The sequence below is a fragment of the Kribbella sp. NBC_01484 genome (genome assembly GCF_036227145.1).
Classification (GTDB): Bacteria; Actinomycetota; Actinomycetes; order Propionibacteriales; family Kribbellaceae; genus Kribbella.
The window spans coordinates 8780045-8836837 of record NZ_CP109437.1 but is presented as its reverse complement, the minus strand read 5'-3'; the positions used below and the strand labels follow the sequence as shown (position 1 = coordinate 8836837).

The following is a 56793-nucleotide window of genomic DNA, read 5'->3' as shown; positions in this document are numbered from 1 at the left end:
GGTGCGGAGCCGTCCGCGGGCGACCGCTCGCCGCTGGACCAGGCCGCGGCCGACGGCTCGATCACGCAGGCCCGGATCCGCTCGGTCGACGCGGTTCCGATCATGACGGAACCCGCTGGCGCTACGTTGGAACCAGTGTTTGAAACGAATGATCCGGATGTGGGCGTGAATCGTAGGTTGGACCCAGAGGTACAGGCAGTGGACGGCACGACCGCCGCGGGGGCCCCGTTCGCGGGCGCCCGGCGCAGGTTGTCACCGCGGCCGGTCCCGGTCAGCCGGCGCAGGAGACCGCCGGCCGCGACCACCGGACCGGCGACGGACGAGGAACCGACCCCGGCTGAGGAGATGGACGACGTGGGTACGCACGACGAGAAGGCGACGGCCGCCGAAGCCGACAAGGCCACGGACACCGGCACCACGACGCCGGCGGCCGCGGCGAGCGGTGCGGGGACGACGGCCACCACGACGAAGACCGCCCGGCCGAAGACCGCGGCGGAGATCGTCGCGGAGGTGCGAGCGCGGGAGAAGGCTGCCGCGGAGACCCCGGCCGGCAGTCCGGCCGTGGGCACCGGTGCGGCCGGCTCGGAGGCAGCCGCACCCGAGGCCGGCAAAGCCACCGCGGGCAGCGATCCGGCGACGACGTCGGTGACCAAGCCGGTCGGTAAGGTGCCGGCAGGGGCTGTTGCCTCGAGCAATAAGTCTGCCGGTCCGAAGGGCTCGGCCGGCTCGGGCAAGGGCAAGCAGGCGCTGACGTCGGTGGGCTCCGGGGTGCGGAAGCTGCGCAACCTGATCGCGTCGCTGATCTGGCTGGCCGCGGTGCTGGCGGCCGCCGTACTGGCGCTCGGTGCGCTGTTCACCGCGCTCGACCAGACCAACCAGAGCAACGAGATCGTGCGCTGGATCCTGGAGCGCGGGCACGACCTGGTCGGGCCGTTCAAGGACTTGTTCCGGCTCGAGACCGCGAAGAACACCCTGCTGGTGAACTGGGGGATCGCGGCGCTGGTCTACCTGATCGCCGGCAAGATCATCGAACGCTTCGTGCGTCCTTAGGGCGCGCCACGAGGATGAGATCGAGGGATTCGTCCAGGTCGCCTGGGCGGATCTCGAAGTCCTCGTGCGTGGTGCTCGTGACGAGCTCGGCGAGATTCGCATCCCACGCGTCATGCGCGGCGGTCAGCTGACCGTCGACGCACGACCCGTACTGCGCTTCCCACGCGGTGAGTCGTCGTCCGTGGCGGAGTCCGAGGGCTTGCGTGATGTCGAAGCGCGGCTCGAGCAATTCGGCGAACTCGGCGGCCGTGAGCTCCCGGGTGTGGTACCAGTTCCCACTCGGGAAGGTCAGGCGGTTCGGCGTACTCAGGACGAGGGTGCCGGTCGGCTTGAGGATGCGCGCGCATTCGGTGACGAACCGCGGCTGCTCCCAGAGGTGCTCGATCGTCTGCAAGGACGTGACGAGATCGAACGTGCCGGTCGTGAAGGCGGTCTGGACGAGATTGCCCCGGACGACATTGAGCTGTGGATAAACCCTGCGGACGTGCAGCAACGTCGTATGTTCATAGTCGAGACCGGTCACGGAGTCCGCCCCGGCCAGGCGGAGTTGCTCCGCGCCGTAGCCCTCGCCGCAGCCGGCGTCGAGGACGCGGCCGGTCGGATCGATCGGCAGATTGGCCGTGATCCAGCGATAGGCGGCGTCGTGGCGCGCGAACCAGTAGTTCTCGTGCCAGATCCCGGGCGCGGTTCTCTCGCCGGTGAGCGGTAACGTCTCGGTCACCTGAGTCAGACTAGGGCTGCGCCGGCCGGACCGGTGCTGCGCCGGACTGTGATGGGACTCGCACGCGCCTTATGTTTCTCGCGAGTAACATCCGTGGCAGGCTTGGGAGAGACCGTTAACCAGAAGGGGTCCCACACGCTATGAAGATCGTCGTCTGCGCGAAGTTCGTGCCGGATGCCACCGCGGACCGCCGCTTCCGCTCGGAGGACAACACGGTGGACCGTGCGGGTGTCGACGGGCTGCTGTCCGAGCTGGACGAGTACGCCGTCGAGACCGCTCTGACTGTGAAGGAGGCCAGTGACGCCGAGGTGACGGTGTTGACCGTCGGGCCGGAGCAGGCCGCTGACGCGGTGAAGAAAGGCCTGCAGATGGGCGCCGACGCCGGTGTCCACGTGATCGACGACGCGATCCACGGCTCGGACGCGGTCGCGACCTCGCTGATCCTGTCGAAGGCGCTGGCCAAGCTCGAGGCCGATCTGGTCGTGTTCGGGATGGGCTCGACCGACGGCGGCATGGGTGTCGTGCCGGCGATGGTGTCGGAGCGGCTCGGGCTGCCGGCCGTGACGCTGGGCTCGGAGGTGACCGTCGACGGGCAGACCGTGCGGATCCGCCGTGACGGCGACACCGCGAGCGACACGGTCGAGGGCACGCTGCCGTTGGTGCTGTCGGTGTCCGACCAGGCCAACGAGCCGCGGTACCCGTCGTTCAAGGGGATCATGGCGGCGAAGAAGAAGCCGGTCCAGACCTGGTCGCTGGCCGACCTGGAGATCTCCGCCGACCAGGTGGGTGGCGCGAGCGCGTGGACCGAGGTGGTCGAGGTGACCGCCCGTCCGCCGCGCAGCGCCGGCACGATCGTCACCGACGAGGACGGCAGCGGTGCCGCCGAGCTTGTCGAGTTCCTGTCCACCAACAAGTTCCTCTGAGGAGCGATCAGTTCATGTCGAACGTTCTGGTTCTCGTTGACCACACCGGCGGCCAGGTCCGCAAGACCACCGCGGAGCTCCTCACCATCGCGCGCCGGCTCGGCGAGCCGGTCGCCGTCTACATCGGCGACGGCGTGCAGGACGCGTTGCCCTCGCTCGGTCAGTACGGCGCGACCAAGGTGATCTCGCTGTCCGACCCGTCGCTCACGCAGTTCCTGGTGGCTCCGAAGGCGGAGGCGCTGCAGCAGGTCGCGGCGAAGATCGAGCCGGCCGCGATCCTGATCTCGTCGAACGCCGAGGGCAAGGAGATCGCGGCCCGGCTGGCGGTCAAGCTCGACTCCGGCCTGATCACCGACGCGGTAGATGTCGTCGCCGGCGATGGTGGCGCGGTCACCACGCAGTCGGTGTTCGCGGGTAACTTCACCGTCCAGGCGAAGGTCACCCACGGTACGCCGATCATCACGGTCAAGCCGAACGCCGCCACCCCGGAGGCCGCACAGACCTCGCCGGAGGTGGAGGAGTTCGACGTGACGATCTCCGACGGCGCGAAGACCGCCCGCATCACCGAGTCCAAGCCCCGCGAGGCGACGGGTCGCCCCGAGCTCACCGAGGCCGCGATCATCGTCTCCGGCGGCCGCGGCACCGGCGGTGACTTCGGCCCCGTCGAAGCCTTCGCCGACTCCCTGGGCGCCGCCGTCGGCGCCTCCCGCGCCGCCGTGGACTCGGGTTGGTACCCGCACGCCTACCAGGTGGGCCAAACCGGCAAGACCGTCTCCCCGCAGCTCTACGTGGCGGCAGGTATCTCGGGCGCCATCCAGCACCGAGCCGGCATGCAAACCTCGAAAACCATCGTCGCCATCAACAAGGACCCCGAAGCCCCTATCTTCGAACTGGTCGACTTCGGCGTAGTAGGCGACCTCCACAAGGTCCTCCCCACCGCCACCGAAGAAGTAACCAAGCGCAAGTCCTGACCCCGCCCGGTACAGCCGGGTAGCCCACCGAACCGAGTGGGCGCCCGGCTCCCCAGGCACCGCACCCGGGTCGGCCCCGGGCACCCTGGTTCGCGCAAACCAGAACCGGGGGTGGGTTCCCAGAACCCCACCCCAACCTCCCGAGCCACCCCTCAGGCTCCGGCCGACCTGCTCACCCCGGTCCCGGCGGCCCGGCTCGGCACCCCTCCCGAGCCGGGCATCGTCATGTCGCCGGTGGCTCTCCTCCGAGTCGTGGATTTCGGTCGGCGATACCGGCATCCGCCAACCGTCCTCCACGACTCGCCGCCCACGAGTTGTTCGGAACTTGAAGCCGTGGACCGCCGGCTTGATCCTTGGCGGTTAGTTGTCGATCGCCTGGTAGACAGTGGCCGATAGGTCGTGCCACATCCGCAGCCTCTGGTCGCCGGCGTGTGCCCGCTGCAGACGACGATCGCCGTCAGGTCCTCGGCGGCATCTTTGTACCAAGCGGTGCCGTAGAAGCCGGGACATCCGGGGCGAGGATGGCCAGCACACCCGGGACGACGCCGGAGTCGACGCGACGCTCGATCAGCTCTCGCACCCGAGCCAGCCCTGTCGACGAGAAGCCACCAATACTCATCTAGTCCGTTCGCAAGTTACACGGTGCGCGACAACCGCACGTGCCGCGAGGACATTGAGGCTCGGTGGCTAGTGCCGCGTCGAGCAAGTTGGGGAGGTAATCCGGAGTGACCACTACCCCGAAGCCCGTCCCGGCGGCCAGGTGCGGGGTTCACCCCTGATCTGGTCCCTTCACCCTGCGAATGCGGTGGGTAGAAGGGTGCAGCTGCGAGGTTCTCCCCCGAAATTGCCCCGGGCGCAAGGCACGTGCGGTAACGACCTCGACGTTTCTTGGCGAGGCACTAGCATGCGGTGGGTGCGGATTTGGGTGAGTGGGGCTCGGGGGAAGCTGGGGAGTGAGGTCTGTCGGCAGTTGGTTGCCGAGGGCTATGAGGTGGTCGAGGCCGACCTGGTGGGGCCGGGGGCGGTCGACCTGAGTGACCGGGCAGCGGTGGCGCGGTCGCTGCGTGGGGTGGAGGCGATCGTGCATTGTGCCGGGATCGCGAGTCCGGAGAACATCACGCCGGTGCGCCTGCTCGAGGCCAACGCGCTCACGACGTTCAACGCGCTGGAAGAGGCGTGGGCGCAAGGCATCCGGACGGCCGTGCTCGCGTCGAGCGGGTCGATCTACGGCACCGCCTGGTCACCGGAGGAGATCGGCACTGCGTCGGTGCCGATCGATGAGGAGACCGCCCTCCGATACGTCGATCCGTATGCGCTCACCAAAGACGTGCTCGAGCGTATGGGGGAGATGTACGCGCGCCGCGGCATGCAGGTCACCGCCCTCCGTTTCCACTGGATCCTCACCCCCGACGAAGTGCGCCGCTACATCGCCGACGCACCGCCTGAGGACAACCGCCGCAACCTCTGGGGGTACGTCGATCTCGCCGAGGCAGCTCGGGCCTGCGTGCTGTCCCTGCAGCCACGCACGGCCGCCGAACGCTACGAGACCTTGGTGATCGCCGCTGAGGACACGGGCATGGAACAGCCCACCGCCGACTTGCTCGCGCGCTACTCACCCGACACCGTGGTCACCGGGGACCTCTCCGGCACCCGGTCGCTCTTCGAATGCCGTCGCGCCGCCGAGGTGATCGGCTGGACCCACCACAGCCGTTGGCGAAACTAGCTCAGGAGGTCAGATGGAGGAGCGGCCTTGGTATGCGGACGGGCTGGATCCGGAGGAGTTGGCGTTCCAGCGCTTGTACGGGCCGTGGAAGGTGTCGACGCCGGCGGATGCCCAGGAGTTGATGCACGGGTACGACGGTGACTGGTGGATCAATGGTGGATGGGCGATCGAGGCCTTCACCGGCGTACGGCGGGAGCACGAGGACGTCGACGTATCACTCTGGCGCCGCGACATCGACAAGCTCCGCCTTCATCTCAACGACCGCTACGACCTGTGGTCCAACGCGGGTGGACGGCTGCAGCCACTGACCGATCAGCGGCCGGAGCAGCCCGACGATGCCGACCAGATCTGGTTGCGGCGGCACGCGCTGGCGCCGTGGGAGTTCGACCTCCAGCCCAACCCGGACCGCGACGGCCGCTGGGTCTTCCGCCGTGATCCCACCCTCGACTACGCCCTCGACGAGATCACCTGGCGAGCACCCGACGGCATCCGCTACATCAACCCCGAACTAGCGATCGCCTACAAGGCCCGCGTCGGCCGGCCGAAAGACGAGCGCGACCTGGACGCAACGCTCCCTCTCCTCACCCCAGACCGCCGCACCTGGCTGGCCGACATGATCGACCACCTCCACCCCAACCATCCCTGGCTACCCCGCATCCGTGCAACATCCGCCACCTGACTCAGATGAGGGCACCCAACTGATCGGCAGGCGGGTGCGACACGCGCTTCAGAGCCAAACTGGGCGGCGGGAGTCTATGCCGGTGCCGTAGTCGGGGTCTCCGCCGCGGACAAGGAGCCAATGAGTGGTGGCTCGAGCGCGGTAGAGGCGCAGGTCGGCGGGAGGGCGGAGTTCCTCCACACCGTAGGCGCGGAGTTCTGGATAGCGGGAGGTGTACAAGGCGGCGCAGTGATCGAGTTCGTCGTCCGGGACAAGTTCGGCGCGGGCGCGGAAGTACACGGCCGAGGCGCCGCCGATGCGGACGCTCGAGTCGAAGATCGCGATCGTGACGTCCGGGGCGGCCGCGATGTTCAGTGAATGCAAGGCATCCGGTGACGACGCCCAGTAAAAGTCGTCGCGGCCGTCGGGCGTGAAGTAGACCGGGGTCACCCACGGAAGACCGTCGGCGTCGACAGTTCCCAGCGTCATGTACTTGTTGGCTTCGATGACCGCCGCCGCGCGCCGGTCGAGAGTCTCTTGCGACATCACTTCTCCTGACGGACTACGTCGTACGTGAGGTGGGTGGCGTTCGGCGTACTCACGGTGTCGCGCTGGACCAGGCGGATGGGCGGGACCGTCGTCCGCTCGAACAGTGGAGTGCCGTCTCCGAGCACGATAGGCGCCAGGTGGATGCGCACCTCGTCCACCAGGCCGGCGTACAGGTACTGCCGGCAGAGGTGACCGCCACCCATCACCACCACCTCCTTCGCGCCCGCAGCGGCCTGCGCCGACTTCAGCGCCGGCACGATCCCGTCGGTCTCGAAGCGACCGGTCACCGAGCCGCACCCGCGCCGGCCGATGTGGCGTGACCACGAAGACCGGCGGCGCCGCGTCGTCACGCTCCCAGCCCTGCGGCCCGTCGATGACGTCGAACGTACGGCGTCCCATCAGCACCGCGCCGACCTCGGCGAACAACTGGTCGAGCACCTTCCGGTCGGGCTCTGCCGGATCGGCGACCCATTCGTGCAACGGTTCGCCTCCGATCCCGAGACCGTGCGCGAGGTCGGCGCCGGGGGCCGTGACGAAGCCGTCCAGCGACATCGTGATGTCCAGAAATACGCGTCCCATGGTGTTCTCCCATCAACGAGGTTGTGGGCACCAGCCTCCGAGCCGGCGGCACGGAAAGTCGTCCGTGCCGACCACGGAACCACCACGGAAGCACCACTGGCCACGGCATGATGGGCGGATGGCTGGTCCGAAGGAGGTGTCCGCGCGGGAGGCCGAGGTCCTGGCCGCGCTGGCCGGTGGCCGGTCCAACGCTCAGATCGCTCGGCAGCTGCAGATCAGCATCCGCACGGTGGAGAGCCACGTCTCCGCACTGCTACGCAAGTACGGCGTCTCGGACCGCCATGAGCTGGCCGGACTGGCCACCGTGGACCAGGGCTTCACCACACCGACCGGTCCAGGCACCAGCCGCACGCCTGGATGGCATCGGCCGCATCCTTAGCCGCGCTGGCCCACGGACTGCTCGGCACCGGCCTGGCGTCGGTCTGGCAGGGCCGCGCCCTGGAGATCGCCCGCGTGCAGGACCCGGACGACGCTCCGGCGCTGGCGGCAAACGCTGCCTTCGTCGACGCCCGCCTGACTATGCACAGCCTCGAAGCCGGCTTGCTGACGGCCAACGTCGCAAACGCGGTCCAGCGGGACTTCGCGGAGTTTCCCGAGCCATGGTGGGTCCCGTACGCACGTGCCGCCGGTGCCGAGCTGGCGGTCGTGGCCGGCTTCCACGACGCCGCGCAGTACGTCGAACGCGCAGTCATGGAGAACGCCTGGTCGGACGCCGTGCTGCTACGCGCCAGCGGCCGCCTGACCCGGGACCGGGTCACGCTCGCGGAGGCGGCCGACCGGTTCGAGCGGATCGGAGCACACTTCGAGCACGCCCGTACGCTCCGGCTCCTGTCCCACCGCTGAGGCCCGAGGAGCGGGAACAACCGTGGCGGACATACTCTTGAAACCGTTATGACCTCTCCCGAGCGCCGCACGGTGTACCTGGACCACGCGGCGACCACTCCGATGCTCCCGGCCGCGATCGAGGCGATGACCTATCACCTCGCGCGGACCGGCAATGCGTCGTCCCTGCACGGTTCCGGCCGAGCGGCCCGGCGGACGGTCGAGGAGTCGCGCGAGACGATCGCCGAGGCGCTCGGAGCGCAGCCGAGTGAGGTGGTTTTCACCTCCGGCGGCACCGAAGCGGACAACCTCGCCCTGAAGGGGCTGTGGTGGGCCCGGCTGGCCGAGGACCCGCGGCGGCGCCGGATCCTGCTCAGCGGGATCGAGCATCACGCCGTACTCGATCCGGCCATCTGGCTGGGTCAGCACGAGCAGGCCGAGATCGAGTGGCTGCCGGTCGACGAGCTCGGGCGGGTGCGGCCGGACGACGTACGACGTGCGATCGAGAGCGATCCGGAGAGCGTGTCGTTCGTCACGTTGATGATGGCGAACAACGAGGTCGGCACGCTGCAGCCGGTGGGCGAGATCGCGGCGATCGCGCAGGAGTACGGCGTTCCCGTGCACACCGACGCCGTCCAGGCGATCGGGCAGGTGCCGGTGGACTTCGCGGAGCTGGGGGTGGATGCGATGACCGTGTCCGCGCACAAGCTCGGCGGTCCGTACGGGATCGGCGCGCTGGTCGTCCACAAGGAGACGAAGCTGACGCCGATTCTGCACGGCGGTGGGCAGGAGCGCGACGTCCGCTCCGGCACGCTGGACGCGCCTGCGACCGCGGGGTTCGCGGTCGCGATGGAGCACGCGATCAAGCACCAGGCGGACGAGGCGCGGCGGTTGACCGAGCTGCGGGACGCGCTGATCGACGGCGTGGTGAGCACGGTCGAGGGTGCCAAGTTGTCGGGTGACCCGGCGGACCGCTTGCCCGGTAACGCACACTTGTCCTTCAGCGGCTGCGAGGGCGACTCGCTGTTGCTGCTGCTCGACGCGCGTGGCATCGAGGTGTCGACCGGGTCCGCGTGCAACGCCGGGGTCGCCGAGCCGAGCCACGTGCTGCTGGCCATGGGGTACGACGACCAGCGGGCGCGCGGGTCACTCCGGTTCACCCTCGGGCACACCAGCACCCGCGCCGACGTCGACGCCGTACTGGAGAACATCGGACCGGTGGTGGAGCGGGCGAAGTCCGCAGGATTGCAGAACGTGGGAAGGAACACCTGATGCGGGTACTCGCAGCCATGTCCGGCGGGGTCGACTCCGCCGTCGCGGCGGCGCGGATGGCCGAGGCCGGGCACGACGTGGTCGGAGTGCACCTGGCCCTGAGCCGGAACCCGCAGTCGTACCGCAGCGGCGCGCGCGGCTGCTGCACGATCGAGGACTCCCGCGACGCCCGCCGGGCCGCGGACGTGATTGGCATCCCGTTCTACATCTGGGACCTGGCCGAGCGGTTCCACGCCGACGTGGTCGAGGACTTCGTCGCGGAGTACGCGGCCGGTCGTACGCCGAACCCGTGCCTGCGGTGCAACGAGAAGGTGAAGTTCAGCGCCGTACTCGAGCGGGCGCTCGCACTCGACTTCGACGCGGTCGCAACCGGGCACTACGCGCGGATCGTGGAGACTGATTCCGGTCGTGAGCTGCATCGGGCTGTGGATCCGGCCAAGGACCAGTCGTACGTGCTCGGGGTACTGACGCAGGAGCAGCTCAAGCACGCGTTCTTCCCGCTCGGGGACACGTCCAAGACCGAGGTCCGGGCCGAGGCCGAGCGGCGCGGGTTGTCGGTGGCGGCCAAGCCGGACAGTCACGACATCTGTTTCATTGCCGACGGCAACACTCCGGGCTTCCTCAGCAAGCAGCTCGGTGAGGCGCCCGGTGACATCGTCGATGCGCAGGGCAACAAGCTGGGTGAGCACAAGGGCACTCACGGCTTCACCGTCGGTCAGCGCAAGGGCCTGCGGATCGGTACGCCGGCCGCCGACGGCAAGCCGCGGTTCGTGCTGGACATCAGCCCGGTCGACCGCACGGTGACGGTCGGATCGCGCGAGGAGCTGGCGGTCGCGCAGCTGACGGCGTCGAAGCCGCGCTGGTGCGGTCCCGTGCCGGACTCCGAGCTGCACGTGAAGGCTCAGCTGCGCGCGCACGGCGAAGAGGTCGCCGTCACCGCCCGACTCGAAGGCGATCTCGTCGTCGTCGACTTCGACGAGCCGACCTCAGCGGTCGCACCCGGTCAGGCCGTCGTGCTGTACGACGACACCCGGGTGATCGGATCAGCCACAATCGACACAGTCTCCCGGGTAGCGGCGCAACACGCATGACGACCACTGGCCTGGGGTCGCTGCCGGGTGACGACATCCGCGAGTGGACTAAGGTGCTGCTCGAAGCGGTCGACATCCCGTTCCTGGCCGAGCTGCCGGCGCGTCCGTACGGCGACATGCTCAGCCGGGCTGTCGCCGTACTGACCGAGCTGGCCGTAGACCTGCAGCCGGCCGGATGGCGGCTGACCGGGGGGAGTGATCCGCGGGCGAGTCTGGATCAGCGCCGGGCGCGGTCGTTGCTCGCTGAGGATCTGGATGTGCTCGAGGAACTGGCGGACGGCTACACCGGGCCGTTGAAGTTGCAGCTCACTGGGCCGTGGACTCTGGCGGCCACGATCGAGCGGCCGCGTGGTGACAAGGTGCTCGCGGACCACGGAGCCCGGCGTGACCTGGCCGAGGTGCTGGCGTTGGGGCTGACGGATCACGTCGCCGAGGTACGACGTCGTGTGCCGGGGGCGGAGCTCGTCGTACAGATCGACGAGCCGGCCCTGCCCGCCGTACTCGCCGGAGCCATCCCGACGGCGTCCGGCTGGAGCAAACACCGTTCGGTCGACGGTCCAGGCGCTGTGGAGCTCCTGAGCCTGGTGACGACCGCAGCACCCACCGTGATCCACTGCTGTGCCGCACGACCGCCGATCGAGGTCTTCACCAAGTCCGGCGCCACCGGCGTCTCCGTCGACATCTCTTTGCTCGGCAATCCCGGGTGGGATCAGATCGCCCTCGCCGCCGAGGCCGGCACGACGCTCTACGCGGGCCTGGTCCCCACCACGGGCACCCTGCCGAACCCCGAGCAGGCCGCGAATCCGCTGATCCGCCGCTGGCGCGAGCTCGGCCTGGACCCGGAACTCCTGAAGAAGGTCGTCATCACGCCTGCATGCGGCCTCGCGGCCTCTCCGTCACCAGCCGACGCGCGGGCACGATTGGACCTGCTCCGCCGAGTCGTCGACGCAGTGGGCGAAGCCGCAGACGCCTGATCCAAATCGTCGGCGCTCGCCTGTAAGTTCTCCTCATGAGCACGGAGATTCCCGAGAGTACTGCTGGTGAACAGCCTGCTGCGCCGCCCGAGGTGCGGGAGCGGCATGCCGCTCTGAGCAAGGAGATCGAGGACCACCGGGTGAAGTACTACCTGGGCAGCTCGATCATCTCGGACGCAGACTTCGACGAGCTGATGCACGAGCTGCAGGCGATCGAGGAGCAGTACAACGAGCTCCGCACGCCGGACTCGCCGACGCAGAAGGTCGGCATCCCGATCTCCACGCTGTTCACTCCGGTCCAGCATCCGATGCGGATGGAGAGCCTGGCGAACGCGTTCTCCGCCGAGCAGATGGAGGCGTGGGCCAAGCGGCTGGAGCGGGAGGTGACCGTCAGCCAGATCGACGACAGCGGCTTCCTGTGCGAGTTGAAGGTCGACGGGCTCGCCCTCGACCTGGTCTACGAGAACGGCACGCTGGTCAGCGGCGCCACCCGCGGCGACGGCCGGACCGGCGAGGACGTCACGCTCAACGTCCGCACGATCAAGAGCATCCCGAACGAGCTGGACGGCAAGGACCTGCCGTCCTTCCTGGAGGTCCGCGGCGAGGTCTACTTCCGCGTCGAGGACTTCGAGCAGCTGAACGCACAGCTGGTCGAGGCGGGCAAGGACCCGTTCTCCAACCCGCGCAACAGCGCCGCCGGATCGCTGCGGCAGAAGGATCCCCGGGTGTCCGCGAGCCGCCCGCTGCGTTTCGTCGTCCATGGCCTCGGCCGCGTCGACGGCTATCACGTCCGCCGGCTGTCCTCGGCGTACGAGCAGCTCGAGGCCTGGGGCCTGCCGGTCAGCGACCGCGCCCGCAAGGTCGAGACGCTCGACCAGGTCAACGAGTTCATCGCGTACTACGGCGAGAACCGGCACTCCGTCGACCACGAGATCGACGGGGTCGTGGTGAAGGTGGACGAGGTCGACCTGCAGCGCGCGCTCGGCTCGACCTCGAGCGCCCCGCGCTGGGCGATCGCGTACAAGTACCCGCCGGAGGAGGTCACCACCAAGCTCCTCGACATCGAGGTGAACGTGGGCCGCACCGGCCGCGTCACGCCGTACGGGCGGATGGAGCCGGTCCGGGTGGCCGGGTCGACGGTCGAGTTCGCGACCCTGCACAACGCGTCGGAGGTCAAGCGCAAGGGCGTCTGGATCGGTGACACCGTCGTCCTGCGCAAGGCCGGCGACGTGATCCCGGAGATCCTCGGCCCGGTGATCGACCTGCGGCCGGACGACGCCCACGAGTTCGTGATGCCGACCGAGTGCCCCTCCTGCGGTACGACGCTGCGCCCGATGAAGGAGGGTGATGTCGACATCCGCTGCCCGAACACGAAGTCGTGCCCGGCGCAGTTGCGGGAGCGGTTGTTCCACCTGGCCGGGCGGTCGGCGTTCGACATCGAGGCGCTCGGGTTCAAGGGTGCCGACGCACTGATCGGTGACGGGCTGATCGTGGACGAGGGCGACCTGTTCGCGCTCACCGAGGAGGACCTGGCCCGGAGTTCGTTCTTCACCGTCAAGGCCGGATCCCTGTCGGCGAACGCCCTGCGCCTGCTGGCGAACCTGGAGCAGGCCAAGACCCAGCCGCTGTCCCGCGGCCTGGTCGCGCTGTCCATCCGGCACGTCGGCCCGACCGCGGCGCAGGCCCTCGCGGCCGTGTACGACGACATCGAGGGTATCCGCGCGGCGAGCGAGGAGGAGCTCTCGGAGATCGAGGGTGTCGGCCCGACCATCGCGCATGCGGTGATCGAGTGGTTCGAGGTCGACTGGCACCAGGCGATCGTCGACAAGTGGAAGGCGGCCGGCGTCCAGCTCCGCGAGGAGCGCACCGGCCCGACTGTGGCTCAGACCCTCACGGGCCTCTCGATCGTCGTGACCGGCACCGTCGAAGGCTTCAGCCGGGACGAGGCCACCGAGGCGATCGTGTCGCGCGGCGGCAAGGCGGCGTCCTCGGTCTCGAAGAAGACCTCGTTCGTCGTGGTCGGCGACTCGCCGGGATCGAAGTACGACAAGGCGGTCCAGCTCGGCGTCCCGATCCTGGACGCGGCCGGCTTCCAGGTGCTGCTCGACCAAGGTGCCGACGCCGCAGCCGAGGTGGCCACCACACCGGACCCCGGCGACGCGTAGCTCCCTGCGACGGGTGATCAGCGCCACGTCGTCGTACGGCGTGGATCCAACGGCCGGACTGAGCCGTCCGACTGTTAACTTTGCACGTCCACACGTGGGTCAAAAGGAGCGAATATGACGACGCCGCCGCAGGGACCGTGGGGTCCTGGGCAGCCGGGGGGCCAGCCAGGCGGGCAGCAAGGGGGACAGGGTGCGCAAGGCGGCTGGGGACAGCAGCCTCCCGGTCAGGGTGGTGGCGGCTGGGGTCAGCGCCCGCAGCAGCCTCCCCACCAAGGTCAGCCCCCGCAGCAGAGTCGGCCGCCCCAGCAAGGTCAGCCCCCGCAGGGCCAGCCCCCGCACGGACAGCCTCCGCAGCAGGGTCAGCCTCCGCAGCAGGGCGGCTGGGGTCAGCAGCCGGCCCAGCCCGGCCAGCAGGGCCGGCCGGGTCCGGGGCGGCCTCAGGGACAGCCCGCGCAGGGCGGTTGGGGTCAGCGCACCGCGCAGCAGCAAGGCGGTCCCTACCAGCAGCAGGCGTGGGGTCCCCAGGGCCAGCAGCCGGGCGGCGGCTGGCAACAGCAGCAGGGTGGACAGCCCCAGTGGCAGCCGGGCGGCCCCGGCGGCTCCAAGGGCCCCGGTGGCATCAGCAAGGACAAGCTGCCGTTGGTGATCGGCGGCGGTGTCGTCGGCATCGTGCTGATCGGCCTGCTCGTCTTCCTCGGCATCCACGCGTTCGGTGGTGACGACAAGCCCGAGTCCGGGCCGACCACGTCCGAGCAACCGACCGGCAACCCGACCAGCGGCGGCGGCGACAAGAACGGCGAGCTCGGCAATGCGACCGGTCAGGCGAAGACGGCGACCGAGAAGCTGCAGGGCCTCGGCTACGGCTGCAGCGACCTGTTCAACACCGCGCAGGGCGCGCACCGCGGCTGCTTCAAGTACGAAGGCGCCACCGAGGCCCAGGCGATCTTCCAGTTCCAGTCGGACGGCACGATCATCGGCGTGGACCTGACGTCGCAGAACGAGGACAACGTCAACAACGCCGCGGTCACCTTCGACGCGGCACTGCAGGCGCTCGGCAACGACACGTTCGGCGGCAGCGAGGTCAAGAAGGTCCAGGACGCGATCAAGACCGGCCAGAAGTCGCAGAAGGTCGGCAGCACCTGGGGTGAGTTCGAGCTGCGCAACGACGGCGACACCGTGGAGCTGTCCGGCGGCAAGTCCGGTTCGGACTCGCTCGACCTGCCGAAGAAGACCTTCGACACGACCGAGCCGCAGCTGGCCGCGGCGCTGAAGGCGAAGCAGTATGTCTGCACGAGCTCCTGCAGCAAGCAGGTCGGCAAGTACGGCTCGCAGCGGGTGTACTTCTACGCCAGCGAGGGCGAGGGCATCAAGCAGATCGAGATGAGCGCTTCGGGTGACCCCGGCGAGGTGAAGAAGGCGCTGCCGGCCGCGGTCAACGACGCGTTCGGAGTGCTGAAGGGCGGGGACGTCGCGGCGCTGAAGTCATACATCCAGTCGCACAGTGACGGGAAGTCGTACGCTTCCTACGTGGCCGGATGGCGGGTCGAGATCACCGGCAACGCCGAGGACGACTACGCCTCGCAGCGGATCAACATCTCGTACGAGACGTTCTTCGTCTGAGCGCTACGGTGGATGTCACGGCTGTCGGCCGAGGACAGGGAGGCCGGATGAAGTTCCCCCGGGAGAAGCGGGATGCGCGGACGGTGGCGGCACCACCGCCCGAGGCCGTCCAGCGCGTCGACGGCGGTGGGGCCTGGGGCCCCACCCAGTTCGATCTCCCGGACCGCAATGGCAGCAACAGCCAGGCGATCCTGATCGTCGCCCTCGTCGGCGTCGTCGTCCTCCTGATCCTGGCCGGCCTTTGGGTCCTCGCCTACTTCCAGTTCACATAGACACAGCCAGAGCCCTCGGCCCCTCCCTCGGAGCCGGGGGCTTTTGCCTGTCACCCCACCCTCCCCCCGCTGAACCGCTGACCCCGGCGTCGCGCTGTCGGGGCAATTTGGGCGGATAACCCCTCGAACTGAGCGTTCTCCCCTCGCATACCAGGGGAGAAGGCACCACTTCAGGGGATATCCGCTGGAGTGGTCGATGGGGCGGCCAGCCGGTGGTCGGCCGCGAGCCGCAGCGCCGACCGGGTCGGGCGCGGGCTTCGGCGTACGGCGTGCTGCGGTCGGGGGCGCGGACACTATGTCGGAGGCTGGGACACCTCGCGAGCTGTCCCGGGTCTCGACAGCTTGGGAGCGGTCCTTCTGCGCGCCCCTGCCCATGCCAGCCAGCGCTCCTCGACCCTCGGACCATCCGAGGGGATATCCGGGTCTCCTGCTCAATGTGTGGGTGGTGGCCGACGTGTCATGTCCTCGTCGGGGCCGGATCCGTTGACCTGAGACAGCTTGTGGTGGGCGGGGATCTGCAATATCAGGTCCCCGCCCACCACGTCCTGTGTGAGGCCCCCGGGGCGACGGCGGGATCGCTGCGACCTCGGACAGGGGCCAGGGACCGCGGACACGGCACAACCTGTCCGGGCGACCCCAGCTGGTGTCCCAGGTCCCGCAGATACGCACCGATCCCGCCGTCAACCCCACGAACCCGCCCGGCTCCCGCTGCGCCGTGCCCTGCCCGGCTCCCGCTGCGCCGTGCCCTGCCCGGCTCCCGTTCCGCCGTGCCCTGCCCGGCTCCCGTTCCGCCGTGCCCTGCCCGGCTCCCGTTCCGCCGTGCCCTGCCCGGCTCCCGTTCCGCCGTGCCCTGCCCGGCTCCCGTTCCGCCGTGCCCTGCCCGGCTCCCGTTCCGCCGTGTCCCGCCCGGTTCCCGTTCCGCCGTGCCTCGCGGTGCGGTCGGTTGGGTGCGGTCGCAGGCTGATGGGGGGCAATTGGAGGCTGGGACGTGCAAGGTCGACAGACATCCCAGGAGTTTGGGTGTCAAGCTGCGAGGGTTTGGGTGGGGTGGGTCCAGGCGGTTGTTTCGTTGTAGTGGGTGTTGGTTTTGAGGCAGCCGTGGAGGATGCCGACGAGTCGGTTGGCGAGTTGGCGTAGGGCGGGGTTGTGGTCGGCTCCGCGGGCTCGTTGTTTGTCGTAGTAGGCGCGGGCTCCGGGCGAGGCGTTGAGTGCGGCGAAGGCTTGGCTCATGAGGGCGTCGATGAGCCGGTCGTTGTGGACGTAGCGGGCCAGGGCGACTTTCTTCTTGCCCGAGGCGCGGGTGATCGGGCTGGTCGCGGCGTAGTTCTTGCGGGCTTTGGCCGATGCGTAGCGGTCGGGGTCGTCGCCGAATTCTGCGAGCACCCGGGCGCCGAGGATCGGTCCCAGCCCGGGCTGGGACAAGATGATCTCAGCGGCCGGGTGCCGGCCAAAATGGGCCTCCACCTGCCCTTGCAGGCCGGTGACCTGCTCGTTGAGGACGGCCAGGACCGCGACCAGTGCGCGGGTCGAGGCGGCGTAGGCGGCGGTGACCACGGCGGGCTGGCCGAGGTGCTCGGCGCGCAGCGCCGCCTGGATCGCCGCGGCCTTGTCGGCGATGCTGCGGCGACGGGCCCGTTTCAGCGCCGCGGTGATCTGGGCGGTGGTCAGCCGGGCCGCCGCGGCCGGGTCGGGGGCCTTGGTCAGCAGCTCGAGGGTGTCGGCGGCGTCCAGGTCCTCGAAGGCTTCCAGCGCGGCCGGGAAGTACTCGCGCAGCGCGTGCCGCAACCGCTGCGTGGTCCGGGTCCGTTCCCAGATCAGGGTCTTGTGCATCCGGGTGACGACCTTGATCGCCTCGGCCTCGGCGCTGTCACCGGCCACCGGGCGCAGCTGGTGGGAGTCGGTGCGGACCATGTCGGCCAGCACATGCGCGTCGGCCGCGTCGCTCTTGGCACCCGACACCGCGTGCCGTTTGCGGTACTGCGAGGCCTGCAACGGGTTCACCGCGAACACCAGGTACCCCGCGGCCACCAGCGCGGCCACCCACGGGCCCCGATCGGTCTCGATCCCGACCACCACCTCGACCTCGTCAGGATCAGCCGCACCGAACTGCTCGGCCACCAGCGCATGCAACCGCGCCATCCCCGCCACCCCCTCGGGCAACCGCGCCTTGGCCAGCACCCGCCCCGCCGGGTCCATCACCTCCACATCGTGATGCGCCTCGGCCCAGTCATCTCCCACAAAGAACTTCAACACCGATCTCCCACACTCTCGACGCCATCCACACCACCAGCAAGCCGGTCGGGAGAACCATCAGCGACCTAATGAAGCAGTGCTCACGCCCCCCAACCACACCAAGGGCCGGGCACGACATCCCATCAGCGATCAAATCTCCCGGTCACCGGCAGGGGCACGATCTGTCGACAGGACTCAAACGGTCCAGGAGGTACAAGTGCTCACCCACCGGCGGCTCACCAGCCCCGAGTCTGCCCGACGGCGACCCGGTAACTCTCATTAGGAGGTGTCGGCCCCAGCCCCGGCCGGGCCAGCCGATCTCAGGCGTGAATGCCTCGTCCGACCGGCACCCTGGACCGACACCACCTGTCGAGCTGCACACCGGCCAGCCTGGCTCACCTCGCCCACACATCCAGCAGAACAGCCGGATAACCCCTCCAACTGAGCGTTCTCCCCTCGCATACCAGGGGAGAAGGCACCGCTTCAGGGGATATCCGCTGGAGTGGTCGAGGGGTGTCAGAGGCGCGGCGAGCGCGAATAGGTGCGCCGACCGGGGGCGGGCGAAGGCTTCCACTTCTACGGCGTACGGCGGTGGCGTACGGCGGACTGTGTCAGGCGGTGGCGCGGATGGTGACGGCTAGGGAGGCGAGGTAGGAGAGGCGGGCGACCTCGGAGCCGAGGAACTCGGGGCCGCCGCGGCGGCCGATCACCAGGATCCGGCGCTCGGACTCCAGCGGCGCCGCGACCAGCACGGACTCCGAGAGGCCCTTGTGATCCGGGGCTTCGAGCGTCGTTGCCTTCTGCATCGGCAGCCACTGGCCGGCCATGTCGCCGAACTCCGGCGTGGCGCTCGTCTCCAGCGCGACCTTCACCTCACTGCCGGTGCCGTCCAGCAACGCGGCCCAGTCGGCATGCAGCACGGCCGGCGACTGCTCGACCAGGATGTCGATCGCGTCCGCCGGAGCCGACGTCATCTGCTCGACGGCCTCGAGGTCCATGTGCAGTCCACCGCCGGCGCCGTACCGGGAGAACCAGATCACTTCGACATCGGGTACGCCGTTGCACGCGGAGACCAGGCGGTCCGGCAGCACGCCGGGCGGCAGGTCGACCACGATGTCGTCGACGGCGCTGCCGTTCTCCCGCCGGTGCTCGACGATCTCGATCGCGTGGATGTCGGCGTTCACCTCACCGAGCGCCGTCGCCACAGTGCCCAGCGAACCGGGCCGGTCCGGGATGATCAATCGCAGCAGGAACACCGAACGATCATCTCCCAGTCGATCACCATGCGCGTAACGCCCCGTCGCGGCCAATGTTACAGAGCGGAGCCCGAAGACACGCCCGGCCCTCTCGGCAGACGATCACGAACCGTCGTCCGCAGCCCCCTGGCGACAAGGAAACGCGAGCGTCACAGCCGCCCACTAGGATGGCTCGGGTGTCACTCAGAACCTCTCTGTGACTCCATCAGCAACTTGCAAGCATTGGATCAGTTCATGCCATCGATTACCCGCGAAGAGGTCGCGCACCTGGCGCGACTGGCGCGGATCGAGCTCACCGATGACGAGCTCGACCACCTCGCGCCACAGCTCGACCAGATCATCACCCTGGTCGGGCAGGTCAGCCAGGTGGCCGCGGACGACATCCCGCCGACCTCCCATGCCCTGCCGCTGACCAATGTGATGCGCGCGGACGAGAACGTGCCGTGCCTCACCCCGGAGCAGGCGCTGTCCGGCGCGCCGGCCGCGGAGGAGCAGCGATTCCGGGTGCCGCGGATCCTGGAGGAGGACTGATGACCGACCTGATCCGTAAGACCGCGGCCGAGCTCGCGGAACTGATGACGTCCGGCCAGGCCAGCTCGGTGGAGATCACCCAGGCGCACCTGGACCGGATCGCGGCGGTCGACGGCGACGTGCATGCGTTCCTGCATGTCGACACCGACGGCGCGCTGGCGCAGGCTGCCGCTGTCGACGCGAAGCGCGCGGCGGGCGGGCAGCTCTCCCCGCTGGCCGGTGTCCCGCTGGCGCTGAAGGACGTGCTGACCCAGGAGGGCGTGCCGACCACGGCCGGTTCGAAGATCCTCGAGGGCTGGAAGCCGCCGTACGACTCGACGGTCGTGAAGCGGCTGAAGGCGGCCGGCATCGTCATCCTCGGCAAGACCAACATGGACGAGTTCGCGATGGGCTCCTCGACGGAGAACTCGGCGTACGGCACCACCCACAACCCGTGGGACCTGGGCCGGATCCCCGGTGGTTCCGGCGGCGGTTCGTCGGCGGCCATCTCGGCGTACGAGGCGCCGCTCGCGATCGGCACGGACACCGGTGGCTCGATCCGGCAGCCCGGTGCGTTCACCGGCACGGTCGGCGTCAAGCCGACGTACGGCGGGACGTCACGCTACGGACTGATCGCGCTGGCTTCGAGCCTGGACACGCCCGGCCCGTGTGCGCGGACGACCCTGGACGCGGCGCTGCTGCACGAGGCGATCGCCGGGTACGACCCGATGGACTCGACCTCGATCAACCAGCCGGTCCCCGCCGTCGTCGCGGCGGCGCGCAACGGTGACGTGACCGGTCTGCGCATCGGTGTGGTCAAGGAGCTCGGCGGCGAGGGATACCAGCCCGGCGTCGAGGCGCGCTTCCACGAAGCGGTCGAGCTGCTCACCAAGCTCGGCGCCGAAGTGGTCGAGGTCTCGTGTCCGCACTTCCAGTACGCGTTGCCGGCGTACTACCTGATCCTGCCGAGCGAGGCCTCGTCCAACCTGGCCAAGTTCGACGCGATGCGGTACGGGCTGCGCGTCGGCGACGACGGCACGAACAGCGCGGAGAAGGTGATGAGCCTGACCCGCGAGGCCGGCTTCGGCGCCGAGGTGAAGCGCCGGATCATGCTCGGCACGCACGCGCTGTCGAGCGGGTACTACGACGCCTACTACGGGCAGGCGCAGAAGGTGCGGACGCTGATCGCCCGCGACTTCGCCAACGCCTACGAGCAGGTCGACGTGCTGGTCTCGCCCGCGACGCCGACGACGGCGTTCGCGATCGGGGACCGGATCGACGACCCGATCGCCATGTACAAGAACGACCTGTGCACGATCCCGTCCAACCTGGCCGGCAACGCGGCCGGCTCGTTCCCGTGCGGCCTGGCCGACGAGGACGGCATGCCGGTCGGCTTCCACGTGATGGCGCCGGTGATGCGCGACGACCTGTGCTACACCGTCGGCGCCGCGCTGGAGTCGGCGCTGGCCGATCAGTGGGGCGGCGTGCTGATGACCAAGGCTCCGGAGCTGGAGGTGACCCGATGACCGCGACCGTCCTCGAGATCGACGACGCGCTGGCGCAGTACGACCCGGTGATGGGCCTCGAGGTCCACGTCGAGCTGAACACGAAGTCGAAGATGTTCTGCGGCTGCCCGACCGAGTTCGGTGCGCCGCCGAACACGCAGACCTGTCCGGTCTGCCTCGGCCTGCCGGGCGCACTGCCGGTGGTGAACAGGGTCGGCGTCGAGTCCGCGATCAAGATCGGCCTGGCGCTGAACTGCGAGATCGCCGAGTGGTGCCGGTTCGCCCGGAAGAACTACTTCTACCCGGACATGCCGAAGAACTTCCAGACCTCGCAGTACGACGAGCCGATCGCGTACAACGGCTGGACCGAGGTGGTCGTCGACGGCGACACGTACCGGATCGAGATCGAGCGCGCCCACATGGAGGAGGACACCGGCAAGTCCACCCACGTCGGTGGCGCGACCGGCCGGATCCACGGCGCCTCGCACTCGCTGGTCGACTACAACCGGGCCGGCATCCCGCTGATCGAGATCGTCACCAAGACGATCGAGGTGCCGGGGGACAAGGCCGCCGCGGTGGCCCGCGCGTACGTGAGCATGCTGCGCGACCTGCTGCTCGCGTTGGGCGTCTCGGACGTCCGGATGGATCAGGGATCGCTGCGGTGTGACGCGAACGTGTCGCTGAAGCCGCACGGCTCGACTGTGCTGGGCACGCGGACCGAGACCAAGAACGTGAACTCGTTCCGCTCGGTCGAGCGCGCGGTGACGTACGAGATCACCCGGCAGGCAGCGGTGCTGAACTCCGGCGGCAAGGTCCTGCAGGAGACCCGGCACTGGCACGAGGACACCGGCATCACCACGTCCGGCCGGGAGAAGTCCGACGCCGACGACTACCGGTACTTCCCGGAGCCCGACCTGGTCCCGATCGCGCCGTCGCGCGAGTGGGTCGAGGAGATCCGTTCTTCGTTGCCCGAGGCACCTTCTCTGCGCCGGGTCCGGCTGCAGGAGGAGTGGGGTTTCACCGACCTGGAGATGCGCGACGTCATCAACGGGAACGCGCTCGAGCCGATCGTGGCGACGGTCGGGCTCGGCGTGACGCCGGCCGCCGCGAAGAAGTGGTGGCTGGGTGAGCTCGCCCGCGCGGCGAACGAGTCCGGCCAGGACCTGGACGCGCTCGGCGTCGGCCCGGCCGAGGTCGCCGAGGTGCAGAAGCTGGTCGACGAGGGCTCACTCAACGACAAGCTCGCCCGGCAGGTGTTCGACGGCCTGATCAAGGGCGAGGGCACGCCGGCCGAGATCATCGAGAAGCGCGGGCTCGCCCTGGTCTCGGACGACTCGGCGCTGATCGAGGCCATCGAGCGGGCGATCGCGGCGAACCCGGATGTGGTCGAGAAGGTCAACTCCGGCAAGCCCGCCGCGGCCGGTGCACTCATCGGCGCGGTCATGAAGGACATGCGCGGCCAGGCCGACGCGGCCAAGGTCCGCGAACTCCTGAACGCGAAACTGGGGATCTGAGGTAGTCGCCGGACCCCGGGGCTCACCCGGGGTCCGGCGACTCAGCTCAGGCCGCGTCCTTTTCCGTTCGCGGCTTCGGCTCGTGCTGCGGTGCGTCCGCGATCACTTCGCGCTCGACCCGGCCGTCGTCGATGTCGGCGGCGTCGGCGAGTAGGGTCCGAGCGATGGAGAGCTCCTCGGGCGGGCAGCGCACCTCGTAGCGGGTGGGCACGATCTCGATGGAGACAGCGTCAGGGCGGTTGCGGACGAGCCCCTTGAACAACCCCCACAGCCCACCGATCAGAGCGCCGTACACGAAACCCCACACCACGACGGCCAGGCCGGTCAGCGTCGTCTGGGCCACGAGCGTGACGAAGATCGCGGCGAGTACGCCGAGCAGCGCACCCTGCAGCGCCCCGGCACCGGTGAGCCGGGCGACCGGGATCGCTCGCTGTCTCTCGGCCCGCCGGAGCCCGGCGCCGACCACCTCCAGGCTGGCCGCGTCCATCCCGTAACTTCGCAGGTACCCGACCGTTCGGTGAGCATCCTCGTAGCTGCTCACCGAAGCGATCACACTGCTGGGAACGACGGACACCTGGCCGGTCCGCATACCGATCTCCTCCTCCGAACGCTGGCTTTCCTCCACAAGTACCAGACGGCCAAAGGTTTGAAACGGTTGGCAATCAGCGGCTGATCGTGATCCGGAGGATCCGGTCGTCGCCACCCCGAGGGTCGCCGCGCCCGTCGGTGTTCGACGTGGTCAGCCACAGCGATCCGTCCGGAGCCGCCTCCACGGTGCGCAACCGGCCGTACTGGTTGGTGAAGAACGCCTGCGGCTCGCCGATTCGCTTGCCGTTGGCAACAGGTATGGCCCAGAGGCGCTGCCCGCGCAGCGACGCCATGAAGATGTACCCCTGGGCAAACGCGATCCCGGACGGCGACGCGTCGGAGGTGTGCCACTGGGCGATCGGGTCGGTCATCCCGTCGAGGTGGCTGATCCCCTCGGCGGCCGGCCAGCCGTAGTTCGCGCCGGGCGTGATCGCGTTCAGCTCGTCCCACGTGTTCTGGCCGAACTCGGCGGCGTACAACTGGGTGCCGTCGAACGCGAGCCCCTGCACGTTCCGGTGGCCCTTGGTGATCCACAGGCGACCGTCCGGGTTGCCCGGCGCCGCCTTGCCGTCGGTCGTGATCCGCAGGATCTTCCCGCCCAGCGATCCGTCGTCCTGCGAGTTCGGCCGATCCGAGCCGTCGCCGGTCCCGGCGTACAGGAATCCGTCCGGCCCGAATCGCAATCGCCCGCCGTTGTGGATGGCGGAGGAGGGGATCCCTTCCAGGATCACCTGCTGGTCGGACAGCTGGTTGTCCTGGTACGTGATCCGGGCGATCCGGTTGTCGTCTCCGCCGGAGTAGTACGCGTAGATGTACGGCTTCCCCGGATACCCGGGGTCCACCGCCAGCCCCAGCAACCCACCCTCCGCCGACGCGTTCACGTCCTCCACCGTGCCGACGTCACTCACCTGCCCGCCGGCGATCCGCTTGATCTTCCCCGAGTCCCGCTCCGCCACCAACGCACTCTTGTCCGGCAGAAACGCCAACCCCCACGGCACCTGGATCCCCGTCGCCACGGTCGACGCCACAGTCAGCCGCACGGACGCCTGCTGGCCTGCAGCCGAGCCGGTCGGCGCAGACGTCGTACTCGGAGAAGCCGGCGCATCGTCGGAACACCCGGCCACCAACGCCAACGCAGTCAAGAACACCGCAGCCCCGCCCCGCTGCCTGACCCTGGTCCCGCCCACGCCGTCTCCTCAGGTCGATTGCCTCCCAAGTTAGCGGCTGACACCAGGCCGTACGGCGGGAACGACCCGACCTGCAATCAATTCGAGAGACCGCATCGCGGCCTGGTGGGACAGCGTCGGCAGTCTCAGCCAGTGCGCGAAGTGGACGAACCGCGTCGCCTCGTGCATAGCGATCAACCGTTCGGCGATGTCGTCCGGCGTACCCACCAGGTAGTCGTCACGCCGCAACGCCGGCGGTTCGGTCCCGCCGTACGACGCGATTTCCCCCTCGAGGTAAGCGATCCCCGGCGCGGCATCGGCCCAGGCCCGGTCCGCGTCATCGTCCACGTGCATGATCCCGGTGCAGATCAACGGCGGCGGGTTGTCGACGACCTCGTCGAGCAGCTGTCGCCGCTCGATCAGATCGGCCGGGGTCGCACAGTAGATGATCACCCCGTCGCCCACCCGAGCGGCCCGGCGCAGCCCCGCCGCAGTCACTCCGGCGGCATAGATCGGGATCTCACCCCGCGGCCGCGGCGTGACTCCCAGCTGACCCGCCCAAGCCTGCCTGACCAGCCGCACACCCTCCTCTAGCAGCGCGCCACGCCGCCGTCGGTCCGCTCCGAGGGCAGCGAACTCCCGCTCGGCATACCCCTGCCCGACCCCGAGCACGAACCGCCCACCCGACACCAGATCGAGTACGGCGGCATCCTCGGCCACCCGCAGCGGGTGATGCAACGGCAACACGAGCACGTTGGTTCCGATCCGGATCCGCTCCGTCCGCCCGGCCAGCACTCCCGCCATCACCAACGGCGAAGGCAACGCCCCATCCGCCGCCAAGTGGTGCTCCGACAGCCAGGCGCCGTCGAACCCGAGCCGATCGGCAACCACGACCTCCTCGACCCGTTCCCCCGAGTAGCCCGCCCCTGCCGCCCGAACATCCACCAACACCCCGAACTCGACATCCACGCACCCACCGTCTCCCGGCGCGGGGGAGACGGTCCAATGCCGACTCCGCCTTGACTCCATGCATGACGGGCATGGAGTCAAGACGAGGGTTCAGCTGAGCCAGGTGGGGCGGAGGGGGAAGTGGGCGTTGGCGTCGTCGTCGAGTTTCACGGCTAGGATCTGGTGGAGTTGGGTGTTGTTGCGTTCGAAGCCGACGCGGCAGGCGGCCAGGTAGAGGCCCCAGATCTTGGCGGTGGGGTGGCCGACCTCGGCGACGGCCTCGTCCCAGTGGGCGACCAGGTTGTCGGACCAGGCCGCCAGGGTGAGGGCGTAGTGCTCGCGCAGGTTCTCCTCGTGGCGGACCTCGAAGCCGGCGTCCTGGGCCTCGGCGATGATCCGGCCGGAGCCGATCAGCTCGCCGTCGGGGAAGATGTAGCGGTCGATGAACGCGCCCGTGGAGCGGAAGCGGTTGTCCGGGCGGGTGATGCTGTGGTTCAGCAGTCGGCCGCCGGGCTTCAGCCGGTCGAGCAGGAACCCGAAGTACGACGGGTAGTTGCGCACGCCGATGTGTTCGGTCAGGCCGATCGAGCTGATCGCGTCGAAGTCGCGCTCGGCGACGTCCCGGTAGTCCAGGAAGCGGACCTCGGCCAGGTGCTCGAGTCCTTCCCGCTTGATCGTTTCGTTGGCCCACTCGGCCTGGGCGGACGACAACGTGACGCCCAGCGCACGAACGCCGTACTCGCGGGCCGCGTGCCGGACCATGCCGCCCCAGCCGCACCCGACGTCGAGGAGTCGTTGCCCGGCCTGAAGGCCGAGCTTCCGCGCGACCAGGTCGTACTTCTCGTACTGCGCCTCCTCCAGCGAAGCCTCCGCGGTCGGATAGACGGCACATGTGTAGGTCATCGACGGGCCGAGGATCCACTCGTAGAACGTGTTCGACACGTCGTAGTGGTGGTGGATCGCGGCCTTGTCCCGGGCCTTCGAGTGCCGCAGTCCCTCGAAGGTGCGACGCCACTTCGGCAGGTGCTCCTGCGGCGGGGGCGGCGGCGGCTTCAGGTGACTCCAGCCGAGCCCGCGGACGATCCGCAGCGCCTCCGCCGTCGTCGGACGCTCGAAGTGCACCTGGTTGAGCATCATCCGCATCAGGTCGTACGGATTGCCCTCGTGGATGCCGGTGATCTCCAGATCGCCCATCACGTACGCGCGGACCAGGCCGAGGTCCCCGGGTGCCGTGAGTACGTAGGACAGGCCGCGCTCGGAGGCCAGATGCATGTGGATCGGCGAGTCCTCCGGGCCGGTCGCGCTCCCGTCGTACGCCGTGAACCGGAACGGCAGGCCGGCCGGAGTCACCGTGGTCAGTGCGTCAGCGATCGAAACCTGGGTCGCGAGCGTCGTCATCGGCGCGTCACCGCCTTCTCGTAGAGCCCGGTGAGCCGGGCGTTCGGGTCGTAGCGTTGCTTCACCTCGGTCAAGGCCGGAACGTTGTAGAGCCGGTCGAAGGTGTCTCGGTCGTAGTACGCGTCGGAGTACAGCGATTTGTGCCCGCCGAACTCGGCCACCGCGGCCTCGATCCGCCGGTTCACGTCACCGTCGGAGGCGCCGGGGGCGATCGCCACGGTGCCCCAGAAGCCGACGTTCACGTAGGTCTCGCCGGGCTTGAGCGGATACAGCGGCCAGTCCGCCGACCCGCGCAGCCGGAGCGGGCACAGCCAGACCGGCCGCATCCCGACCTCGGCGTCGAACCAGCGCAGGAAGCCGGCCAGCCGGTCGACCGGGATCTCCACATCCTGGACGACCCGTTCGCGATCCGGCCGCCCGCGCCGGCGGTCGAGACGTGCGGCGACATGATGCCGGTTCTCGAAGCCGACGATCTTGTGGAACACATCGCTCCGCCGCCAGCGTCGCGGCCACAGGCGCCGTACCACCGGATGCTGTGCGCCGAACGCGGCCGAGCACCAGAACCAGTCGGTGTCCCAGCGCCACAGGTAGTCGTGCGCGGTGAGGAAGTCCGTCGGCCGCTGCTGGATCGAGCGGTAGTAGATCTGCTGGCCGGTGTAGTCGCTGGTCCGCACAGCGGCGTCGCTGTTCCGCCCGAGGGTCAGATACGCCTCCGACGGGCTGAACGCGACCCCGTCGACGAACTGCACCGGCTCCCCGTCGTACGTGCTTGAGGCAACGATCTCGTCGATCGCCGGGGCCAGCTCGTCGAGGCCGAGGCGGACGTGCCGGAGGGCGATGTACGGCGAGATCCGGTCGAGCTCGATCGTCAGCCGGGTGGCGTAGCCGAGGGTGCCGTAGGAGTTCGGGAACATCCGGAACAGGTCCGCGTGCTCACCCTCCGGGCGTGCGGTGACCAGGTCGCCGGCGCCGGTGAGGATGTCGAGTTCCAGCACGGACTCGTGCGGCAGTCCGGCCCGGAACGACGACGACTCGATGCCGAGCCCGGTCACCGCGCCGCCGAGCGTGATCGTCTTCAGTTGCGGCACGACCATCGGGGTCAGCCCGTGCGGGAGCGTGGCCGCGACCAGGTCCTCGTACGTGCACATGCCCTGGACGTCCGCGGTCCGCGCGGCCGGGTCGACGCTGATCACGCCGGTCAGCTTCGACACGTCCAGGCCGGGGCGCTCGACGTCCGTCCGTGGGCGGAACAGGTTCGAACTGCGCTTCGCCAGCCGGACGGGGTCGCCCGGAGGGATCCGCTGATACGACTCCCGCAATCGCCCTACGGCCTGATCATGCTCGAGCGTCGCCGCCAGATCCGATGTCGAAGGCACCGATCCAGAGTACGACGACGTCCGGTGTCTGGCACGGGTGTTCAAAAGTGTCCTGGCACCCGAGTAGGTTCTTGGGCATGGCTGATGTGGTGAAGGCATGGCTGCCGTGGGAGGACCCGGACACCTTCCTCGGCGGGCTGCCCGCGGGATTCGACGTCGACTTCTACGACGGCGGGGAGCGGCCGGAGTCGCTCGCCGAGGTCGAGGTCTACGTGCCGGGATACATGGGTGGCTCCCGGGTGATCGACATCGTCAGCGAGATGCCGAGCCTGAAGGTCGTGCAGCTGCAGACCGCCGGCTTCGAGCATGTGCTGCCGCATCTGGCCGAGGGCGTGACCTTGTGCAACGCGCGCGGCGTCCACGACGCGTCCACCGCGGAGCTCGCGGTCGCCCTGATCCTGGCGTCGTACCGGCGCCTGCCGCGGGCCGTCCGCGACCAGGAGCAGCAGCTCTGGCCCCACTCGTACGACGAGGTCGACGACTCACTCGCGGATCGCACGGTGCTGATCCTGGGCTACGGGTCGATCGGGGAGGCGCTGGAGCGGCGGCTGAGCGGGTTCGAGTGTGAGGTGATCCGGGTCGCGCGGCGGGCCCGGGACGGCGTACATCCGATCACCGAGCTGCCGGAGTTGCTGCCGCGGGCGGATGCCGTCGTCCTGCTGACCCCGGCGACCGCGGAGACGCGCGGGATGGTCGACGCGAAGTTCCTGGCGAGCTTGAAGGACGGCGCGCTGTTGGTGAACGTTGCTCGCGGTGTCGTCGTCGACACCGACGCGTTGCTGGCCGAGCTCGGCACGCGGCGGATCAGCGCCGCTCTGGACGTGACCGACCCCGAGCCACTGCCCGCCGGTCATCCGCTCTGGTCGGCTCCGAACGTGCTGATCAATCCGCACCGCGGCGGTGCCTCGACGGCGTTCGCGCCGCGGGTGGCGCGCCTGGTGCGCGCACAGCTGGAGCGCTACGTCTCCGGCGAACCGCTGATCAATGTGGTGGCAGGTCCACCGCGCTGAAACGAGGAGGACAAGGATGTCCGAGGCCGTACTGCTGATCGGGACCAAGAAGGGGCTCTGGATCGGCCGGAGCGATGCCGCCCGCAAGAACTGGACCCTCGACGGGCCGCACTTCGAGATGCAGGGCGTGTACGCCGTGGGCATCGACACCCGGGGTGAGCGGCCGCGGATGTTCGCCGGCGGGACCAGCGAGCATTGGGGACCGGCCGTCTTCCACTCCGACGACCTCGGCGCGACCTGGGACGAGCCGCCGGAGGGATCGATCGGATTCCCGGCCGACGCCGACGCCGCACTCGAGCGGGTCTGGCAGATCCAGCCTGGACCGGCCGGTCAGCCGGGTGTCGTGTACGCCGGGACGCAGCCGTCGGCGCTGTGGAAGTCGACCGACGGGGGAGTGACGTTCGAGCTGGTCCGCGGGCTGTGGGACCATCCGCACCGCAAGGAGTGGGGCGCCGGCTTCGGTGGTCAGGCGGTGCACACCGTGCTGCCGCATCCCACCGATCCCGAGCAGGTCAGCGTCGCGATGTCGACCGGCGGGGTCTATCGGACCGCCGACGGCGGCGCGTCGTGGGAGCCGGCGAACCACGGGATCCAGGCGAAGTTCTTCCCCGACCCCTACCCGGAGTTCGGTCAGTGTGTGCACAAGCTGGCCGCGCATCCCGCCGTACCGGAGCGGATGTTCGCGCAGAACCATCACGGCGTCTACCGGTCCGACGACGGTGGGGCGATCTGGAAGTCGATCGCGGACGGGCTGCCGTCGGACTTCGGATTCCCGATCGCGGTGCATCCGCACGAGCCGGCGACGGTGTACGTCTTCCCGCTGATCGCGGACGCCAACCGGATCCCGACCGAGGCCAAGTGCCGCGTCTACCGCTCCCGCGACGCCGGAGCGACCTGGGAGCCGCTGACGACGGGCCTTCCCGACGTGTCGTATGTCCCGGTCCTGCGTGACGCGCTCACCACCGACACCGCCGACCCGGCCGGTGTGTACGTCGGCACCCGCGACGGCTGCGTCTACGCCAGCGCCGACGCCGGTGACACCTGGGTCGAGGTGGCACGTCACCTGCCGGATGTGCTCACCGTGCGCGCCGCGGTGATCTGATGATCTCCGTCCGCCTGCCGACCGTCCTCCGGCCGTTCGCGGGCGGAGCCGAGTGTGTCGAGGTCGACGGCTCCACCGTCGCCGAGGCCTTCGCCGCCCTCGACCCAGTGCTGCGACGGAGGTTGACCGACGAGCAGGGCGCCGTCCGCCGGCACGTCAACGTCTACCTCCACAACGACAACATCCGCGACCTGGACGGCCCGGGGACGAAGTTGAGCGACGGAGATGAGTTGCTGATCCTGCCTAGCGTCGCGGGCGGTTGACACCGCGCCAAAGGAAGACTGCAGTCCGGGTGACGGGCAGCGAGCGGTTGGTGGCGTAGGGGTGTGCCCGGGGGGCGAGGGGTTGTGACGGGCGTCGGGCCCGGCTTACTGTCGGCGGAGGGGTCGACGGCGGGGCCGTCGCCTGGGGGGCGCCTGGGGGAGGGGGCCCTGTGCACGCGTTTCTGGATCGTCTCGGCCGGGGGGCCGCGCGGTTCCACTGGTTCGTGATCGCAGGCTGGCTGGTGCTGGTCGTCGGATTGTTCGTACTACGTTCCGCGTTCGGCGGCACGTACGTGAACAACTACACGGTCCCGGGCAGTGAGTCGTCGGCCGGACTGAACATCCTGAACAAGGACTTCGCCACCGCCGGCGGCTACTCCGGTTCGATCGTCTTCCACGCGAAGACCGGCACGGTCTCCGAGCAGGCCGACGCGGTGAAGACGTCGATGGCTGCCGTCGCCAAGCTGCCCGACGTGGTCTCGGCCGTCGACCCGCTGGCGACGTCACAGACGGCGTACATCTCCAAGGACGGCAGCATCGTCAACGCTCCGGTCTCGTTCTCGGTCGTGCCGGCGTCGCTCGACAGCAGCTATCTCGACAAACTGGATGCCGCCGTCCAGCCGGCCAGGGCCGCCGGGCTGCAGGTCGAGTACGGCGGAGGCGCCGGCCAGATCGGGAAACAGGCGGACGACACCCTGTCCGAGACCATCGGCCTCGCGCTGGCGCTGTTGTTGCTGTTCCTGATGTTCCGGTCGATCGTCGCGGCCGGACTGCCGCTGATCGCCGCGATCTTCAGCGTCGGCGGCGGGCTGGCCATCCTCGGTCTGCTCGCAGCGGTGAAGGACTTCCCGGTCTCGGCGCCGACGGTCGCCACCCTGCTCGGGCTCGGCGTCGCGATCGACTACGGGCTCTTCATGGTGTCGCGCCATCGCGAGCAGCTCGAGGACGGGATAGGAGTCGAGGAATCGGCCGGTCGCACGGAGTCGACGTCCGGTGCGGCCATCCTGGTCGCCGGCGGGACGGTCGTCATCGCGATTCTCGGCCTCTACGTCTCCGGCGTACCGTTCGTCGGCGCGCTCGGTCTGTCCTCGGCCATCGTCGTCGCGGTCACCGTGCTGGCGGCGCTGACCCTCATCCCCGCGATGCTCGGCCTGGCGAAGTTCCTCGTCCTCAACCGCAAGGACCGGCACCATCTGGTGGAGGAGCGGGAGCTCGAGGCCGGGCTCCCGGACGAGCAGGCCGTGGCGAAGCACCGGGCGGAGGAGCGCGAGCAACGCGACCTCAAGCACGAGCAGAGCCCGTTCGCCCGCTGGGGACGCAAGGTGAGCGACCGGCCGTGGCCGTACGGCATCGCCGCCACCCTCGTGCTGCTCGTCCTGGCCATACCACTGTTGTCGATGAACCTTGGCCAGCTCGACGCCGGCACCGATCCGGCGGCGGACTCGAGCCGGAAGGCGTACGACCTGATCGCCCAAGGGTTCGGCCCGGGTGCCAACGGTCCGCTGACGGTCGTCGTACAGCTCCCGTCCGAGAGCTCGACCGACAAGCAGACCTTGCTGACCGGCCTCACGTCCACGCTGCAGAAAACCGCCGGAGTGGCCGCCGTCCAACCGGCGACCATGAACAGCGCCGGTACGACGGCGATCATCACCGTCATCCCGACCACGTCACCGTCGTCGGCGGAGACCGAGGATCTGGTCAACCGGATCCGCGACGACGTACTCGCAGGGCAGCAGGAGCCGACCTTCGTGGTCGGCACGACCGCCGGGTATGTCGACTTCACCGAGAAGGTGGCCGGTCGGATGCTGTGGCTGATCGGCGCGGTGGTGCTGCTCGCGTTCCTGCTGCTCACCGTGGCGTTCCGCTCGCTTCTGATCGGAGTCAAGGCCGCGATCCTCAACCTGTTGTCGGTCGGCGCCGCGTACGGCGTCATCGTCGCGGTCTTCCAGTGGGGCTGGGGATCCTCCCTGGTCGGGATCGACGAGAAGGTGCCGATCCCGTCGTTCGTGCCGATGCTGATGTTCGCGATCGTGTTCGGGCTGTCGATGGACTACGAGGTGTTCCTGCTGTCCCGCGTGCACGAGGCCTGGATCGCGACGAACGACAGCCATCGCGCCGTGGCGATCGGGATCGGCGCGACCGCTCGGGTGATCACGACCGCGGCGGCGATCATGATCGTGGTCTTCCTGAGCTTCGTCCTCGACGACGACCCGACGGTGAAGATGCTGGCGGTCGGCATGGCCGTCGCCGTCCTGATCGACGCCAGCATCGTCCGGATGGTCCTGGTCCCGTCCGTCATGACGCTGCTCGGCGACCGGGCCTGGTGGCTGCCGGGCTGGCTCGACCGCATCATTCCCGACATCCAGCTGGAAGGCGGTCCGCAGCCGGCCCCGGCCGAGCGCGAGCCACCCAAGGTCGACGTCGCCTGATCAGTGCCGGAACAGCCGGACGCCGGTCGGCGACCAGCTGATGCCGCGCACGGCGCACGCCTGTGCGACCTCGTCCGACCGGATGGACCCGCCCGGCTCGGCGATATGCGCGACGCCGTACCGGTGCGCTTCCTCGACGTTGTCGACGAAGGGGAGCGCACCGTCTGACACCATCGCCACATCCGCGAGCGCTTCAGTCGAGCGGCGGCCCCACCACGCGGCAGCCTTCTCGCCGGCGAGCCGGGTGCAGTCCACCCGCGACTGCTGCCCGGCGCCGACGCCGATCGTCATGCTGTCCTTGACCATCGCGACCGTGTTCGACTGCGTGTAGCGGACCACGATCAGCCCGAGCAGGAGATCCCGGGCCGCCGCGTCGGGCACCCTGGGATCCAGCAGCTCACGAGTCAGCGGTACGTCGTCCCGCCGCTGAGTCAACCGCAGTCCGTAGAGCTCGCGAACCTCCTCCGCCGGTGGTTCGAACGCCGGATCCGCCTCCAACACCAGAAAGCTCCCACGCTTCTTCGCCGCCAACGTCCCGACCACGCCCTCGTCGTACCCGGGCGCGATGATCCCGTCCGACACGACACGCTTGAGCACCCCGGCGAGCTCCGCGTCGACGGGATGCGAGACGGCAACGAAGTCGCCGTACGACGACTTGGGATCGGCATCGCGAGCACGCAGGTAGGCGCCGGCCACGCTGTCCCCCAGCGCCGCCCCGGCGGGAGACACATGCTTGTAGGACGCCGCCGCCGGAACGCCGAAGGCACCGGACGCCTCGCGGACGAGCTGCCAACCGGTCAGCGCATCCAGGACGTTGATGTACGACGGAACGCCCGAGACGACTGTGAACGGGGAGCCGCCGAGAGCCGTCATCGTGGCGTGCTGGTGGGGATTCATGCCGTAGCGCATCAGGAGCCTCCGAAACCGAGAGCCGGAGGCGCCCAGGCGGACGACGCCTTGTCCACAACCCGCTCCCCGGTGGTACTCCACCCTCGCCAGTCGCGGTGTACCGACACCTTAGCCCGGATCCGTGGACCGTTCCGGCGCTCGTCACTTGATCTCGCTCCGCCGCAGCCCACCGCGCAACTTCGGGGGATATCCCGTCCTGTTGTGGGTTCTCCCTCGGTGCACGCGGGGAGAACCCACAACGGCAGGGGATAACCGGCTCTTCTGACGTATCCGTGGGTGGCTCGTTCGCGTCCTTCGCGTCCCCGGCGGTCGGCCTTGTTCTGTCGGTTGCCGCCGCGGGTGGGGAGGATCTCGTCCCGGATCGGGTGGGGGATCCTCCCCAGCCTGCCCCGGCCGCCCGCGGGTCTTGGCCTGGGCGGACGTGGGGCACTCACTAACCCGGTCCGTCAGCCGCCGACTGCTCGCGGCCGAGCGGGGCCCGTCTGGCATCGCGCTGCTTGGTGAGTGCTGCAGGTCCGGTCAGCGGCGCGGCATCGCCCAACCCGCCACCACCGCCGGGCGGGTGCGGGTGGACTTCCAGGCCATCACAATCACCGAGACGATGCGATCGTCCGTGGGAGGTCTTCGTCCTCGCCTCGTTGTGATGGCCTGGCGATCCGGTCGACGGCACGGGCAACACCCACCGAACCAACCGAAGCGCCGGATCTCCCATCCCGTTGTGGGTTCTCCCTTGGTGCACGAGGGGAGAACCCACAACAGCAGCGGACAACCCATGAAATGGACGCCATCGCGGCGGATCGGACCGGTCAGCATCCACGGATCCAAACTCAGTCGCGCCAGACTCCGGTCCAGTCGTAGAGCGCAGCGGTGGTCGCGTACTCGCGGAGGTACGCAATGCGGCCCTGGTCGAGTCGTGCGATCGTGGCGCCGTCGAAGGCGCCGGGTTCGCCCTTCCACGTGCACTCGAAGCGCCACTCGACGATCAGCGTGTCGCCGGCCGCCGCCGATGACGTGATCTCCCAGGCGTCGACGGTGCCGCCGGCGCCGAACCAGGCGTTCATCCACTGCTCGACCCGCGCCTTGCCCCGATAGACCGGCCCATACGACTCGATCACCACGCAGTCGTCGGTCAACGTGTCCAGAACCGCCGCGATGTCGTGCCGCCGCCACCCGTCGACGTACGCCTCGAGTCGGGTGCGACCGCTGTCGGTCGGCGGGTGACTGATTCCGGTCATGTCGGCCTCCTGTCACGGCAGTCTCGTGACCGCGCCGGGTGGGATCGGATACCAAAGGTCACGACGCACCTGATCGGTGCCTATGGCAAGACGTCCGCACCTGATCGGTGCCTACAGCAAGGATGGTGTACCCGGTGGGGTTTCCACGATCTTTACCGATACCGGCGCTGCTGGCCAGCGGCGCCCTGGCGCTGTCCGGGCTGACTGCTCCAGTCACCGCTACCGCGGCACCGACAGCTGGCGCGCCGGTCGTCCAGCCGGCCCCCGTACTCAGGAGCCCCGCCACAGTCACGTTGCTGACCGGCGAACACGTCACGCTGCGGCCCGGCCCGGACGGGAAGCCGCAGGTCGACGTCCGGTCCCGCGACGGTGGGTCCGCGGTCGGGTACGCCGTACGTAACGACCACGGCCGGATCAGCGTGATCCCGCACGACGTCGCGAGCCTGGTTCCCGGCGTACTCGACCCTGCGCTGTTCGACGTGACCGGCCTCGTCGAGATGGGGTACGACGACGCGCACCGCGCGGACCTGCCCGTGATCGTGCGGGAGAGTTCCGGCGCGCGGACGATGGCAAACGCCGGATTCACCCCGAGCCGCACGCTGGCCAGCATCGGTGCGACTGCGGGCCGGATCGAGAAGTCCCGGGCGACTGCGTTCGGTTCGGCCCTGACGGCCGCCCGGTCCGCCCTGCCGGCCAAGATCTGGCTGGACACACCCCTGCATGGTGATCGTGTGCCTGAGTCGGCGCCCGGGACCGGCAGATCGACGAGCAAGACGCCGCCGAGTAGCGGTTCCAAGGCCGCAGCGGCACCGCTGGACCCATACCTGGAGCAGGTGCAGGCGCCGACCGCGTGGCGCCGCGGCCTCGACGGTCACGGCGTGAAGGTCGCGATCCTCGACTCCGGCATCGACACCGGCCACCCGGCACTCGAGGGCAAGGTGACGGCCACCGAGGACTTCACCGGCGAGGGCCCGCAGGACGACTTCGGTCGCGGCACCCAGATCGCGTCGCTGGTGGCCGGCAACGGTGCCGGGTCCGACGGCGCCCGGAAGGGCATCGCACCCGGAGCCGAACTGATCTCCGGCAAGATCCTCAACGCGGCCGGCGAGGGCACCGTGTCCGAGCTGATCGCGGCGATGGAGTGGGCCGTCGGGCAGCACGCCAACCTGGTCAACGTCAGCCTCGGCGCCCGCGCCCCGATGCAGGGTGACGACCTGCTGGCCGATGCGGTCGACCGGCTGACGGCGCAAAGCGGTGCGCTGTTCGTGGTCGCGGCCGGCGACGACGGGGACTTCTACGCCACACCGTTCTCGGTCGAGACGCCGGGTACGGCTGACTCCGCGTTGACAGTGGGTGCGCTCGATCCGGCCGGCAACCGGGCCCGGTTCACCAGCATGGGCCCGACGTACTCCTGGCGGCAGAAGCCGGAGATCGCCGCGCCCGGCACCGGCATCATGGGCGCCCGGGCTGGTGCGCGCGACGGCGACCTGTACGCCATGGGCTTGGGTACGTCCCGGTCCACGCCGCTGGTGACCGGCTCGGCCGCGCTGCTGCTCCAGCAGCACCCGGAGCTGACCTGGCAGCAGCTGAAGGCGCGGTTGAGCAGCAGTGCTGTCGACAGCACCGGCGTCTTCACGGGGTGGTTCGGCAGCGGCAGGGTGAACCTGGACGTCGCGACGTCCCCGACCGGCCTGGTGCCGAACGTCGGCGTGATCGACTACGCGGCGATCCGCCACCCTGACGACTCGCCGCAGAAGCGCACTCTGACGCTGACGAATCCCAGTGCCGAGCCGGTCACGCTCACATTCGCCGATCAGGAGGTGACCATCTGGAACAAGCAGGCCCCGGGGTCTGCGGTGACCGTGTCACCGGCCACCCTGACCGTGCCCGCCGGTGGGACCGCCGACGCCACGGTGACCTTCGACCCGACCGGCCTGAGCGACGTCGTCGGGCAGTGGAACTCGATTGTCGACAACATCTGGGAGGGTGCGCTCGACGTCATCGACAGCGCCGGGAAACGGCGCCTCCGGCTGGCCCTGAACGCCTACGACGAGCCGCCGATGTACGACGCCTCGGTCCTGGTGCTCGACCGCAACGGCAAGCCGGTCTCCGGTGGCTACGTCAACGTCTTCAACAGCACCGACGGTCACTACAACCAGATCCTCCTGGACGACCAAGGTCGCGGAACCGCCCGAATTACGCCTGGGGTGCACATGGCGTACGGCTTCGTACCGACAGGCGACACGATGACGTTTGCCGTCGAGTCGAACGTCACCGTGACCCGGAACACGTCGTTCACACTGGACGCCCGTCAGGCGGTCCAGGTGAAGGGTCTTGTCGTAGAGGGCCAACCGACCGGGGTCGTCGAGGGCACGATCGGCTTCACGCGAGGCAAGGACGCGCAGAACTGGCAGGCCGACGAGCTGCCGGTGACAGCGGCCGATCTTGCTGCCGGCCGGTTGTACGTGACGCCCACGGCCGCTCCCCAGGGCGGCTTCGCCGAAGCTGTCACCCGGTGGCAGCTGAGGTCGACCGAGAAGACCGACCACGACACCCCGGACCTGTACCAGGTTTACCAGAGCGCGAACCGTTTCAGCGCGCCGCTGGTCAAGCCGGTCGACCGCAAGGCCGTGCGCGACATGGCCTCGGTCGAGACCAGTTTCGGCACCGCGTGGGGTGGTGGCGAACGTCGCGTCGTCCGTGGCGTGCAGAGCAGGTACAGCGGGATGTCCTGGACGAGCGAACGAACCGTGGAGGCTCCCTCGCGCGAGGTCGAGTTGTTGTCCGCCGGTCCGGACGTCGCGTGGTGGCAGTGCGAGAAGGCGCCCGCAAGCGGCGATGCCGGACTGTGTGACGACCCGGTCCGGACGTACCAGCGCGGTGAGAAGGTCCGCTCAGCTCTCGGTACCGCGGTGCATCCACAGATCCGCAGCCACAGCATGTGGAACAGCACGTTCGCCCTGCAGGTCGGGATGGGGGACGCCAACCACGTCGGCATTGTGGACGGCTCCATCGTCGGTGGGCAGCGGCTGGCGCTGTACCGCAACGGCGAGTTGATCGGTGATGCTCCGGATGTGGGCTACGTCTTCGACGTGCCCGCAGGGCCGGCCCGCTGGCGGGTGGAGCACAGCTGGCGGACCAAGGCGGTCCCGACGTCCGGGGAGGCGGAGACCGCCTGGGAATTCACCGCCACCGCACCTGCCGGGAGGGATGAGAATCCGGTGGAGCCGCCGATGATCCGTCCGGCCTACGACCCCTACGTAGCTCTCGACGGCAGCACACCGGCCGGGCGGCCGATGCAGTTCGATCTGGACCTCAGCTACCCGGACGGCGCCGGCGTACCGGTGAAGTCCGCGAAGCTGTGGGTGTCCTCCGACCGCGGCAAGCACTGGACCCAGGCGCCGCTGGCGCGGACCGGGGACGGTTACAAGACCGTCGTCGCGCCGTGGATGCTCCAGCCGGGCAAGTCGCTGTCGGTCCGGACCGCGGTGACGGACCGGTCCGGCAACTCCGTGGACCAGACTGTGCTGGACCTGGTGCCCGTGCGCTGAGCCCATAGAGTGAGCTGCATGGTCGATCTGAAACCACGCAGCCGCACAGTGACCGACGGCCTGGAAGCAACCGCCTCCCGCGGGATGCTCCGGGCCGTCGGCATGGGTGACGACGACTGGGCCAAGCCCCAGGTCGGCGTCGCGTCGAGCTGGAACGAGATCACCCCCTGCAATCTGTCCCTGGACCGGCTCGCGAAGGCGGTCAAGGAAGGGGTCCATGCGGCAGGTGGGTACCCGCTCGAGTTCGGCACGATCAGCGTGTCCGACGGCATCTCGATGGGCCACGTCGGCATGCACTACTCACTCGTCAGCCGCGAGATCATCGCCGACTCGGTCGAGACCGTGATGGAGGCCGAGCGGCTGGACGGCTCGGTCCTGCTGGCCGGCTGCGACAAATCGCTGCCCGGCATGCTGATGGCCGCGGCCCGGCTCGACCTGGCCGCGGTCTTCCTGTACGCGGGTTCGATCATGCCGGGCAGGCTCGGCGACAAGGACGTCACGATCATCGACGCGTTCGAGGCGGTCGGCGCGTGCCTGCGCGGCCTGATCACCCAGGACGAGGTCGACGCGGTCGAGCGGGCGATCTGCCCCGGTGAAGGCGCCTGCGGCGGCATGTACACCGCCAACACGATGGCCGCGTCCGCCGAGGCCCTCGGTATGTCGCTGCCCGGTTCGGCCGCGCCGCCGGCCGTCGATCGCCGCCGCGACGGCTACGCCCGCAAGTCCGGCGAGGCGGTGGTAGGCCTGCTGCGGAAGGGGATCACGGCACGGCAGATCCTGACCAGGGAAGCGTTCGAGAACGCGATCGCGGTAGTGATGGCACTGGGCGGGTCGACGAACGCAGTCCTGCATCTGCTGGCGATCGCGCGTGAGGCAGAGGTGGATCTGACGCTGGAGGACTTCGCCAGAGTCGGTAGCCGAGTTCCACATCTGGGAGACCTGAAGCCGTTCGGTCGCTACGTGATGACCGACGTCGATCGCGTCGGCGGCATCCCGGTGGTGATGCGCGCGCTGCTCGACGCCGGCCTCCTGCACGGCGACTGCCTCACGGTCACCGGTAAGACCATGGCCGAGAACCTCGCCGACATCGCGCCGCCCGACGTCGACGGCACGATCATCCGCGCGCTCGACAAGCCGATCCACCGCACCGGCGGCATCACGATCCTGCACGGCTCGCTCGCCCCGGAGGGCGCGGTGGTGAAGAGCGCCGGCTTCGACTCCGACGTCTTCGAAGGGACGGCGCGAGTCTTCGACGGTGAACGGGCTGCCATGGATGCAGTCGCCGAACTGAACCCCGGCGACGTCGTCGTGATCCGGTACGAGGGCCCGAAGGGCGGCCCCGGTATGCGCGAGATGCTCGCGGTCACCGGCGCGATCAAGGGCGCCGGCCTCGGCAAGGACGTCCTGCTCCTCACCGACGGCCGCTTCTCCGGCGGTACGACGGGACTCTGCGTCGGGCACGTGGCCCCGGAAGCGGCCGACGGTGGCCCGATCGCGTTCGTCCAGGACGGCGACCGGATCACCCTCGACGTGAAGAACCGCACCCTCGACCTCCACGTCACCCCCGAGAACATCGAACTCCGCCGGCAGGGCTGGACCCCGAAGACCCCGGCCATCACCAAGGGCGTGCTCGGCAAGTACACCCGCCTGGTCGGCTCGGCCTCCCAAGGAGCCGTCTGTATCTAAGACGGTCATCTCAGTAAATGAGACACATGAGCGCCGAACTTGACCCGATCGCGGTGTGTCGGCGAGTGTTGCCTACATGCGATCGATTCTCCTCGTACTTGTGCGGCGCGCCGACTGACGCGACCACAGAGTCGAGCGCGCCCCCTTCAGCCCACCCGGCGGAGGGGGTTTTTTGTTGCCGATGCGACTATCTGCGACCCAGATGGGCAGAGACGACAACCAAGAGCGAGGATGGATCGGTCGCGACAAGCCAATCGTGACAGGACTTAGGGAAGGCACTCATGAGTGAGCAGCTGACCGGGGCACAGGCTCTGATCCGCGCACTGGAACATGCCGGAGTGGACACCGTCTTCGGCATCCCGGGTGGCGCGATCCTCCCGGCGTACGACCCGATGCTCGACTCGACCCAGATCCGCCACATCCTGGTACGTCACGAGCAGGGCGCCGGCCACGCCGCGCAGGGGTACGCCGCCGCGTCCGGCAAGACCGGTGTGTGCATGGCGACCTCGGGTCCCGGGGCGACCAACCTGGTCACGCCGATCGCCGACGCGTACATGGACTCGGTCCCGATGGTCGCGATCACCGGTCAGGTGGCCAGCGCCGCGATCGGCACGGACGCCTTCCAGGAGGCCGACATCCGCGGCATCACGATGCCGATCACCAAGCACAACTTCCTGGTCAACGACCCGAACGACATCGCCACCACGGTGGCCGAGGCGTTCTACATCGCCTCCACCGGCCGGCCCGGCCCGGTGCTGGTCGACGTGACCAAGGACGCGATGCAGGCGCGGGTCGACTTCCAGTGGCCGACCGAGCTGTCGCTGCCCGGCTACCGGCCGGTGACCCGCCCGCACCCGAAGCAGGTGCGCGAGGCGGCCCGTCTGATCGCCGCGGCCGAGAAGCCGGTCCTGTACGTCGGCGGTGGCGTGATCCGGGCCCAGGCCGACGCCGAGCTGAAGGAGCTCGCGGAGCTGCTCGGCATTCCCGTGGTGACCACGCTGATGGCCCGCGGCGCGCTGCCCGACACCCACGAGCTGCACTTCGGCATGCCCGGGATGCACGGCTCGGTGTCCGCGGTCGGCGCGCTCCAGCGGTCCGATCTGCTCATCTGCCTGGGCGCCCGCTTCGACGACCGGGTGACCGGCCGGCTCGACTCGTTCGCCCCCGAGGCGAAGGTCATCCACGCCGACATCGACCCGGCCGAGATCGGCAAGAACCGTGCCGCCGACGTGCCGATCGTGGGGGACTGCAAGGAGGTCATCACCGACCTGCTCGCCGCGCTCCGCACCGAGATCGCGAACGCCGGCCGCACCCCGTCGTACGACGCCTGGCGCCACCAGCTGGAGGCGGTCCGCAGCAAGTACCCGGTCGCGTACGACGAACCCGACGACGGCAGCCTGTCCCCGCAGTACGTGATCGAGCGGATCGGCAAGATCGCCGGCCCGGACGCCGTCTACACCGCGGGCGTCGGCCAGCACCAGATGTGGGCCGCGCACTACCTCCCGTTCGAGAAGCCGCGGCACTGGCTGAACTCCGGCGGCCTCGGCACCATGGGGTACGCCGTTCCGGCCGCGATGGGCGCGAAGGTCGCCCGGCCGGACAAGACCGTGTGGGCGATCGACGGCGACGGCTGCTTCCAGATGACCAACCAGGAGCTGGTCACCTGCGCGCTCGAGGGCATCCCGATCAAGGTTGCCGTGATCAACAACCAGTCGCTGGGCATGGTCCGGCAGTGGCAGACGCTGTTCTACGACAAGCGGTACTCCAACACCGACCTGCACTCGGCCCGGATCCCGGACTTCGCCAAGCTGGCCGAGGCGATGGGCGGCGTCGGGCTGCGTTGCTCGGACAAGGACTCGGTCGACGCCACGATCGACAAGGCGATGTCGGTCACCGACCAGCCGGTCGTGGTCGACTTCGTCGTGCACCGCGACGCAATGGTCTGGCCGATGGTCGCGGCCGGCACCAGCAACGACGACATCCAGATCGCCCGCGACATGGCGCCCAAGTGGGACACCGAGGAGCTCTAATGTCCAAACACACCTTGAGCATCCTGGTCGAGAACAAGCACGGTGTGCTGGCCCGTGTCGCGGCGCTGATCTCGCGACGGGGGTTCAACATCGATTCCCTCGCGGTCGGTCCGACCGAGCACCCCGAGGTGTCCCGGATGACCATCGCGGTCAGCGTGGACGAGCAGCCGCTGGAGCAGATCACCAAGCAGCTGAACAAGCTGGTGAATGTGATCAAGATCGTCGAACTCGAGCCCAGCCAGACGGTTCAGCGCGAACTGCTGCTGGTGAAGGTCAAGGCGGACACCCTGACCAGGGGACAGGTACTGGAGACCGTCCAGTTGTTCCGTGCGAAGGTGGTGGACGTGGCTCCGGACGCGATCACGATCGAGGCGACCGGCAATCCCGAGAAACTCGAGGCCATGCTCCGGGTGCTGGAACCCTTCGGCGTCCGCGAGCTGGTGCAGTCCGGCATGGTGGCGATCGGCCGGGGCAGTCGCTCCATCTCCGACCGCACGCTGCGGCCGGTCCCGCTGCCACCGCCGTACGTCGCCTCCGGCACCCCGACCGTGCAGGCGCAACCCGTCGACCGAGCGCACCACCCGGTCCCGGCACCCCCGCCGGGCCGGCCAGTGGCCCCGGCCCGTCAGGCCTGAACGCCGTACCCCATTCACTACAGAGGAGAAGAGCCCGAAGTGGCAGCTGAAATGTTCTACGACGACAACGCCGACCTGTCGGTGATCCAGGGCCGCCACGTGGCCGTGCTCGGCTACGGCTCCCAGGGCCACGCCCACGCGCTGTCGCTGCGCGACTCCGGCGTCGACGTCCGGGTCGGCCTGCCCGAGGGCTCGAAGAGCCGGGCCAAGGCCGAGGCACAGGGCCTGCGGGTGCTCACCCCGGCCGAGGCGGTCGAGGAGGCCGACGTCATCGTCGTACTCGCGCCGGACCCGGCCCAGCGCAAGCTCTACGCGGAGGCCATCGAGCCGAACCTGGTCGACGGCGACGCGCTCGTCTTCGGTCACGGCTTCAACATCCGGTTCGGCTACATCAAGCCGCCGGCCGGCGTGGACGTGTTCATGGTCGCCCCGAAGGGCCCGGGCCACCTGGTCCGCCGCGAGTACACCGAGGGTCGCGGCGTACCGGTGCTGGTTGCGGTCGAGCAGGACGCCACCGGCAAGGCCTGGGACCTGGCGCTCTCGTACGCCAAGGGCATCGGCGGTCTGCGGGCCGGCGGGATCAAGACCACCTTCACCGAGGAGACCGAGACCGACCTGTTCGGTGAGCAGGCCGTCCTCTGCGGTGGCGTGTCGGCGCTGATCCAGTCCGGCTTCGAGGTGCTCACCGAGGCCGGCTACCAGCCCGAGGTCGCGTACTTCGAGTGCCTGCACGAGCTGAAGCTGATCGTCGACCTGATCTACGAAGGCGGCATCGCGAAGCAGCGCTGGTCGGTCTCCGACACCGCCGAGTACGGCGACTACGTGTCCGGCCCGCGGATCATCGACGCGTCGGTGAAGCAGCGGATGAAGGAGGTCCTCGGTGACATCACCGACGGCACCTTCGCGGCCCGCTTCATCGCCGACCAGGACGCCGGTGCGCCGGAGTTCGCCGAGTTCCGCAAGAAGAGCCAGGAGCACCCGATCGAGGCCGTGGGTAAGGATCTGCGCGGCCTGATGGCGTGGGTCAAGTCGCACGACGACGACTACGTCGAGGGCAGCGCGGCCCGCTGACCCGAAACAGCACAGGTCCGGGGCACCCAGGTGGGTGGCCCGGACCTGTATTTTTGGCACAATCGGTGACGGTTACGGTCTGTGCTGGTGATGGGGGAGGTGCCGATGGACGGGCGCGAGCTACCGCGGCCGCCTAGGCGTGTCCCCGCGGGCGCCGGCACGCTCACCCAACTGCAGGCCGGCACGCCGCGCGGCCCGGAGCCGCCACCTCGGCAGCCGTGGATCTTCGGCCGGTTCCTTGTCGGCTTCCTCGTCGTCCTGGTCATCGTCGCCGGCGGTGCGACCGCCGGCTGGTTCGTCCGCGCGCAGAGCCTGCGGATCGACACCGCCCAGGTCCTCGAGTCCGTCGGCTCCAGTGTCGTCAGGGTGCTGGCCACGACGTGCGCGGGGTCCGGCGAGGCGTCCGGCGTACTGCTCGAGGGCGGGCTGATCCTCACCGCGGCCTCCGCCGTCGAGCAGCCGCTGTCGATCGTGATCATGACCCCGGACGATCGGATCCGCCCGGCCAACCTGCTCGGCACCAGCCCGGACGGGGTCGCCGTACTGCAGATGATCGGGAGCCTGGACGGCGAGCGGGCGTCGCTCGCCCCCGAGGATCCCGATCCGAAGGCCGAGCGTGCGCTGATCGGCTACACCGCGGCCGGTCAGCAGGTGATCAACCCCATCGGTTCGGCGGCCGATCCCACGGCTCTGAGCGAGGTCATGAACGCGACCAAGCTCGGCGGCCCCGTCGTCGACAAGGACGGCCGGGTGGTCGGCGTGGTCGCCGGACGGACGGTCCAGGCGAGCACGATCGTCCCGCTCGAGAAGCTGCGCGGGTACGCCGTGCCGAGGTCGACCGGGATCACCGCCGTACCAGGCGGTTCCTGCGAGGAGTCGCGTGGACCGCAGACCGCGATCGCCCCGGAGTTGCTGGTCGCGAACACAGCGCTGGCGGCGGAGGTCCAGAAGCTGTTCGGCAACTATCTGACGCTGGAGAACAGGCGCAACTTCCCTGCGTTGCAGGCGTTGTACTCCGAGCAGCTGGCCCGGTCGATCACTCCGGTGAGTGATCGGCGCAGTCACCGCACGACGTACTTCTTCGGCCCCAAGATCACCGAGGTCTCCCGGTACGCCAAGGACGGCGCCTACGCCCGGATCACGTTCAACGCGCTCTTCTCACCAGTCACCACCGGCGCCGACGGCCGGCGGTGCAACCGGCTGGACAACCGCTACCGCTTGGTCCGGGAGGGCGGCAGGCTCGTCATCGATACGGCCGTTTCGATGGAGAAACCTCCGCGGAGCTGCGAAGCGGAGTGACCGCCATCCGGGTCCCCGGACCTGTACTTTTTGGCACAATCGATGATGCTTGTCGTTGTGCAGGTGATGGGGGGAACGAATGGAGGGGCGCGAGTTGCCACGGCCGCCTCGGCGGATCCCCACGGGCACCGAGGCGCACACCCAACTGGAGACCAGTACGCCGAGTGACCCCCAGCCGCCACCGCGACCGCCGTGGATCTTCGGCCGGATCCTGGCCGGTTTCATCGTGCTGCTGATCATCGTCGCCGGCGGTGTGGCGGCCGGATGGTGGATCCGGTCACAAAGCGCGCGCGTCGCAACACCAGAGGTCATTGGAACGACCAGCCCGGAAATCACGGACGTCGTCGGCCGGCACGTCCTGAAGACGGCCGGTCCGGCTGTGGTCCGGGTGCTCGGCACGACCTGCGCAGGCACCGGCGAGGGGTCCGGTGCGCTGATCGACGGGGAAACGATCCTGACCGCGGCGTCCGCGATCAGGCAGCCGCTGTCGATCGTGATCGTCACGCCCGACTATCGGATCCGGCGAGCCAATCTGCTCGGCACCAGCGCGGACGGGGTCGCAGTACTGCGTATGGTCGGGCGGCTCGGCAACACCCTGCCGCTCGCGGGTACAGGCCCCGATCCGAAAGCCGATCGCGTGCTGGTCGGCTACACGGCGTCCGCCAAGGAAACGATGCAGTCGATCGGCTCGATCGCCAAGCCGGTAGTGCTCAGCACGGTCATGAACACGGCCGAACTCGGCGGCCCGGTGCTCGACAAGTCCGGCCAGGTGATCGGTGTGGTCGTCGGCGACAACGTCAAGAACAGCAGGATCGTCGGCGTCGACAAGCTCCGCGGCTACGTAGCGCGCGGCTCGACCGCGATCACCGCAGAACTCGGCTCCTGTCGCCGCTCCCGCGGCCCGCAGAGTCCGGTCGTGCCGGAGCTGCAGGTCGCGAGCACGCCGTTGGCGGCCGAGGCGCAGCGGCTGCTCGCCGGCTACTTCACGCTCCAGAACCGGCACGATTTCCAGGCTGTGCAGTCGCTGTACTCCGAGAAGCTTGCCAGGTCGCTGGACGTGGAACGGGATAGCAAAGGCCACCAGACGTCGTACTTCTTCATCCCCAAGGTCACGGATGTGACCCCGACCGAGACGGATGGAGCCGCCGCGCGGGTCTCGCTCAACGTTCTGTTCTCGCCGCGCGCCAAGGGCGCCGAAGGCGAGGCCTGTCGCCGGCTGGACTACAAGTACGACCTGGTCCGGGAGGGCGGCAAGCTGGTGATCGACGACGTGGACCCGATGTCTCCGATGCGGGGCTGCGACGCGGAGTGACCGGCATCCGGGTCCCCGCACGGGGCCGGGCCGGGGACGCGGTACCATCGGACCAGCGGGCACAGCGCGGTGCTCAGATAGTTTTCCGAGCCCAACCGCTTCTGCAGGAGATTCCTCCATGACTGACGTAACCCGGCCCGTCGTCCTGATCGCCGAAGAGCTCAGCCCGGCCACCGTCGAGGCGCTCGGCCCCGACTTCGAGATCCGGCAGATCAACGGCGCCGACCGCGCCCAGCTGCTCCCGGCCATCGCTGACGTCGACGCCATCCTGATCCGCAGCGCCACCAAGGTGGACGCCGAGGCGCTGGCCGCGGCCAAGCGCCTGAAGGTCGTCGCCCGGGCCGGTGTCGGCCTGGACAACGTGGACGTGAAGGCCGCCACCCAGGCCGGTGTGATGGTCGTGAACGCACCGACCTCCAACATCGTCAGCGCCGCCGAGCTCGCGGTCGCCCTGCTGCTGGCCGCCGCGCGCCGCGTCCCGGCCGCCGACCAGTCGCTGAAGAACGGCGAGTGGAAGCGGAGCAAGTACTCCGGCGTCGAGCTGTTCGAGAAGACCGTCGGGATCGTCGGCCTCGGCAAGATCGGCGTCCTGGTCGCGCAGCGGCTGGCTGCCTTCGGCATGAACGTGATCGCCTACGACCCGTACGTGCAGGCCGGCCGGGCCGCGCAGATGGGGGTCCGGCTCGCCTCTCTCGACGAGCTGCTGAGCGTCAGCGACTTCATCTCGGTGCACCTGCCGAAGACCCCGGAGACGATCGGTCTGATCGGCGACGAGGAACTGCACAAGGTCAAGCCCGAGGTCATCATCGTGAACGCGGCCCGCGGCGGCATCGTCGACGAGCAGGCGCTCCACAGTGCTCTGAAGGAAGGCCGCGTGGCCGCCGCCGGCCTGGACGTGTTCGCGTCCGAGCCGTGCACCGACTCGCCGCTGTTCGAGTTCGAGAACGTGGTCGCCACCCCGCACCTCGGCGCGTCCACCGACGAGGCGCAGGAGAAGGCCGGTATCGCGGTCGCCAAGTCGGTCCGGCTCGCGCTGTCCGGCGAACTGGTGCCGGACGCGGTGAACGTCCAGGGCGGCGTGATCGCCGAGGACGTCCGGCCGGGGATCGCGCTGACCGAGAAGCTCGGCCGCATCTTCACCGCGCTGGCCGGCGGCGTCGCGCAGCAGCTCGATGTCGAGGTCCGCGGCGAGATCACGCAGTACGACGTCAAGGTCCTGGAACTGGCCGCACTCAAGGGTGTCTTCGCGGATGTCGTCGAGGACAACGTCTCGTACGTGAACGCGCCGCTGCTCGCGGCCGAGCGGGGTCTCGAGGTCCGGCTCGTCACCGACCACGACAGCCCCGAGCACCGCAATCTGATCACCCTGCGCGGCACACTCGCCGACGGCGCCCAGGTTTCGGTGTCCGGCACGCTGGTCGGCGTCCGGCAGTCGGAGCGGCTCGTCGAGATCGACGGCTTCGACCTCGAGGTCGAGCTGTCCGCCCACCTCGCCTTCCTCACCTACGAGGACCGGCCGGGCATCGTCGGGCAGATCGGCCGCATCCTCGGCGAGGCGGACGTGAACATCGCCGGCATGCAGGTCAGCCGCGACCGCAAGGGCGGCAAGGCGCTGGTCGCGCTGTCGGTCGACTCGGCCATCGCGCCGGCCGTGCTGGACGACATCGCGACCGCGGTCCAGGCCGACACGGCTCGTACCGTGGACCTGGAAGCCTGATTCAGACGAACGACTGATTTACTGGAAGCGGTCAGCCGCCCGCAGGCGCATGGCGGCTGGCAAGGGCCCGGGCTCCATAGCCCGGGCCCGCTTCATGTTCAGTGCCGGGTGGCGAGGAGTACGGCGGCGTCCGGCGCGACCATCACCTCGACGGTGGTGAAGCGCTTGTCCATCAGCCATTCCTGCCGGAGCGTGTCGACCCGGCCCTCGTACATCGGCGGCCAGACCGCCGACGGCGTGAAGTCGTCGAGGACGACGAAGCCGCCGGGCTCGACCACGTCCGCGATGATGTCGCGGGCCGAGAGCTTCGCCTCGCGCGCGTCGACGAACAGCAGGGCGAACGGGCCGCGCTCGATCAGCGCGGTCCAGTCCGCCGAGACGACCTCGATCCGCTCGTCCGCGGCGAACAGCTCCGCCACCACCTGCGCCAGTTGCGGGTCGCTCTCCGCGGTGACGATCCGGGTGCCCTCGCCGGCGCCGCTGCGCAGCCAGGCCGAACCGACGCCGCAGCCGGTCCCGAGCTCACCGAGCAGGCCCGTCTTCGACGCCGCGAGCGACGCGAGCAGGCGACCGGTCTCGTTGCGGGTGGAGCTGACGAATCCCCGCCGGCCGGACAGGCTGAGGGCCGCTGAAACCAGCGGCGGCAGTTCTGGAGGAGCACTCACCGGTTGAGAGTTGCACAGCTCTGGTCCAGTACCAGCACCGGGATCTCACATAGCGGGACAAGCTGCCCGCATAGTGGTGAAATAGTCGGACGCCAGAGTAAATTCGGTCGCACCCTGCCGCCCGCATCCTGTCTCGGGAGGAGCAGCATGTACGAGATGTATCCAGCCAATTGGCCCGCGATCGACGCCCGGGAACGGAAGGCGACCCGCCGTCGCCGGCCGTCCCGCCTGGCGAGCGATGAGGTCAAGGCTGTCCAAGAGGCCATGAACCGCCGTGACAATGGGGGAGAACCCAAGAAGTGAGCGACAAGAAGAACTTCACGCTGGCCGTCGTTCCCGGGGACGGGATCGGACCCGAGGTGACCACCGAGGCGCTCAAGGTGCTCGACGCGGTCGCCGTACAGCATGGCGTGACGTTCGACCGGACCGAGTGCGACCTCGGCGCGAAGCGCTGGCACGCCACCGGTGAGACGCTGCCGGACGCCGAGCTCGAGGAGATCCGCAAGCACGACGCGATCCTGCTCGGCGCGGTCGGCGACCCGAGCGTGCCGTCCGGGGTGCTCGAGCGCGGCCTGCTGCTCAAGCTCCGGTTCACCCTCGACCACTACGTGAACCTGCGCCCCTCGAAGGTCTATCCGTCCGTCGGCTCCCCGCTGGCGAACCCGGGCGCCGTCGACTTCGTCGTCGTCCGCGAGGGCACCGAGGGTCCGTACGTCGGCAACGGCGGCGCACTGCGGGTCGGGACTCCGGCCGAGATCGCCACCGAGGTGTCGGTCAACACGGCGTACGGCGTGGAGCGGGTGGTGCGGGACGCGTTCGCCCGGGCCCAGGCGCGGCCGCGCAAGAAGCTCACCCTCGTCCACAAGAACAACGTGCTCGTGCACGCCGGCCACCTGTGGAAGCGGACCTTCGACAAGGTCGCCGAGGAGTTCCCGGAGATCGCCGTCGACTACCTGCACGTGGACGCGGCGACGATCTTCCTGGTCACCGACCCGGCCCGGTTCGACGTGATCGTCACCGACAACCTGTTCGGCGACATCATCACCGACCTGGCGGCCGCGATCAGCGGCGGCATCGGGCTGGCCGCGAGCGGCAACATCAACCCGGACCGGACCGCGCCGAGCATGTTCGAGCCGGTGCACGGCTCCGCGCCGGACATCGCCGGCCAGCAGAAGGCCGACCCGACCGCGGCGATCCTGTCCGCCGCGCTGCTGTGTGAGCACCTCGGTCTGACCGAGGCCGCGACCGCGATCGAGGCGGCCGTCACCGCCGATATCGAGGAGCGCACCGGTGCGATCCGGACCACCGCCGAGATCGGTGACGCGATCGCCAAGCGCGCTGCGGGCTGAGGGGCGACACTCGCATGACCACTTGGCCAAGAGGTACGGTGCGGCTATGAGCGCCGATCTGCAGTTCACCGTTGAGCCAACCACCCAAGCGGCCAGCGACGACCAGCGCGCCACGATCCTGGCGAACCCGGGATTCGGGCAGTATTTCTCCGACCACATGGCGATCGCCACCTGGTCCAAGGAGAGCGGCTGGCACGACGCGAGGATCACCGCCTTCGGACCGCTGGAGCTGTCTCCGGCCACCGCGGTGTTCCACTACGCCCAGACCATCTTCGAAGGGATGAAGGCCTACCGGCATCCCGACGACTCGATCCACATGTTCCGCCCCGAGGCCAACGCGGCCCGGTTCGCGCGGTCCGCGCACCGGCTCGCGCTGCCGGAGCTGCCGGAGGCAGCCTTCCTGGAGTCGCTGCGCACGCTGGTCGAGCTGGACAAGGCGTGGGTGCCCGCCGGTGGCGAGACGTCGCTCTACCTGCGGCCGTTCATGTTCGGGTCCGACCCGTTCCTCGGTGTCCGCCCGTCCGCGCAGGTCACGTACTGCGTGATCGCGTCGCCGGCCGGCTCGTACTTCTCCGGCGGCGTCAAGCCGGTCCGGATCTGGCTGAGCGAGGAGTACACCCGGGCCGCCCCTGGTGGCACCGGCGCGGCGAAGACCGGCGGTAACTACGCCTCCTCGCTCCTGGCCCAGGCCGAGGCGATCGAGGAGGGCTGCGACCAGGTCGCCTTCCTCGACGCGGTCGAGAAGAAGTGGGTCGAGGAGCTCGGCGGGATGAACCTGTACTTCGTCCTCGACGACAACTCCGTGGTCACGCCGGAGCTGTCCGGCACCATCCTCGAGGGTGTCACCCGGGACTCGATCCTCAAGCTGGTCACCGACCTCGGCTACACCGTGACCGAGCGGAAGATCTCGATCGACGAGTGGCGCGATGGCGCGGCCTCCGGCACGGTCCGCGAGGTGTTCGCCTGTGGCACGGCCGCGGTGGTCACCCCGGTCGCCTCGCTGAAGTGGAAGGACGGCGACGTCCAGGTCGGCGACGGCAACGGCGGCCCGGTCACCGCGGCCGTCCGCAGCGCCCTCCTCGACGTCCAGTACGGTCGCGCGGCCGACCCGCACGGCTGGATGACCCGCGTCTGCTGATTCCGCTTACGTCCGAAGAACTGTGGCCTATGACCCACAGTTCTTCGGACGTTGTGCTGTGGTCAGAAGCGGGTGGCCGAGCGGGCGGCCACGCTGACGAAGACCGCCACCAGCCAGATGCCCAGGGCAACGAACGGCGCTCCGGTCCAGTGCAGGTCGGTGAAGTCCGACAACGCCTTCCCGGTGACGATGATGACCACGGTGATCACCAGCCCGGCAGTCCCGGCCACCAGCGCGTACGTCGACTCTGCCGGTGCCAGCAACAACGACAACGCGAGCAGCAGGTAACCCAGCAACAGAACGACCCCGAGCGGGCCCAGCGGTGCGTCCTTCCCCGGTGCCAACCCGAACAGACTGGTCCCGCCGTACACGTCGATGGACATGCTGGTCCCGCGATCCAGGACGAACCACGTCGGCGCGAGCACGACAAGCAGCGCCAGCCCGGTCGCGAACCCCATCAGCCGGAACTGCAGTTCTTTGAGTTGGTCTGTGTCTGCGGCGCGAGACAGCGGTGCCTTGAGGATCTCGATGGCATCGCGATCGTCCTGCTCGGGCACTGACGGTCCTCTCTCAAGCGACTGTTTCACAGCATCTTCTCAGGTCTGGGGTGCAGACGGACGGTCGCTGTCCACAGGCCGGGTTCGATAGGGTCGGGGATCATGAGCAGCTTCCCCGACGACGTCGACGCCTACTACGCGGAGCTCGCCGAGCGGCGCTCATGGTCGCCGGAGACGGTCACCGCGATCCGCGCCACCGTCGAGCTGATCCGGGATCTCGACCGCGGCACCGCCCCGCGGACGTACGGCGCGATCGCCGACGACCACGGCACCGACTGGCTGTACGAGGCGGTCTGGCACGAGCGGGAGTGGGTCGTGGTCCGCCAGCTCGGCGTGGGGGAGGACGGCGACGTCACGCGGTACTGGTGGCAGCGGCTCGAGGACGACCAGGGCATGCTCACCGACCAGGCCCTGGACCGCGACGAATGGGGCCTGCGGCCCCTGTCCCGCGAGGACTTCTACACTGCCTGGGACGACCCGGGCTGGTCCCTGACCATGCTGACGGCCTGAACTCCGCCGTACGCGGTAGTACTGGTTCGCGTACTGAATGACCGTGATGCGAGACGCTCCCGCCATCGCGTGGACATTCTGTGGCAGACTGCCAAATGTCATGAAGAACTACCAGGTCATTATTACCTAGGCGCGCTCAGCCAGCAGTACCTGAGCGCGCAGACCTCTCGCACCTTGCGGGAGGTTTTTTTGTTTGCCCCCGACGTCACAGTTCGAACACCGCCAGCCCCCTCGGAAGGCCGATCATGAGCATCTCGGACGAGTTCCACGTCTATGACACGACTCTGCGCGACGGGGCGCAGCAAGAGGGGCTGGCGCTGTCCGTAGCCGACAAGATCGCCATTGCACAGCACCTGGACGACCTGGGCGTGGGCTTCATCGAGGGCGGCTGGCCCGGCGCGGTGCCGAAGGACACGGAGTTCTTCGAGCGCGCGCGGACCGAGCTGCACCTGAAGAATGCGACCTTCGCGGCCTTCGGCGCGACCCGGAAGCCGGGGACGACCGCGGCCGAGGACCCGCTGGTCGCCGCGCTCCGCGACTCCGGCGCGGGCGTCGTCACACTCGTTGCCAAGAGCCACGATGCGCATGTCGAACGGGCGCTGCGTACCACGCTCGACGAGAACCTCCGGATGATCGCCGACACCGTCCGTCACCTGCGCGAGCACGGTCAGCGGGTCTTCCTCGACACCGAGCACTTCTTCGACGGCTACCGCGCCAACCGCGCATACGCGCTGGAAGTGGTACGAGTAGCCACCGAGGCCGGTGCCGACGTGGTCGCACTGTGCGACACCAACGGCGGGACGCTGCCCCGGGAGTTGCAGGACATCGTCCGCGACGTCCTCGATTCCACCGGCGCACGCCTCGGCATCCACTGTCACAACGACGCCGGCTGCGCGGTGGCGAACTCGATCGCCGCCGTCGAGGCCGGCGTCACGCACGTCCAGGGCACGATCAACGGGTACGGCGAACGCACCGGCAACGCCGACCTGCTCGCGATCGTGGCCAACCTCGAGCTCAAGCGCGAGATGGACCTGCTCCCGGCCGGCAAGCTGGCCGAGTCGTTCCGGATCGCGCACGCGATCGCCGAAGTGACGAACGTGCCGCCGTCGACCCGGCAGCCGTACGTCGGTGTGTCCGCGTTCACCCACAAGGCGGGCCTGCACGCCAGTGCCATCAAGGTGGATCCCGATCTCTACCAGCACACGGATCCGGCCCGGGTGGGTAACGACATGCGGATGCTCGTCTCCGAGATGGCCGGCCGGGCGAGCGTCGAGCTGAAGGGCCGCGAGCTCGGCTTCGACCTCGGCAACGACCGCGACCTGGTCGGCCGGGTGACCGACCGGGTCAAGGAGATGGAAACCCGCGGGTACACGTTCGAGGCGGCGGACGCCTCGTTCTCGCTGCTGCTGACCGAGGAGGTCACGGGGAAGCGGCCCAGCTACTTCGACGTCGAGTCGTGGCGAGTGATCACCGAGTCCCGGGCCGACGGCGAGGCGGTCTCGGAGTCGACGGTGAAACTGGTCGCGGGCGGCGAGCGGGAGATCGTCACCGGTGAGGGCAACGGCCCGGTGAACGCTCTCGACCACGCGCTCCGCACCGCGATCGAACGCGCGTACCCGGCGGTGAACAAGTTCGAGCTGGTCGACTACAAGGTCCGCATCCTCGACCAGGGGCATGGGACGGACGCGGTGATCAGAGTGCTGATCGAGACGGCGGACGGCGAAGGTTCGTGGGTGACGGTCGGGGTCGGGCACAACATCGTCGAGGCGTCCTGGGAGGCGCTCGTCGACGGCTTCACCTTTGGTCTGCTGCGTCACAAGGAGGTCGTCCGATGAGTCTGCTCGCGGTCGAACGCATCACCACGGTCTTCACCGCGCAGGTGGTCGAGGTCGAGGGGATGCTCGCGCGCATCGCCGTACTGCTGAATCCGTACGACGTCCGCGAACTCGCACTGTCGCTCGATCAGGGCGAGTTGCGGGTCGTCGTCGAGGGCGACGGTTTCGACGCCGGCCGGGTCGCTGCCCGGCTGGCGAAGGTGATCGGCGTCCTGGACATCACGTACTCCTGAGCAGGTCGAGCGTCAGCGCAGCTGTCCACGAGAAGTCCCGCGCTCCGCGGGCAGCTCCGGTGAACGGATCGACGTACTCGGCGAAAGTCGTCTCCGCGGCCAGCGCGAGTACGCCGTCCCGCAGGACGCCGGCCGCCTCGTCGTATCCGAGCTGGGCCAGGCCGCGGTGGATCACCCACGCGGTGTTGAACCAGCTCGGCCCCCGCCAGTACCGGGATCGGTCGAAGGCGGGCCCGGTCAGGTCGTAGCTCGGCACCAGCCTGACCTGGCCGAGCTGGAACTTCGGCCCGCGCGCGGTCGCCAGCAGCTCGTCGACCTGGCGCAACTCGGGGACGAGCAGCGGAACGAGCCCCGAGATCGTGTCTGCTCCGACCAGCCGGTCGTCGTGCAGGTCGCGCGCGTGAAAGTTGCCATTGGCAAACAGCCGTTCGAGTGCCGTCGTCAGTTCGGCCGCCGCGCTCAGATGTGGCGCCGGATCGAGTGACAGCTCCTCGGCGATCGAGGCGAGCGCGTGCTCCGAGACGATCAGCAGGGCGTTGAAGCACGGATCTTCGAGCGCAAAGTCGAAGGGCGTCCGAGTGTCGTCGTAGCGATGGTCCCGGTACGTCGCGGCGAGCCGGACATACCGTCCGTAGTCGAGGTCCGTCGGCCGATCGGTGCCGCTGGCATGCTCGGTGTCCCTGCGGGTGAAGGTGTCCGGCGGCGCCGGTTCGACCCGCGCCAGCGCTTCGTCCCAGGCCGGGCTGTTGTCCATTCCCGACTCCCAGGGATGCACCACGGAGACCAGGCCACGGCCACCGAGATCCCGGCGTTCCCGCAGATAGGCGTGCCAGGCAACGATCTTCGGATACAGCCTGGCCAGGAAGTCGCGTCGTACCGACTCCCCCTCGTCGGCCTGGTGGGTCAACCAGACGGCGAGTGCGTGAACCGGGGGCTGGACGATCCCCGAGGTCTCGACGCCGCCGGGGGTCGATGCCTGCCAGAAGTCGGGTCCTGGGAAGTAGGCGTCCCGCGGCACGCTGGGGGAGAAGTTGATGTGCGGGATCCGTCCGTCCTGCCACTGCGAGGCGAACAGCGACTCCAGTTCGATCTGAGCGCGCTGTGGTGCGGCATGTCGCAGTCCGATCGCGATGAACGCGGAGTCCCAGCTCCACTGATGCGGGTACAGCGACCGCGACGGCACGGTCGAACGGCCGGTCCAGTTCTTGTCCAGGACCCTCGTCGCGGCGTCCCGAAGCTCCACCAGGCTCACACGGTCTACGTGATCACACCCGGAGCCGGTCGGCAACCTCCCTGTTTAGTCAGTTCGGACTGATCAGTTTATGCTGTTCAGATGAGTGCAACGATCTCGGCGTCGGCGGTACAGGCTGCCGGCGAGGTACGGGTGGTCTTCGGCCGCGTCAAACGCCGGTTGAAGGAGCTCGCGGACAAGGACGACCTGACCCCGTCGCAGTCGTCCGTGCTCAGCCGGCTGGACAAGGACGGTCCGGCGTCGGCCAGCGAACTGGCGGCGGCCGAGCGGGTTCGCCCGCAGTCGATGGCCGCGATCCTGTCCGCCCTCCGCGCGGCAGACCTGATCGAGCGCCATCCGGATCCCCAGGACGGCCGTCGCCAGGTCGTCTCGCTGACCACGACCGGCCGGCACCGGATCCAGGGTGACCGGAGGGTTCGGCAGGAGTGGCTGGCCCAGGCCCTGCAGGACAACTGCACGGAAGCCGAGCGGCAAACCATCGTGAAGGCTCTGGCTCTCCTCGACACCGCCCTCGAGGCGGCGGCCTCGCGGTGACCCCTGCCCCGGCCAGATTCGACCGGCCCCCGCCCGCTGGGATCGGTCGTCCACAACCCAACTGAGAGGCTCATCGTGCCCGTCACCACCCTCGACCCGAAGACCGCCCTCGTGGTCATCGACCTGCAGAACGGCGTCGCCGTCCTTCCCGGCGAGCCGTATTCCACCGCGGACGTGATCAACCGGACGGCGGAGCTCGCCGATGCGTTCCGCAAGCACGACCTTCCGGTCGTCCTGGTCCGGGTCAGCTTCGCCGCCGACGGTTCCGACCGCCTGCCCGGGCGCACCGAGCTCCAGCGCCGGACCGGTACGCCGACCGCCAACGCCGCCGAGATCGTCGACCAACTGGCCGGGCATCCGGAGGACATCATCGTCACCAAGCGGAACTGGGGCGCGTTCTACGGCACCGACCTCGACGTCCACCTGCGCCGCCGCGGTATCACGCAGATCGTCCTGACCGGAATCGCGACCAGCATCGGCGTCGAGTCGACCGCCCGCGCCGCCTACGAACACAGCTACAACGTCACCCTCGCCACCGATGCGATGACCGACCTGTCCGCCGACTCCCACGACCACGCCCTCACCCGG

At 69.1% G+C, this 56793-nt stretch carries 51 protein-coding genes, 1 pseudogene and 1 riboswitch (1 of these 53 running past the window's edge); of the genes and pseudogenes, 35 read left to right on the top strand and 17 right to left on the bottom strand.

Annotated elements, in window-relative coordinates:
• The first annotated feature begins 198 nt into the window (after window positions 1–198).
• Window positions 199–1050 (top strand): hypothetical protein, encoded by an 852-nt coding sequence (locus OG555_RS42595; protein WP_329479847.1) that lies wholly within the window; start codon window positions 199–201, stop codon window positions 1048–1050.
• On the opposite strand, the gene OG555_RS42590 is transcribed toward OG555_RS42595, so the two are convergent.
• Window positions 1025–1771 (bottom strand): class I SAM-dependent methyltransferase, encoded by a 747-nt coding sequence (locus OG555_RS42590; protein ID WP_329479845.1) that lies wholly within the window; start codon window positions 1769–1771, stop codon window positions 1025–1027. The two genes, OG555_RS42595 and OG555_RS42590, sit on opposite strands and share 26 nt — an antisense overlap.
• 140 nt (window positions 1772–1911) lie before the next feature.
• On the opposite strand from OG555_RS42590, the gene OG555_RS42585 reads away from it, so the two are divergent.
• The 4 genes from OG555_RS42585 to OG555_RS42570 all read left to right on the top strand — a co-directional run bounded on the left by OG555_RS42585 (window position 1912) and on the right by OG555_RS42570 (window position 6067).
• Window positions 1912–2694 (top strand): electron transfer flavoprotein subunit beta/FixA family protein, encoded by a 783-nt coding sequence (locus OG555_RS42585; protein WP_329479844.1) that lies wholly within the window; start codon window positions 1912–1914, stop codon window positions 2692–2694.
• 14 nt (window positions 2695–2708) lie between these two features.
• Window positions 2709–3665, top strand: coding sequence for an electron transfer flavoprotein subunit alpha/FixB family protein (locus OG555_RS42580; RefSeq protein WP_329479843.1), 957 nt, complete (start codon window positions 2709–2711; stop codon window positions 3663–3665).
• A 904-nt stretch (window positions 3666–4569) separates the two neighbouring features.
• The gene (locus OG555_RS42575; protein WP_329479842.1) at window positions 4570–5388 is read left to right on the top strand and encodes an NAD-dependent epimerase/dehydratase family protein; all 819 of its coding nucleotides are present in this window, start codon (window positions 4570–4572) and stop codon (window positions 5386–5388) included.
• A 13-nt stretch (window positions 5389–5401) separates the two neighbouring features.
• Entirely contained in the window at window positions 5402–6067 is a 666-nt protein-coding gene (locus OG555_RS42570) for a nucleotidyltransferase domain-containing protein (protein ID WP_329479841.1), read from the top strand.
• 48 nt (window positions 6068–6115) lie between these two features.
• Here OG555_RS42570 and OG555_RS42565 read toward each other — a convergent pair whose 3' ends face one another.
• The 3 genes and pseudogenes from OG555_RS42565 to OG555_RS42555 form a co-directional block, all read right to left on the bottom strand.
• Window positions 6116–6592 carry a pyridoxamine 5'-phosphate oxidase family protein gene (locus OG555_RS42565; RefSeq protein WP_329484943.1) on the bottom strand — a complete coding sequence of 159 codons (477 nt, stop codon included), beginning with the start codon at window positions 6590–6592 and terminating at the stop codon, window positions 6116–6118.
• Window positions 6592–6882 carry a dihydrofolate reductase family protein gene (locus OG555_RS42560; protein WP_329479839.1) on the bottom strand — a complete coding sequence of 97 codons (291 nt, stop codon included), beginning with the start codon at window positions 6880–6882 and terminating at the stop codon, window positions 6592–6594. Before OG555_RS42560 ends, OG555_RS42565 begins: the two co-directional genes overlap by 1 nt.
• Before the next feature lie 82 nt (window positions 6883–6964).
• Window positions 6965–7147, bottom strand: a pseudogene (locus OG555_RS42555) (dihydrofolate reductase family protein); the annotation flags it as partial.
• Window positions 7148–7292: 145 nt separating this feature from the next.
• On the opposite strand from OG555_RS42555, the gene OG555_RS42550 reads away from it, so the two are divergent.
• From OG555_RS42550 to ligA, 6 genes are read left to right on the top strand one after another with little or no spacing between them, the layout of a single operon-like run.
• Complete coding sequence (locus OG555_RS42550) at window positions 7293–7553, top strand: response regulator transcription factor (RefSeq protein WP_329479837.1); 261 nt, start codon at window positions 7293–7295, stop codon at window positions 7551–7553.
• Window positions 7532–8017 (top strand): hypothetical protein, encoded by a 486-nt coding sequence (locus OG555_RS42545; RefSeq protein ID WP_329479835.1) that lies wholly within the window; start codon window positions 7532–7534, stop codon window positions 8015–8017. Before OG555_RS42550 ends, OG555_RS42545 begins: the two co-directional genes overlap by 22 nt.
• A 48-nt stretch (window positions 8018–8065) precedes the next feature.
• The gene (locus tag OG555_RS42540) at window positions 8066–9268 is read left to right on the top strand and encodes a cysteine desulfurase family protein (RefSeq protein ID WP_329479833.1); all 1203 of its coding nucleotides are present in this window, start codon (window positions 8066–8068) and stop codon (window positions 9266–9268) included.
• Window positions 9268–10359 (top strand): tRNA 2-thiouridine(34) synthase MnmA, encoded by a 1092-nt coding sequence (gene mnmA, locus OG555_RS42535; RefSeq protein ID WP_329479831.1) that lies wholly within the window; start codon window positions 9268–9270, stop codon window positions 10357–10359. Before OG555_RS42540 ends, mnmA begins: the two co-directional genes overlap by 1 nt.
• Window positions 10356–11333 (top strand): methionine synthase vitamin-B12 independent, encoded by a 978-nt coding sequence (locus OG555_RS42530; protein WP_329479829.1) that lies wholly within the window; start codon window positions 10356–10358, stop codon window positions 11331–11333. Before mnmA ends, OG555_RS42530 begins: the two co-directional genes overlap by 4 nt.
• 35 nt (window positions 11334–11368) lie before the next feature.
• Window positions 11369–13498, top strand: coding sequence for an NAD-dependent DNA ligase LigA (gene ligA, locus OG555_RS42525; RefSeq protein WP_329479827.1), 2130 nt, complete (start codon window positions 11369–11371; stop codon window positions 13496–13498).
• A gap of 99 nt (window positions 13499–13597) precedes the next feature.
• Here the strand turns inward: ligA and OG555_RS42520 are convergent, their stop codons facing one another.
• Window positions 13598–14203 (bottom strand): hypothetical protein, encoded by a 606-nt coding sequence (locus tag OG555_RS42520; protein WP_329479825.1) that lies wholly within the window; start codon window positions 14201–14203, stop codon window positions 13598–13600.
• On the opposite strand from OG555_RS42520, the gene OG555_RS42515 reads away from it, so the two are divergent.
• Both OG555_RS42515 and OG555_RS42510 read left to right on the top strand, forming a co-directional pair.
• Complete coding sequence (locus OG555_RS42515; RefSeq protein WP_329479824.1) at window positions 14168–15118, top strand: hypothetical protein; 951 nt, start codon at window positions 14168–14170, stop codon at window positions 15116–15118. The genes OG555_RS42520 and OG555_RS42515 overlap by 36 nt on opposite strands.
• 47 nt (window positions 15119–15165) lie before the next feature.
• A complete protein-coding gene (locus tag OG555_RS42510; protein ID WP_329479822.1) occupies window positions 15166–15390 on the top strand; it encodes a hypothetical protein in 225 nt (74 codons plus the stop codon).
• A gap of 1023 nt (window positions 15391–16413) precedes the next feature.
• Here the strand turns inward: OG555_RS42510 and OG555_RS42505 are convergent.
• Window positions 16414–17586: an IS110 family transposase gene (locus tag OG555_RS42505; RefSeq protein ID WP_329484779.1), complete on the bottom strand. Its 1173-nt coding sequence runs from the start codon at window positions 17584–17586 to the stop codon at window positions 16414–16416.
• 647 nt (window positions 17587–18233) lie between these two features.
• On the bottom strand, window positions 18234–18878 hold the full coding sequence (locus OG555_RS42500) for an ACT domain-containing protein (RefSeq protein ID WP_328519314.1): 645 nt from the start codon (window positions 18876–18878) through the stop codon (window positions 18234–18236).
• 234 nt (window positions 18879–19112) lie between these two features.
• Between OG555_RS42500 and gatC the strand changes: the two genes are divergently transcribed.
• From gatC to gatB, 3 genes are read left to right on the top strand one after another with little or no spacing between them, the layout of a single operon-like run.
• Window positions 19113–19409, top strand: a complete 297-nt coding sequence (gene gatC / locus OG555_RS42495) for an Asp-tRNA(Asn)/Glu-tRNA(Gln) amidotransferase subunit GatC (protein ID WP_131355449.1) — start codon at window positions 19113–19115, stop codon at window positions 19407–19409.
• Window positions 19409–20914, top strand: coding sequence for an Asp-tRNA(Asn)/Glu-tRNA(Gln) amidotransferase subunit GatA (gatA, locus tag OG555_RS42490; protein WP_329479821.1), 1506 nt, complete (start codon window positions 19409–19411; stop codon window positions 20912–20914). Before gatC ends, gatA begins: the two co-directional genes overlap by 1 nt.
• Window positions 20911–22407 (top strand): Asp-tRNA(Asn)/Glu-tRNA(Gln) amidotransferase subunit GatB, encoded by a 1497-nt coding sequence (gene gatB, locus OG555_RS42485; protein WP_329479819.1) that lies wholly within the window; start codon window positions 20911–20913, stop codon window positions 22405–22407. The genes gatA and gatB overlap by 4 nt, the downstream gene beginning before the upstream one ends.
• Before the next feature lie 46 nt (window positions 22408–22453).
• Here gatB and OG555_RS42480 read toward each other — a convergent pair whose 3' ends face one another.
• From OG555_RS42480 to OG555_RS42460, 5 genes are all read right to left on the bottom strand, one after another.
• A complete protein-coding gene (locus OG555_RS42480; RefSeq protein WP_329479817.1) occupies window positions 22454–22996 on the bottom strand; it encodes a general stress protein in 543 nt (180 codons plus the stop codon).
• Between the two features lie 73 nt (window positions 22997–23069).
• Window positions 23070–24035 (bottom strand): PQQ-dependent sugar dehydrogenase, encoded by a 966-nt coding sequence (locus tag OG555_RS42475; protein ID WP_329479815.1) that lies wholly within the window; start codon window positions 24033–24035, stop codon window positions 23070–23072.
• 177 nt (window positions 24036–24212) lie between these two features.
• A complete protein-coding gene (locus tag OG555_RS42470) occupies window positions 24213–25130 on the bottom strand; it encodes an LLM class flavin-dependent oxidoreductase (RefSeq protein WP_329479814.1) in 918 nt (305 codons plus the stop codon).
• A gap of 90 nt (window positions 25131–25220) precedes the next feature.
• Window positions 25221–26507: a cyclopropane-fatty-acyl-phospholipid synthase family protein gene (locus OG555_RS42465; RefSeq protein WP_329479812.1), complete on the bottom strand. Its 1287-nt coding sequence runs from the start codon at window positions 26505–26507 to the stop codon at window positions 25221–25223.
• Window positions 26504–27883 carry an FAD-binding oxidoreductase gene (locus OG555_RS42460; protein WP_329479810.1) on the bottom strand — a complete coding sequence of 460 codons (1380 nt, stop codon included), beginning with the start codon at window positions 27881–27883 and terminating at the stop codon, window positions 26504–26506. Before OG555_RS42460 ends, OG555_RS42465 begins: the two co-directional genes overlap by 4 nt.
• Before the next feature lie 77 nt (window positions 27884–27960).
• Here OG555_RS42460 and OG555_RS42455 point away from each other — a divergent pair, with 77 nt between their 5' ends.
• From OG555_RS42455 to OG555_RS42440, 4 genes are all read left to right on the top strand, one after another.
• Window positions 27961–28893 (top strand): 2-hydroxyacid dehydrogenase, encoded by a 933-nt coding sequence (locus OG555_RS42455; protein WP_329479808.1) that lies wholly within the window; start codon window positions 27961–27963, stop codon window positions 28891–28893.
• Window positions 28894–28909: 16 nt separating this feature from the next.
• Entirely contained in the window at window positions 28910–29995 is a 1086-nt protein-coding gene (locus OG555_RS42450) for a WD40/YVTN/BNR-like repeat-containing protein (RefSeq protein ID WP_329479806.1), read from the top strand.
• The gene (locus OG555_RS42445) at window positions 29995–30258 is read left to right on the top strand and encodes a MoaD/ThiS family protein (protein ID WP_329479804.1); all 264 of its coding nucleotides are present in this window, start codon (window positions 29995–29997) and stop codon (window positions 30256–30258) included. The genes OG555_RS42450 and OG555_RS42445 overlap by 1 nt, the downstream gene beginning before the upstream one ends.
• 170 nt (window positions 30259–30428) lie before the next feature.
• Window positions 30429–32687: an MMPL family transporter gene (locus OG555_RS42440; protein WP_329479802.1), complete on the top strand. Its 2259-nt coding sequence runs from the start codon at window positions 30429–30431 to the stop codon at window positions 32685–32687.
• On the opposite strand, the gene OG555_RS42435 is transcribed toward OG555_RS42440, so the two are convergent.
• Both OG555_RS42435 and OG555_RS42430 read right to left on the bottom strand, forming a co-directional pair.
• Window positions 32688–33596, bottom strand: coding sequence for a 5-aminoimidazole-4-carboxamide ribonucleotide transformylase (locus tag OG555_RS42435; protein ID WP_329479800.1), 909 nt, complete (start codon window positions 33594–33596; stop codon window positions 32688–32690).
• 23 nt (window positions 33597–33619) lie between these two features.
• Window positions 33620–33700, bottom strand: a riboswitch (ZMP/ZTP riboswitch).
• Window positions 33701–34423: 723 nt separating this feature from the next.
• The gene (locus OG555_RS42430; RefSeq protein WP_329479798.1) at window positions 34424–34831 is read right to left on the bottom strand and encodes a nuclear transport factor 2 family protein; all 408 of its coding nucleotides are present in this window, start codon (window positions 34829–34831) and stop codon (window positions 34424–34426) included.
• A 134-nt stretch (window positions 34832–34965) separates the two neighbouring features.
• On the opposite strand from OG555_RS42430, the gene OG555_RS42425 reads away from it, so the two are divergent.
• The 8 genes from OG555_RS42425 to serA all read left to right on the top strand — a co-directional run bounded on the left by OG555_RS42425 (window position 34966) and on the right by serA (window position 48132).
• The gene (locus OG555_RS42425) at window positions 34966–38382 is read left to right on the top strand and encodes a S8 family peptidase (RefSeq protein WP_329479796.1); all 3417 of its coding nucleotides are present in this window, start codon (window positions 34966–34968) and stop codon (window positions 38380–38382) included.
• Between the two features lie 18 nt (window positions 38383–38400).
• Complete coding sequence (gene ilvD, locus OG555_RS42420; RefSeq protein WP_329479794.1) at window positions 38401–40068, top strand: dihydroxy-acid dehydratase; 1668 nt, start codon at window positions 38401–38403, stop codon at window positions 40066–40068.
• A gap of 281 nt (window positions 40069–40349) precedes the next feature.
• Window positions 40350–42098 (top strand): acetolactate synthase large subunit, encoded by a 1749-nt coding sequence (locus OG555_RS42415; protein WP_329479792.1) that lies wholly within the window; start codon window positions 40350–40352, stop codon window positions 42096–42098.
• Complete coding sequence (ilvN, locus tag OG555_RS42410; protein ID WP_442914474.1) at window positions 42098–42733, top strand: acetolactate synthase small subunit; 636 nt, start codon at window positions 42098–42100, stop codon at window positions 42731–42733. The genes OG555_RS42415 and ilvN overlap by 1 nt, the downstream gene beginning before the upstream one ends.
• Window positions 42734–42784: 51 nt before the next feature.
• Window positions 42785–43804: a ketol-acid reductoisomerase gene (gene ilvC / locus OG555_RS42405; RefSeq protein WP_329484942.1), complete on the top strand. Its 1020-nt coding sequence runs from the start codon at window positions 42785–42787 to the stop codon at window positions 43802–43804.
• 105 nt (window positions 43805–43909) lie between these two features.
• A complete protein-coding gene (locus OG555_RS42400; protein WP_329479790.1) occupies window positions 43910–45103 on the top strand; it encodes a S1 family peptidase in 1194 nt (397 codons plus the stop codon).
• A gap of 94 nt (window positions 45104–45197) precedes the next feature.
• Window positions 45198–46415, top strand: coding sequence for a S1 family peptidase (locus OG555_RS42395; protein ID WP_329479788.1), 1218 nt, complete (start codon window positions 45198–45200; stop codon window positions 46413–46415).
• A 118-nt stretch (window positions 46416–46533) separates the two neighbouring features.
• A complete protein-coding gene (serA, locus tag OG555_RS42390; protein WP_328519331.1) occupies window positions 46534–48132 on the top strand; it encodes a phosphoglycerate dehydrogenase in 1599 nt (532 codons plus the stop codon).
• A gap of 98 nt (window positions 48133–48230) precedes the next feature.
• On the opposite strand, the gene OG555_RS42385 is transcribed toward serA, so the two are convergent.
• Window positions 48231–48797: an O-methyltransferase gene (locus tag OG555_RS42385; protein WP_328519332.1), complete on the bottom strand. Its 567-nt coding sequence runs from the start codon at window positions 48795–48797 to the stop codon at window positions 48231–48233.
• Window positions 48798–49096: 299 nt separating this feature from the next.
• Between OG555_RS42385 and OG555_RS42380 the strand changes: the two genes are divergently transcribed.
• Window positions 49097–50146: a 3-isopropylmalate dehydrogenase gene (locus OG555_RS42380; protein WP_329479786.1), complete on the top strand. Its 1050-nt coding sequence runs from the start codon at window positions 49097–49099 to the stop codon at window positions 50144–50146.
• Between the two features lie 46 nt (window positions 50147–50192).
• Window positions 50193–51284, top strand: a complete 1092-nt coding sequence (locus tag OG555_RS42375) for a branched-chain amino acid aminotransferase (protein ID WP_329479784.1) — start codon at window positions 50193–50195, stop codon at window positions 51282–51284.
• 62 nt (window positions 51285–51346) lie between these two features.
• Here OG555_RS42375 and OG555_RS42370 read toward each other — a convergent pair whose 3' ends face one another.
• Window positions 51347–51841 (bottom strand): hypothetical protein, encoded by a 495-nt coding sequence (locus OG555_RS42370; protein ID WP_329479782.1) that lies wholly within the window; start codon window positions 51839–51841, stop codon window positions 51347–51349.
• A gap of 102 nt (window positions 51842–51943) precedes the next feature.
• Here OG555_RS42370 and OG555_RS42365 point away from each other — a divergent pair, with 102 nt between their 5' ends.
• From OG555_RS42365 to OG555_RS42355, 3 genes are all read left to right on the top strand, one after another.
• A complete protein-coding gene (locus OG555_RS42365; RefSeq protein ID WP_329479780.1) occupies window positions 51944–52351 on the top strand; it encodes a hypothetical protein in 408 nt (135 codons plus the stop codon).
• Window positions 52352–52596: 245 nt separating this feature from the next.
• Window positions 52597–54186 carry a citramalate synthase gene (gene cimA, locus OG555_RS42360; protein ID WP_329479777.1) on the top strand — a complete coding sequence of 530 codons (1590 nt, stop codon included), beginning with the start codon at window positions 52597–52599 and terminating at the stop codon, window positions 54184–54186.
• Window positions 54183–54419, top strand: a complete 237-nt coding sequence (locus OG555_RS42355) for a hypothetical protein (RefSeq protein ID WP_329479775.1) — start codon at window positions 54183–54185, stop codon at window positions 54417–54419. The genes cimA and OG555_RS42355 overlap by 4 nt, the downstream gene beginning before the upstream one ends.
• Here the strand turns inward: OG555_RS42355 and OG555_RS42350 are convergent.
• Window positions 54406–55662, bottom strand: coding sequence for an MGH1-like glycoside hydrolase domain-containing protein (locus OG555_RS42350; protein WP_329479772.1), 1257 nt, complete (start codon window positions 55660–55662; stop codon window positions 54406–54408). The two genes, OG555_RS42355 and OG555_RS42350, sit on opposite strands and share 14 nt — an antisense overlap.
• A gap of 90 nt (window positions 55663–55752) precedes the next feature.
• Between OG555_RS42350 and OG555_RS42345 the strand changes: the two genes are divergently transcribed.
• Window positions 55753–56205, top strand: coding sequence for a MarR family winged helix-turn-helix transcriptional regulator (locus tag OG555_RS42345; protein ID WP_329479770.1), 453 nt, complete (start codon window positions 55753–55755; stop codon window positions 56203–56205).
• 75 nt (window positions 56206–56280) lie between these two features.
• On the top strand, window positions 56281–56793 hold the 5' portion of the coding sequence (locus OG555_RS42340; RefSeq protein ID WP_329479768.1) for an isochorismatase family protein. It continues 60 nt past the right edge of the window; only the first 513 of its 573 coding nucleotides appear in the window; its start codon is at window positions 56281–56283; the stop codon falls past the right edge of the window.

Excerpts from the sequence above, each read along its gene's own strand:
- OG555_RS42465 (WP_329479812.1), bottom strand. The coding sequence starts at position 26,507 with ATGACGACGCTCGCGACCCAGGTTTCGATCGCTGACGCACTGACCACG.
- OG555_RS42415 (WP_329479792.1), top strand. The coding sequence starts at position 40,350 with ATGAGTGAGCAGCTGACCGGGGCACAGGCTCTGATCCGCGCACTGGAA.
- OG555_RS42365 (WP_329479780.1), top strand. The coding sequence starts at position 51,944 with ATGAGCAGCTTCCCCGACGACGTCGACGCCTACTACGCGGAGCTCGCC.
- OG555_RS42480 (WP_329479817.1), bottom strand. The coding sequence starts at position 22,996 with ATGCGGACCGGCCAGGTGTCCGTCGTTCCCAGCAGTGTGATCGCTTCG.
- OG555_RS42565 (WP_329484943.1), bottom strand. The coding sequence starts at position 6,592 with ATGTCGCAAGAGACTCTCGACCGGCGCGCGGCGGCGGTCATCGAAGCC.
- ilvN (WP_442914474.1), top strand. The coding sequence starts at position 42,098 with ATGTCCAAACACACCTTGAGCATCCTGGTCGAGAACAAGCACGGTGTG.
- OG555_RS42355 (WP_329479775.1), top strand. The coding sequence starts at position 54,183 with ATGAGTCTGCTCGCGGTCGAACGCATCACCACGGTCTTCACCGCGCAG.
- OG555_RS42575 (WP_329479842.1), top strand. The coding sequence starts at position 4,570 with ATGCGGTGGGTGCGGATTTGGGTGAGTGGGGCTCGGGGGAAGCTGGGG.
- OG555_RS42345 (WP_329479770.1), top strand. The coding sequence starts at position 55,753 with ATGAGTGCAACGATCTCGGCGTCGGCGGTACAGGCTGCCGGCGAGGTA.
- OG555_RS42505 (WP_329484779.1), bottom strand. The coding sequence starts at position 17,586 with ATGGACCCGGCGGGGCGGGTGCTGGCCAAGGCGCGGTTGCCCGAGGGG.
- OG555_RS42585 (WP_329479844.1), top strand. The coding sequence starts at position 1,912 with ATGAAGATCGTCGTCTGCGCGAAGTTCGTGCCGGATGCCACCGCGGAC.
- OG555_RS42445 (WP_329479804.1), top strand. The coding sequence starts at position 29,995 with ATGATCTCCGTCCGCCTGCCGACCGTCCTCCGGCCGTTCGCGGGCGGA.
- OG555_RS42400 (WP_329479790.1), top strand. The coding sequence starts at position 43,910 with ATGGACGGGCGCGAGCTACCGCGGCCGCCTAGGCGTGTCCCCGCGGGC.
- gatA (WP_329479821.1), top strand. The coding sequence starts at position 19,409 with ATGACCGACCTGATCCGTAAGACCGCGGCCGAGCTCGCGGAACTGATG.
- OG555_RS42530 (WP_329479829.1), top strand. The coding sequence starts at position 10,356 with ATGACGACCACTGGCCTGGGGTCGCTGCCGGGTGACGACATCCGCGAG.
- ilvC (WP_329484942.1), top strand. The coding sequence starts at position 42,785 with ATGTTCTACGACGACAACGCCGACCTGTCGGTGATCCAGGGCCGCCAC.
- OG555_RS42435 (WP_329479800.1), bottom strand. The coding sequence starts at position 33,596 with ATGCGCTACGGCATGAATCCCCACCAGCACGCCACGATGACGGCTCTC.
- gatC (WP_131355449.1), top strand. The coding sequence starts at position 19,113 with ATGCCATCGATTACCCGCGAAGAGGTCGCGCACCTGGCGCGACTGGCG.
- OG555_RS42430 (WP_329479798.1), bottom strand. The coding sequence starts at position 34,831 with ATGACCGGAATCAGTCACCCGCCGACCGACAGCGGTCGCACCCGACTC.
- OG555_RS42580 (WP_329479843.1), top strand. The coding sequence starts at position 2,709 with ATGTCGAACGTTCTGGTTCTCGTTGACCACACCGGCGGCCAGGTCCGC.
- OG555_RS42570 (WP_329479841.1), top strand. The coding sequence starts at position 5,402 with ATGGAGGAGCGGCCTTGGTATGCGGACGGGCTGGATCCGGAGGAGTTG.
- OG555_RS42510 (WP_329479822.1), top strand. The coding sequence starts at position 15,166 with ATGAAGTTCCCCCGGGAGAAGCGGGATGCGCGGACGGTGGCGGCACCA.
- gatB (WP_329479819.1), top strand. The coding sequence starts at position 20,911 with ATGACCGCGACCGTCCTCGAGATCGACGACGCGCTGGCGCAGTACGAC.
- OG555_RS42375 (WP_329479784.1), top strand. The coding sequence starts at position 50,193 with ATGAGCGCCGATCTGCAGTTCACCGTTGAGCCAACCACCCAAGCGGCC.
- ilvD (WP_329479794.1), top strand. The coding sequence starts at position 38,401 with ATGGTCGATCTGAAACCACGCAGCCGCACAGTGACCGACGGCCTGGAA.
- OG555_RS42540 (WP_329479833.1), top strand. The coding sequence starts at position 8,066 with ATGACCTCTCCCGAGCGCCGCACGGTGTACCTGGACCACGCGGCGACC.
- cimA (WP_329479777.1), top strand. The coding sequence starts at position 52,597 with ATGAGCATCTCGGACGAGTTCCACGTCTATGACACGACTCTGCGCGAC.
- mnmA (WP_329479831.1), top strand. The coding sequence starts at position 9,268 with ATGCGGGTACTCGCAGCCATGTCCGGCGGGGTCGACTCCGCCGTCGCG.
- OG555_RS42550 (WP_329479837.1), top strand. The coding sequence starts at position 7,293 with ATGGCTGGTCCGAAGGAGGTGTCCGCGCGGGAGGCCGAGGTCCTGGCC.
- OG555_RS42455 (WP_329479808.1), top strand. The coding sequence starts at position 27,961 with ATGGCTGATGTGGTGAAGGCATGGCTGCCGTGGGAGGACCCGGACACC.
- OG555_RS42450 (WP_329479806.1), top strand. The coding sequence starts at position 28,910 with ATGTCCGAGGCCGTACTGCTGATCGGGACCAAGAAGGGGCTCTGGATC.
- ligA (WP_329479827.1), top strand. The coding sequence starts at position 11,369 with ATGAGCACGGAGATTCCCGAGAGTACTGCTGGTGAACAGCCTGCTGCG.
- OG555_RS42545 (WP_329479835.1), top strand. The coding sequence starts at position 7,532 with ATGGCATCGGCCGCATCCTTAGCCGCGCTGGCCCACGGACTGCTCGGC.
- serA (WP_328519331.1), top strand. The coding sequence starts at position 46,534 with ATGACTGACGTAACCCGGCCCGTCGTCCTGATCGCCGAAGAGCTCAGC.